General features: G+C 54.7%; 48 protein-coding genes (2 of these 48 cut by a window edge). 25 read left to right on the top strand and 23 right to left on the bottom strand.

Annotated features, from left to right (window positions below; translation table 11 throughout):
* Together NDQ72_14420 and NDQ72_14415 are read right to left on the bottom strand one after the other, a co-directional pair.
* Positions 1-449, bottom strand: the 5' end (the start) of a protein-coding gene (locus NDQ72_14420) for a putative zinc-binding peptidase (protein WKD27242.1). 520 nt of this gene lie to the left of the window's left edge; the window shows 449 of its 969 coding nt (coding positions 1-449); it begins with the start codon at positions 447-449; the stop codon falls past the left edge of the window.
* A 140-nt stretch (positions 450-589) separates the two neighbouring features.
* Positions 590-1477 carry a LysR substrate-binding domain-containing protein gene (locus NDQ72_14415; protein WKD27241.1) on the bottom strand — a complete coding sequence of 296 codons (888 nt, stop codon included), beginning with the start codon at positions 1475-1477 and terminating at the stop codon, positions 590-592.
* Between the two features lie 144 nt (positions 1478-1621).
* On the opposite strand from NDQ72_14415, the gene NDQ72_14410 reads away from it, so the two are divergent.
* The 4 genes from NDQ72_14410 to NDQ72_14395 all read left to right on the top strand — a co-directional run bounded on the left by NDQ72_14410 (position 1622) and on the right by NDQ72_14395 (position 6924).
* Positions 1622-2770: an MFS transporter gene (locus NDQ72_14410; protein WKD27240.1), complete on the top strand. Its 1149-nt coding sequence runs from the start codon at positions 1622-1624 to the stop codon at positions 2768-2770.
* Between the two features lie 240 nt (positions 2771-3010).
* Positions 3011-4453: an amino acid permease gene (locus NDQ72_14405; GenBank protein WKD27239.1), complete on the top strand. Its 1443-nt coding sequence runs from the start codon at positions 3011-3013 to the stop codon at positions 4451-4453.
* A complete protein-coding gene (mmuM, locus tag NDQ72_14400; protein WKD27238.1) occupies positions 4450-5430 on the top strand; it encodes a homocysteine S-methyltransferase in 981 nt (326 codons plus the stop codon). The genes NDQ72_14405 and mmuM overlap by 4 nt, the downstream gene beginning before the upstream one ends.
* A 222-nt stretch (positions 5431-5652) precedes the next feature.
* Positions 5653-6924, top strand: a complete 1272-nt coding sequence (locus NDQ72_14395) for an ATP-binding cassette domain-containing protein (protein ID WKD27237.1) — start codon at positions 5653-5655, stop codon at positions 6922-6924.
* 227 nt (positions 6925-7151) lie between these two features.
* Here the strand turns inward: NDQ72_14395 and NDQ72_14390 are convergent, their stop codons facing one another.
* Entirely contained in the window at positions 7152-7454 is a 303-nt protein-coding gene (locus NDQ72_14390; protein ID WKD27236.1) for a helix-turn-helix domain-containing protein, read from the bottom strand.
* 10 nt (positions 7455-7464) lie between these two features.
* Positions 7465-7809: a type II toxin-antitoxin system RelE/ParE family toxin gene (locus tag NDQ72_14385; protein ID WKD27235.1), complete on the bottom strand. Its 345-nt coding sequence runs from the start codon at positions 7807-7809 to the stop codon at positions 7465-7467.
* Between the two features lie 296 nt (positions 7810-8105).
* Here NDQ72_14385 and NDQ72_14380 point away from each other — a divergent pair, with 296 nt between their 5' ends.
* The 11 genes from NDQ72_14380 (at position 8106) to NDQ72_14330 (ending at position 18338) form a co-directional block, all read left to right on the top strand.
* Positions 8106-8441 (top strand): zinc ribbon domain-containing protein YjdM, encoded by a 336-nt coding sequence (locus tag NDQ72_14380; protein ID WKD27234.1) that lies wholly within the window; start codon positions 8106-8108, stop codon positions 8439-8441.
* Between the two features lie 423 nt (positions 8442-8864).
* The gene (locus NDQ72_14375; protein ID WKD27233.1) at positions 8865-9152 is read left to right on the top strand and encodes a type II toxin-antitoxin system MqsA family antitoxin; all 288 of its coding nucleotides are present in this window, start codon (positions 8865-8867) and stop codon (positions 9150-9152) included.
* Positions 9153-9590: 438 nt separating this feature from the next.
* The gene (locus tag NDQ72_14370) at positions 9591-11015 is read left to right on the top strand and encodes a diguanylate cyclase (GenBank protein WKD27232.1); all 1425 of its coding nucleotides are present in this window, start codon (positions 9591-9593) and stop codon (positions 11013-11015) included.
* A gap of 286 nt (positions 11016-11301) precedes the next feature.
* On the top strand, positions 11302-11928 hold the full coding sequence (locus NDQ72_14365; protein WKD27231.1) for a LysE family translocator: 627 nt from the start codon (positions 11302-11304) through the stop codon (positions 11926-11928).
* Between the two features lie 52 nt (positions 11929-11980).
* On the top strand, positions 11981-12391 hold the full coding sequence (locus NDQ72_14360; GenBank protein ID WKD27230.1) for a PaaI family thioesterase: 411 nt from the start codon (positions 11981-11983) through the stop codon (positions 12389-12391).
* Between the two features lie 402 nt (positions 12392-12793).
* Positions 12794-13843: a DUF2235 domain-containing protein gene (locus tag NDQ72_14355; GenBank protein WKD27229.1), complete on the top strand. Its 1050-nt coding sequence runs from the start codon at positions 12794-12796 to the stop codon at positions 13841-13843.
* A gap of 145 nt (positions 13844-13988) precedes the next feature.
* Positions 13989-14312, top strand: a complete 324-nt coding sequence (locus NDQ72_14350; GenBank protein WKD27228.1) for a DUF427 domain-containing protein — start codon at positions 13989-13991, stop codon at positions 14310-14312.
* 243 nt (positions 14313-14555) lie between these two features.
* Positions 14556-15743 carry an SIR2 family protein gene (locus NDQ72_14345; GenBank protein WKD27227.1) on the top strand — a complete coding sequence of 396 codons (1188 nt, stop codon included), beginning with the start codon at positions 14556-14558 and terminating at the stop codon, positions 15741-15743.
* Positions 15743-17566 carry an ATP-binding protein gene (locus tag NDQ72_14340; protein ID WKD27226.1) on the top strand — a complete coding sequence of 608 codons (1824 nt, stop codon included), beginning with the start codon at positions 15743-15745 and terminating at the stop codon, positions 17564-17566. The genes NDQ72_14345 and NDQ72_14340 overlap by 1 nt, the downstream gene beginning before the upstream one ends.
* 99 nt (positions 17567-17665) lie before the next feature.
* Entirely contained in the window at positions 17666-17881 is a 216-nt protein-coding gene (locus NDQ72_14335) for a hypothetical protein (protein ID WKD27225.1), read from the top strand.
* Positions 17865-18338 (top strand): hypothetical protein, encoded by a 474-nt coding sequence (locus NDQ72_14330; GenBank protein ID WKD27224.1) that lies wholly within the window; start codon positions 17865-17867, stop codon positions 18336-18338. The genes NDQ72_14335 and NDQ72_14330 overlap by 17 nt, the downstream gene beginning before the upstream one ends.
* Before the next feature lie 143 nt (positions 18339-18481).
* Here NDQ72_14330 and recD read toward each other — a convergent pair whose 3' ends face one another.
* Both recD and recB read right to left on the bottom strand, forming a co-directional pair.
* Complete coding sequence (gene recD, locus NDQ72_14325; protein ID WKD27223.1) at positions 18482-20731, bottom strand: exodeoxyribonuclease V subunit alpha; 2250 nt, start codon at positions 20729-20731, stop codon at positions 18482-18484.
* Entirely contained in the window at positions 20728-24435 is a 3708-nt protein-coding gene (gene recB, locus NDQ72_14320; protein ID WKD27222.1) for an exodeoxyribonuclease V subunit beta, read from the bottom strand. Before recB ends, recD begins: the two co-directional genes overlap by 4 nt.
* A gap of 145 nt (positions 24436-24580) precedes the next feature.
* Here recB and pncB point away from each other — a divergent pair, with 145 nt between their 5' ends.
* On the top strand, positions 24581-25762 hold the full coding sequence (gene pncB, locus NDQ72_14315) for a nicotinate phosphoribosyltransferase (GenBank protein WKD27221.1): 1182 nt from the start codon (positions 24581-24583) through the stop codon (positions 25760-25762).
* 17 nt (positions 25763-25779) lie between these two features.
* Here the strand turns inward: pncB and NDQ72_14310 are convergent, their stop codons facing one another.
* Positions 25780-26268 (bottom strand): DUF2938 domain-containing protein, encoded by a 489-nt coding sequence (locus NDQ72_14310; protein ID WKD27220.1) that lies wholly within the window; start codon positions 26266-26268, stop codon positions 25780-25782.
* Between the two features lie 221 nt (positions 26269-26489).
* Here NDQ72_14310 and NDQ72_14305 point away from each other — a divergent pair, with 221 nt between their 5' ends.
* Positions 26490-26954 carry a helix-turn-helix domain-containing protein gene (locus NDQ72_14305; GenBank protein ID WKD27219.1) on the top strand — a complete coding sequence of 155 codons (465 nt, stop codon included), beginning with the start codon at positions 26490-26492 and terminating at the stop codon, positions 26952-26954.
* Positions 26955-27009: 55 nt separating this feature from the next.
* Here NDQ72_14305 and recC read toward each other — a convergent pair whose 3' ends face one another.
* Positions 27010-30636, bottom strand: coding sequence for an exodeoxyribonuclease V subunit gamma (gene recC, locus NDQ72_14300; GenBank protein ID WKD27218.1), 3627 nt, complete (start codon positions 30634-30636; stop codon positions 27010-27012).
* Positions 30637-30782: 146 nt separating this feature from the next.
* Between recC and NDQ72_14295 the strand changes: the two genes are divergently transcribed.
* The 4 genes from NDQ72_14295 (at position 30783) to chrA (ending at position 34628) form a co-directional block, all read left to right on the top strand.
* Positions 30783-31103, top strand: a complete 321-nt coding sequence (locus NDQ72_14295; GenBank protein ID WKD27217.1) for a type II toxin-antitoxin system RelE/ParE family toxin — start codon at positions 30783-30785, stop codon at positions 31101-31103.
* Positions 31100-31390, top strand: a complete 291-nt coding sequence (locus NDQ72_14290) for a helix-turn-helix domain-containing protein (protein ID WKD27216.1) — start codon at positions 31100-31102, stop codon at positions 31388-31390. The genes NDQ72_14295 and NDQ72_14290 overlap by 4 nt, the downstream gene beginning before the upstream one ends.
* A gap of 127 nt (positions 31391-31517) precedes the next feature.
* Entirely contained in the window at positions 31518-33194 is a 1677-nt protein-coding gene (ilvD, locus tag NDQ72_14285) for a dihydroxy-acid dehydratase (protein ID WKD27215.1), read from the top strand.
* 240 nt (positions 33195-33434) lie between these two features.
* Entirely contained in the window at positions 33435-34628 is a 1194-nt protein-coding gene (gene chrA / locus NDQ72_14280; GenBank protein WKD27214.1) for a chromate efflux transporter, read from the top strand.
* Positions 34629-34647: 19 nt separating this feature from the next.
* Here the strand turns inward: chrA and NDQ72_14275 are convergent, their stop codons facing one another.
* The 4 genes from NDQ72_14275 to NDQ72_14260 form a co-directional block, all read right to left on the bottom strand.
* Positions 34648-37743, bottom strand: coding sequence for a molybdopterin-dependent oxidoreductase (locus NDQ72_14275; protein ID WKD27213.1), 3096 nt, complete (start codon positions 37741-37743; stop codon positions 34648-34650).
* Positions 37736-38923 (bottom strand): polysulfide reductase NrfD, encoded by a 1188-nt coding sequence (nrfD, locus tag NDQ72_14270; GenBank protein WKD27212.1) that lies wholly within the window; start codon positions 38921-38923, stop codon positions 37736-37738. The genes NDQ72_14275 and nrfD overlap by 8 nt, the downstream gene beginning before the upstream one ends.
* Positions 38907-39683 (bottom strand): 4Fe-4S dicluster domain-containing protein, encoded by a 777-nt coding sequence (locus tag NDQ72_14265; GenBank protein ID WKD27211.1) that lies wholly within the window; start codon positions 39681-39683, stop codon positions 38907-38909. The genes nrfD and NDQ72_14265 overlap by 17 nt, the downstream gene beginning before the upstream one ends.
* Positions 39684-39939: 256 nt before the next feature.
* Positions 39940-40212, bottom strand: coding sequence for a helix-turn-helix domain-containing protein (locus NDQ72_14260; GenBank protein ID WKD27210.1), 273 nt, complete (start codon positions 40210-40212; stop codon positions 39940-39942).
* A 218-nt stretch (positions 40213-40430) separates the two neighbouring features.
* Here NDQ72_14260 and purE point away from each other — a divergent pair, with 218 nt between their 5' ends.
* Together purE and NDQ72_14250 are read left to right on the top strand one after the other, a co-directional pair.
* Positions 40431-40943 carry a 5-(carboxyamino)imidazole ribonucleotide mutase gene (gene purE, locus NDQ72_14255; GenBank protein WKD27209.1) on the top strand — a complete coding sequence of 171 codons (513 nt, stop codon included), beginning with the start codon at positions 40431-40433 and terminating at the stop codon, positions 40941-40943.
* 12 nt (positions 40944-40955) lie between these two features.
* The gene (locus tag NDQ72_14250; protein ID WKD27208.1) at positions 40956-42131 is read left to right on the top strand and encodes a 5-(carboxyamino)imidazole ribonucleotide synthase; all 1176 of its coding nucleotides are present in this window, start codon (positions 40956-40958) and stop codon (positions 42129-42131) included.
* A 53-nt stretch (positions 42132-42184) separates the two neighbouring features.
* Here NDQ72_14250 and NDQ72_14245 read toward each other — a convergent pair whose 3' ends face one another.
* The 4 genes from NDQ72_14245 to NDQ72_14230 form a co-directional block, all read right to left on the bottom strand.
* The gene (locus NDQ72_14245) at positions 42185-43003 is read right to left on the bottom strand and encodes a conjugal transfer protein TraX (protein WKD27207.1); all 819 of its coding nucleotides are present in this window, start codon (positions 43001-43003) and stop codon (positions 42185-42187) included.
* Between the two features lie 117 nt (positions 43004-43120).
* Positions 43121-44749: a serine hydrolase gene (locus NDQ72_14240; GenBank protein ID WKD27206.1), complete on the bottom strand. Its 1629-nt coding sequence runs from the start codon at positions 44747-44749 to the stop codon at positions 43121-43123.
* 57 nt (positions 44750-44806) lie between these two features.
* Entirely contained in the window at positions 44807-46477 is a 1671-nt protein-coding gene (locus NDQ72_14235; protein ID WKD27205.1) for a hypothetical protein, read from the bottom strand.
* 2 nt (positions 46478-46479) lie between these two features.
* On the bottom strand, positions 46480-47772 hold the full coding sequence (locus NDQ72_14230; protein WKD27204.1) for a beta-lactamase family protein: 1293 nt from the start codon (positions 47770-47772) through the stop codon (positions 46480-46482).
* Between the two features lie 215 nt (positions 47773-47987).
* Between NDQ72_14230 and NDQ72_14225 the strand changes: the two genes are divergently transcribed.
* Positions 47988-50717, top strand: a complete 2730-nt coding sequence (locus tag NDQ72_14225; GenBank protein WKD27203.1) for an AAA family ATPase — start codon at positions 47988-47990, stop codon at positions 50715-50717.
* A 331-nt stretch (positions 50718-51048) separates the two neighbouring features.
* Here NDQ72_14225 and NDQ72_14220 read toward each other — a convergent pair whose 3' ends face one another.
* The 5 genes from NDQ72_14220 to NDQ72_14200 form a co-directional block, all read right to left on the bottom strand.
* On the bottom strand, positions 51049-51819 hold the full coding sequence (locus NDQ72_14220; GenBank protein ID WKD27202.1) for a transporter substrate-binding domain-containing protein: 771 nt from the start codon (positions 51817-51819) through the stop codon (positions 51049-51051).
* A 211-nt stretch (positions 51820-52030) separates the two neighbouring features.
* Positions 52031-52762: an ABC transporter permease gene (locus NDQ72_14215; GenBank protein ID WKD27201.1), complete on the bottom strand. Its 732-nt coding sequence runs from the start codon at positions 52760-52762 to the stop codon at positions 52031-52033.
* 1 nt (position 52763) lies between these two features.
* A complete protein-coding gene (locus NDQ72_14210) occupies positions 52764-53465 on the bottom strand; it encodes an ABC transporter permease (protein ID WKD27200.1) in 702 nt (233 codons plus the stop codon).
* Positions 53466-53480: 15 nt separating this feature from the next.
* Positions 53481-54251, bottom strand: a complete 771-nt coding sequence (locus tag NDQ72_14205; GenBank protein WKD27199.1) for an ATP-binding cassette domain-containing protein — start codon at positions 54249-54251, stop codon at positions 53481-53483.
* Positions 54252-54490: 239 nt separating this feature from the next.
* Complete coding sequence (locus NDQ72_14200; protein ID WKD27198.1) at positions 54491-55474, bottom strand: succinylglutamate desuccinylase; 984 nt, start codon at positions 55472-55474, stop codon at positions 54491-54493.
* Positions 55475-55803: 329 nt separating this feature from the next.
* Between NDQ72_14200 and wrbA the strand changes: the two genes are divergently transcribed.
* Positions 55804-56403, top strand: a complete 600-nt coding sequence (gene wrbA / locus NDQ72_14195) for an NAD(P)H:quinone oxidoreductase (protein ID WKD27197.1) — start codon at positions 55804-55806, stop codon at positions 56401-56403.
* A gap of 63 nt (positions 56404-56466) precedes the next feature.
* On the opposite strand, the gene NDQ72_14190 is transcribed toward wrbA, so the two are convergent.
* Both NDQ72_14190 and NDQ72_14185 read right to left on the bottom strand, forming a co-directional pair.
* Complete coding sequence (locus NDQ72_14190) at positions 56467-57540, bottom strand: tartrate dehydrogenase (GenBank protein WKD27196.1); 1074 nt, start codon at positions 57538-57540, stop codon at positions 56467-56469.
* A 17-nt stretch (positions 57541-57557) separates the two neighbouring features.
* Positions 57558-57671 carry the end of a lipocalin family protein gene (locus tag NDQ72_14185; protein WKD30409.1) on the bottom strand. 402 nt of this gene lie beyond the right edge of the window, so 114 of the gene's 516 nt are visible here — the last part of the coding sequence; the start codon falls outside the window, past its right edge — the gene reads right to left on this strand; it ends in the stop codon at positions 57558-57560.

Here is a 57671-nt window from a genome sequence, read left to right as displayed (position 1 = left end):
GCCTCTTTGCGAGTTGTGCGTAACACCGCATCAGCTTCTGCGACACTGATGGTAACCACACCGCCCACATGGCCCATGGGCACCGGCGTTCCCCCTTCGGCCAGCATATGAAACACTGGTGGCGCGCCAGGGTCTTCCGGGCGAAACCAGTTCCAACGGCCAAGGTTGTCGATCACCCAGCGTTTAGCAGCCTCCGTTTGCGCCCAGTTGGGCATGGCATCTGAAATGGAAGGGTCGGGTGCTAGGGCTGTCATTGCGCAGGCACGGCAGAATTCACCTTGCTTAGGCGCAATCCAGTTGCAGCCAATGACTTCGCGGTTGGCGCAGAAGGGCGGCATCGGCAGAAAAGCACGCGCTTGTGGGTCGTAAGCCACAGGCACACCGTCTGCGGTCACCAAATTATCAAACCAGAGTGAACCGGCACCGACCGGATTAGAAAACACACGCATAGGTCGGGTATCTCAAAAGAAACGAGACTTCAGTCTAGGAGCCAATGCCGCGTTAAGCCAAACACATCTACCTTAATTTCTGTGTGGTTGGGCAAAAGCAGCGTAACTGTTGGGGCTTGCTATCACGCCATTCTCCAAGCTTATGAAGGAGGCGCCTCAACGAGACTCCTAAGCTGCTCACTCAGAGGGTTGTCTTTCTTGTAGGCTAACAGTAGCGGTGGGGAAGAGCCCCCGTCGGCAAGCGGTATGGCCATCAGGCCGTGAGCCATCGACGCGGCGCTGGCGGGCAGGATGGTAATACCAATACCGGCGCCAACGAAGCACAGCATACTGCCGATATCGGGCACATCCACAACATGGCTGAGAGAAACCCCTGCTTTATCGGCCAATGTCTCCAGTTGGCGCCTCAGAAATGTTCTTTGCGTGGCGGGTTGGAGTAAAAGCCGCTCGCTGGCTATCTCGCCAAAATTGATGGAAGGCTTTGCCTGTAGCCGATGGCCTGGGGGGAGTAGCACGAGCAGCGGTTCATCTCCCAGCCTGGAAACCGATAAACCCGCTAGAGCGTTCTCGTCCAGCTCAGCTCGTAGTACCGCAGCGTCAAGCTTACCTGCTTTCAGCGATGCGATATGTGAGAGGGCATTCCCTTCGCACAGCTGCAGTTCGATCAGCGGGCGCTCGGTGAGCAGTTTAGCCAGGGCAGAGGTGAGGGATTTGGAGAAAATCGCGCTGGCCGAATAACCAAGGCGCAGCATGCCGATTTCACCCTGGGCTGCCTGCCTGGCAACGCCGATGCTTCGTTGTGCAGCACTGAGTATCTCCAAGCTTTCACCAAGAAAGGCCTCGCCTGCTTTGGTGAGATGGACACCTCGGGTATTGCGCTCAAACAGCTTCACACCCACGGTTTCTTCTAATGACTTAATGCTCTGGCTCAGTGGCGGCTGGGTAATATGCAATCGCTCGGCAGCACGCCTGAAGTTAAGCTCCTCAGCAACGGCAACAAAGTGCTTAATCTGTTTCAGTTCGACCATCTCGTCGCTCCTCCGGTGACCACAACATACGCTGATTTCTGATGCTGCACTCTGTCGAAACAGCTATCACTGCGATACCGATTCCGACCTTCATTCGAGCCTTGAGCGTACGTATGGTAATGCCTGTCTCAACAGGAATAAGCCATGCGTACGGCCTTAATAATTGGATCGCTCGGCGCTTTTTTTAATTTGTACCAGCTTCAGGCGCTGTTTCCAGCGTTAGTAGAGCGGTTCGGAACAACGGCCACTGGCGCTGGCTGGTTAACGATGGCGTCGCTGCTAGGAATGATGGTCACCGCGCCGCTAACCGGCGCTGCGACAAAGCACGCCAACCCTTCGCACTTATTAGTCGTTGGCTTTTTCGCATTGGCCGCGATTAACGCTTCAATAGCATTGACGACTAGTCAAGACGTGCTTTTTGTACTGCGGCTAGGCCAAGGCATTGTGATTCCCTTCCTATTAACCGCAACGATGAATTTGGTCTCTCAGCGACCAAGCAGTTTTGTGCCGCTGTACGTGACCGGCACCATTGTCGGCAGCACACTCAGCCGGTTTTATCCTGCTTGGTCAGTTGATGCCGTGGGGTGGGAGCTGGGATTCATAAGCTCTGCAAGCCTGATGATGCTGTCTGCGGTGGCGGTTTATCTTCTTCCGAAAATTACTTATCTGAAAACAACTGGCGCTGAACCAATGCAGCGTACGGAACGGCATCAAACGTCGGTGACATATACAAGGCGAGCGCTGACTGACAATACGCTACTTATTGCCTATCTCGCGGGTTTTGCGCTGCTCTTCACGCAAAGCGCGGTGTTTACGGCACTGGGTCTATGGCTTGCCCAAGAACCTTATCATTGGGATTCACAGCAGATCGGCACGATCTATCTGGCGTGTCTGCCCGCACTTGTCTGCGTGCTCACTGCCAGCGTATTGCGGCGCTATCTAAGTGAAGTAGCGATTGCCATATCACTAATAGCGTTGATTTGGGCAGCTCTGTGGCTGATTAGCACAACACGCATGCCTATCATGCTGAGCGTGGCGCTGTTTGCCATAGGAACCTATATGTTTCAAACCGTGACGACCCAGTTATTAAGCAGCTCGCGCCGCGTACCCGCCGGTGTTGCCGCTGGCATCTACCTCTCTTGCTACTATTTAGGCGGCGCAATGGGCGCAAGCCTTGCGGCGTATGCCTTTGCGATATGGGCCTGGAAAGGAGTAATTGCCTGTATAGCGATAGCTCAGACAATTATCTTTTGCCTAGTGATGGGGGCCCGGCATTGTGCCAAGGAGCGGTGAGGTAACCTTCTGGTACCTCGTACTAGCCAGCGAGCGTTATTTGTCTTCACATCCTGTCTTCTTATCCATCGAGTTAGCGTTGCTTATCACCAACATCAGGCTTGTATATTTAAAATAAGAATATAAATGTTTGTTTTTATGCTTTTTAGATAGGTTGTGATGAACTAAAATGAGCCCCTTTTTTTGAGCCAGGCCCCTGAGGCCATGCTGGTTCGTTAGGCCAAAGATAGGGATGTCACCATGAGTGAGCAAGCAAGTGATCAAGACAGTGCGCACTTCAAGCGCAGTATGCAGACACGCCATCTGGTAATGCTGTCTTTGGGCGGTGTGATTGGCACGGGGTTGTTTTTGAGTTCGGGTTATACCGTGCAGCAGGCCGGGCCGATTGGAGCGGTGTTGGCCTATCTAGTTGGCGGTATTGTCGCTTGGCTGGTGATGATGTGTCTGGGTGAACTGGCAGTGCATATGCCCAATTCTGGTGCTTTCAGTGCCCATGCCAGCCGTTATATCGGCCCAGGAACTGGCTATATGGTGGCTTGGATGTACTGGCTCACCTGGACGGTGGCGCTAGGTTCAGAGTTCACAGCGGCGGCGGTTTTCATGGGGCGCTGGTTTCCCGATATCCCCGGCTGGTATTGGAGTGGCTTATTTGCGGCAATTGTTTTTGGCGTGAATGCGTTTACCTCGCGCTTCTTTGCCGAGTCCGAGTTCTGGCTGTCATTGATCAAAGTGATCGCGGTGGTGGTGTTTGTGTTGGTGGGAGCGATGGCGATCATTGGCTGGGTGCCGTTACATGATGCCGCTGGCGCAGAGGTTGCTTCACCAGGGCTATCAGCCTTATGGGGAGAGGGCGCCATGTCGCCCAGCTTGCTGGCCATTGGCACCACCTTGCTGGCGGTGATGTTTGCGTTTTCCGGTACCGAGCTGATTGGCATTGCCGCCGGAGAAGCGGTGGACCCGGCCCGCAATGTGCCTAAGGCCATCCGCGCGACGCTATGGCGACTAATACTGTTTTTCGTTGGCACTATCATCGTGATTGCGGCGCTATTGCCCCAGGGGCAGGCCGGTCTCAGTGAGAGCCCCTTTGTCGCAGTGTTTCAGCGTTTAGGGGTGCCGGGCGCAGCCGACATCATGAACTTTGTGATCATTACTGCCTTGCTGTCGGCGGCCAATTCCGGGCTTTACGCCTCGGCACGTATGCTGTGGACGCTGTCGGATCAGGGTACTTTGCCCAAGTCGCTGGGTCGGCTCAACAAGCGTGGTATTCCGATGAACGCCCTTTTGCTGAGTATGGTGGGTGGGCTTGGAGCGTTGTTCTCCAGCGTTTATGCCGCTGAAACCGTCTATCTGGTGTTGGTCTCGATCTCCGGTTTGGCCGTAGTGGTGGTCTGGATGGCGATTGCGCTCAGCCAACTCAATTTCCGGCGCCAATACTTGCGTGAAGGCGGGCGGCTGAAAGATCTGGTTTATCGTACGCCGTGCTACCCCTGGGTACCGCTGATAGCATTTGCGGCCTGTTTGGCAGCGTGTATTGGCATCGCTTTTGACCCGCAACAACGCGTGGCGCTCTATTTCGGTGTGCCCTTCATTGGCCTGTGCTATCTGGTGCATTTTGTGCGCCACCGTTCGGGCTCTTATCGTCCTGCGCAATCGTCCAACGCCGCTGAGGAAACGCCAGTATGAAAGACTTAAACCCGATCAAAGCCCTGTTGGCTGACGTGCCTTTTATGGTCATCGACGGTGCTATGGCCACCGAGCTGGAAACGCTCGGCTGCGACCTCAACGACGCCCTTTGGTCAGCGCGCTTGTTAGCTCAGGCCCCAGAGAAAATTCGCCAGGTTCATCAGGCTTACTTTGAAGCCGGTGCCGATTGTGCGATTACCGCCAGCTATCAGGCCACGGTGCCTGGTTTTATGCAGGCAGGACTAACAGCGCAGGAAGCGCGGGAACTGATTCAGTTATCGGTCACGTTGGCGCAGCAGGCACGGGATGCGGTCTGGCAGCCCGGTCAAACCGGTCGCCCCAAACCGCTGGTGGCTGCATCTGTTGGCCCTTATGGCGCTTACCTGGCCGATGGCAGTGAATACCGTGGCGGCTATGATCTGGATCGCGCCGAGCTGGTGGCGTTTCACCGCGAACGTTTTGAACTCTTGCTAGCGGCAGGTGCTGATCTGCTGGCGGCTGAAACCTTGCCTTCATTAGATGAAGCGCTGGCGATCACTGATTTGTTGGCCGAGCATCCCGGCGCACAGGCTTGGATCACCTTCTCAGCAAAGGATGGCAAACATATCAGCGATGGTACGCCGATAGAGGAGTGCGCGGCAGCCCTGGCCAATTGCCCAGGCGTGGCGGCGATTGGCGTGAATTGCACCGCGTTGCCCCACATTGAGTCGCTGATTCAGGCAATTCGGCGTCAGTGCGATCTGCCGGTACTGGTCTACCCCAATTCAGGGGAAGTGTACGACGCAGTGACCAAAACCTGGCACCCGGCCCCATGCGACCACACCGCCAGTGGCCCTTCCGCGCTGGCACAAGGGGTGGAACAATGGCTAGCGGCAGGCGCGTCAGCCATTGGTGGTTGCTGCCGAACAGCGCCAGCGGATATTCAGGCGTTAGCCCAGTGGCGGCGGTCACGCCCGCTTAGTGAGTCATATAGCTAACTAAGGTTATTTGTATTATGGTTTAAGTCCTCCCACGTTTAGCAGAGGTATTTGTCCAATGAACCATTGATGCCGCCGTTGCAATAACGGCCAGTCTCCACCAGCCCCCAGTAGCAAGGATAGTCCTTGGAATAGTTCTTGGAATAGTCCTTGAGAAATAGTCCTTGAAATGGTCCTTGGGAGGGGTTCTAGAGAGAGTTCTTGGCATCGTTGGAATCACACATGACAAATACCTATCTCACCTTAAAAGGTGTTTCCTACGTTCTGTCGGATGGCAGAACACTTTTCACTGATCTTCACGAGCAGTTCGATAGCCGCCCAACCGGGTTGGTGGGGCGTAATGGTGTCGGCAAAACAGTTTTAGCCCAAATCCTTGCGGGCCTATTGCAGCCAACCACTGGCCATTGTCAGCGCCCCGGCAGCGTCCATTACCTTGCCCAGCAGGTAGCGCAGCCGAAGGGCGCTTGTGTCGCTGATCTTGCAGGTGTTCGAACAACGCTGGATGCGCTGGCACGCATTGAAGCCGGCAGCACAGCGCCTGAGAATTTTGAGGCAGTTAATGACCGCTGGGATATGCCCCAGAGATTCCGCCATGAACTCGAACGCAATGGCCTGGGCTATCTTGAGGCCAGCACACCAGCAAACACATTGAGCGGCGGCGAAGCCATGCGCGTGGCCTTAATGGGCGCCATGCTCTCGAATGCCGATTGCCTGATTCTTGATGAGCCAAGCAACCATCTCGACCGACCAAACCGGCAGGCACTCATTGAACAGCTGCAACGCTGGCCGCGTGGGCTGATTGTGGTTAGCCATGACCGGCAATTGCTGGAAGCCATGGAACGTATCGTGGAGCTGTCGCCCTTAGGGCTGCACAGCTACGGTGGCAACTACACGTTCTATGCTCAAGCAAAGGCGCACGAGCAGCAGGCTGCCCTTGATCAGCTCAGCCAACGAAAACTCGAACGTCAACGCGAAGAGCGAGCGATGCGCAAGCAGCGTGAACGTCAGGAGAAACGACAGGCTCGCGGCAATCGGCTGGGCAAGGAAGCCAACCAGGCCAAGATCCTGTTAGATCGCCAGAAAGAGCGCAGCGAAACATCGGCGGGCACGCTGCGCCAAAAGCAGGCGGCCAGTCAGGCGCAGCTGAATCAACGTGTGCGTGACGCCGCAAAGCAGGTTGAAAACGAGCGACAAATCAACCTGCATGAAATACCCGTTACCCAGGCCGCCAAGCGCTGTTTGGCGGAGTTAGAAAGGGTTGAGCTACCGTTCGTTATGGGCGCTACTCGGCACATTAATCTAATGCTGAAAGGGCAGCAGCGACTAGGCATCGTCGGCCCGAATGGCTGTGGTAAATCTACGCTGCTCCGCGTGCTGGCGGGCCAGATTGAGCCCTTGTCAGGAGCCTGCAACATAACGCCTGAAAGGCGCACTGGCCTGCATCCTCTACGCCGATTGCCCACCGCAACTACTGCTCCTGGACGAGCCAAATAACCATCTTGACCTGCCTTCAGCACAAGCACTGGAAACCATGCTGCGCAGTTACCAAGGCGCGTTAGTGGTGGTATCCCACGACGATGCCTTTCTGGAAAACCTAGTGCTAACAGACCGCCTGTTAGCAACCGAACAAGGCTGGTATCTGGAGCCAGTTTGATTCAAGTATTCAAGGTGTGATGCATTGACAAAAAACGGCGTAAGGCTAAATAGCTTGCTGGGGGCAGCTATACAGGGAAGCCATGATGACTCCCATCGGGAAGTTCTATATCGACACGGACTCGGCCGCCTAGCGCTTCGACGTAGCGTTTGAGTGAACTAAGGCGCATATCCTGGCCAACTTTCTCAAGTCCTGCGACGGTGGGTTGTTTTACTCCCATCGCAATAGCTATGTCTGCTTGGGTTTTCTCCGCTAGCTGACGAATTTCGGCAAGCCTGATCTCGAATAACATATCGTTGGCTTTCGCCTCAGCTGCCGCAACGATCTCTGGCTTTTCTCTTGCTAACAAGTCTTCCAGTTTGCGTGCCATGGTTACCACCTCACTTTAGTGTTTCCAGGTGAGCCGTATATTCTTTATCGGCGACTGGAATCATCTCATTGTAGAAGCGCTTGTCATTTCCACCTTTATCGCCTGCGCATAGCAAGATGCCTGTGCGACGTGGATCAAACGCAAAAAATACTCTGATAGGACGTCCCTGGCACTGAACACGCAATTCCTTCATGTTGGAATGCTGCGAGCCGTTTACAGTGTCAGCGTGCGGCCTTGAAAGCATCGGGCCCCGCTCACGTAGAAGAAGTACAGAAGCCAGAACGTTCTCACGTTCAATTTCTTCCAATGAGAAGAACCACGCTTCAAATGTGTCTGTTTGCTCGATAGACCACATGGAGACCTCTTTTTTTTATAGGTTTTATCCTATATAGGCTATGTCCTATTATCAAGAGATTTTCTCAAACTAGGAAGAGGGCAAAACAGCTAATCAAATTATGCCTATCTTCAGGTAGCCAACCCATCATCCCCAACTATAAAAACGCCCCGTAGGAGGTGGCTTTAGCCCGCGACGATTCAAACACTGAGCCATCAACAGGCACCGCTTCCCAGTGAACCTGCCTGGATGCATTCGCCAAGGCTGCAAAGGCTCAGTATCATAAGCAGCCAATCCAACCACAGAAGTCTTCTTCCATGTCATGCCCACCTTGCCCCAATTGCCAATCTGAATTCGTCTACCAGGATCAAAGCCTTTTCATCTGCCCGGAATGCGCCCACGAATGGAATCCTTCCGAGGTTGAAGCGGAAGACACCGTCACGGTGAAAGATGCCAATGGCAGTCTGCTTGCTGAAGGCGATAAGGTGACGCTTATCAAAGACCTCAAGGTCAAAGGCAGCTCAATCGTGCTTAAGATTGGCACCAAGGCGGTTATCAAGCGGCTTAAGGAAGGCAAAGACCACCAACTCGACTGCAAGGTCGATGGCGCTGGCGACATGATGGTCACCGCCCAGTTTGTGAAAAAAGCCTGAATAGATGGCAATTTGTGTTAGCACAAAGCGTTCTACCTGCGCTAATGGACAGGTAGGTCTATTGATAGCTTAGCTAACCCAATCTTGATATTTATACGGCATGGCCGTATATTTTATTGATGTTATTCATCGAAACCTCAACATTCACCAAGCTATTACCGAACTACCTCACGGATGAGGAATACCGTGGGCTGCAAGTGTATCTGCTACAGAAGCCGGATGCGGGAGACCTCATCAAAGGTTCGGGAGGTGTTCGTAAGGTTCGTTGGTCATCAGTAGGTTCAGGAAAGAGCGGTGGTGTCAGGGCTATCTATTATCGGAAGAAGTCCGATCACGAGATATGGATGCTCACGCTGTACAGTAAAACGGAGCGTACCAGTATTCCTGGGCACATGCTCAAGCAAATAGCGGAGGCAATCAAAAATGGTTGATAGAAACCTTGGGGCAGAGATTCTAGACGGTATCAATGAGATCAAACAGTTCAAGAAAGGCAAAGTAGCTCTGCGAACTCATGAGTTAGCAGAGCCCTCACCCCCTCAAATAATTCGGCATAAACTGAACCTATCGCAATCAGCCTTTGCAGGTCTTCTTGGGGTCAGCATACGTACACTTCAGGACTGGGAACAAGGCCGCAGAGAGCCTCAAGGCCCGGCAGTTGCTCTGTTGCGAATTGCTGAGCAACACCCTGAAGTCTTTGATCAACTTCACTAAATAAAACAATGTGTTTTGCTAAGGGCGCCCTGATGCTCGCCATCACCAAAGGTTTGAAAGCCGTGAAAGTGGCTACCTGGCATGCCACAGCTTATTAGCATCGATTAGCCTGCTAATGGGAATTGCCGTTTTGTATGCTACCGCTTGTCTGAATCACCTTCACTCGCCTAGAGAGCTATCATGGAGGTCAGACTCAACATGCAGGAGCAGATCATAAAAGGTACTGTGGGGCGGCGATTCATGGGGAGCCATTTAAAATGCGATGCGATGCGATATGAGGTGTCAGGTGTTTGCATACATCGTAGAGTACAAAAAACAACGGCGGCACAGTGCTAACGGGAAATGATCAGCCCAGAGACTTTCGAAGCCCGAATGATCGCTTAAATTAGTGTCAACTATTGCTGGATAAAGTCGCATGGCTTCATGAAAGGTGTGTCTATGAAAGACGATAAGCTAGGAGAAACGACTAAAGCTTTGGTTGATGACGGCGGCGTAAATTCGATTTCACTATCACTATTCACCGAAGTATTCGACGCTTTTGAAGAAGCCGTTGTCGTTACCGACGCAAGTCGGCGTTTGGTTTATGTGAATTCTGCGACAGAACAGCTGTTTGGATACTCAAAAAACGCGCTATATGGTGAAGAGGCAAAAATACTGTATGCCGATGAAAACGATTTTTCCGAACAAGGTCGGATACGCTTTAATACTTACAGCAAAATAGCTGCGGAGAACTACAGAGTTGCATATCGGCGCTCGGATGGAGAGCAGTTTTTTGGCCTGACGACGGGTGCAGCTATGCGGGCTAAGGATGGGAAAGTAGTAGGATTTATTGGCATTATCCGCCCAGCTCGCACAACAGATCAGTCTTTGGATACTCTACAAAAGATCCAAAACATAACTTCAGATGTCGCGCTGAGCCAGAGTAATAAAATAGAACGACTGCTTCGGGTTGGCCTGGACCACTTTGGTCTCGAAAAAGCGATTGTTTCTCGTATTGTAGGAAACCAATACACCATCGAGTACTGCGTTGATCTCAAAGGAGAGCTGGAACCATTAACAACGTTTGATTTGTCGGGAACTTATTGTATTCACACGTTAAGTGCGGGTAAGTCGGTCGGTTTTCATTTCGTGGCGAAAAGTGAAATTAAAAAGCATCCCTGCTACACAAACTTAAAGCTGGAGTCGTATATTGGCGCTCCGATAAGATTATCTGGTCAACTATATGGAACGATTAATTTTTCTAGTCCTACTCCGGTTGAGCCATTTTGCAAGGATGATCATATTCTTATTACGTTGCTCTCAGATACTGTTAGTTATCTCCTATATAAGAAGCAGTCTGAGGAGGAAATGAAGCGCCTGGCTAGTATTGATGGATTGACTGGTTTGCCAAATTGGCGCGCAACAATGGAGCGCCTGAGTGAACTAGTAAACCAAGCATCACGGTTTGGTAATAGTCTCAGTGTTCTTTCGATAGATATTGATTATTTTAAGAAGATTAATGATAAATGGGGGCATGCTGCAGGTGATCTAGCATTGACTGAGTTTGCTCGTTTAGCATCGGAGGTAGGGCGCAAAACTGATTGTTGTGGCCGTATAGGGGGGGAGGAATTTGTCTTTCTCTTACCCGGTGCAAATTTGGAAGCCAGCCAGAAATTGGGCAATAATCTGAGAAAGCGGTTAGCCGCTGCGCCGATCGATGTTGGCAGCGGAGAGTCTACTACGCTAAGCATAAGTGTTGGGGTCGCCATGTTGGAAAATGGCGAGTCTCCCGAAAGCTTACTGGCTCGTGCGGATGAGGCTATGTACAAAGCCAAGAAAGAAGGTAGAGATCGTGTGTACCTTGCATCTCATGCAACCCGTTAAGATACTCGTAAGCTTGCGCTACTCCATGCAAAAGTTTACTTCAAGGCAAAAGTAAATCTGCCTCACGGCTGACGTTTGTGCGAAGCAGCGGCGACAGATCAAGACTTATGGTTTTGTAGCGCGTGGTAAGCCTCCGGCGCACCCGCGAGGAGGGCAGCAGTAGGCTAATAGTTAATAGAGTTCTCTGCTATATAACTCAACGAACCTAACAATACCGATCCTAACCACCACCTGAGCAGGAAGTCCCGCTGGCGATGACGTTCGGTTACAGGTAGAAGGAGATGACATGTTTCCACTAGAGGTGTTGGCTACATATACACTGGCGTGTTTGCTGTTAGTGATTTCACCTGGGCCAGATAACATGCTGGCGATAGGACGAGGTTTAAGCCAAGGCAGATTGGCCGCAACCGTTTCTGGCTTATCGTCTGGAATGGGGATTCTATTTCACGTACTAGCGGCGACATTTGGGCTGACTCTTTTAATTCAAACGTCCGAGCTAGCCTTCTATGTGGTCAAGATTATTGGTGCGGGCTATCTAATTTGGTTAGGCGTTAAAGTCCTTCGCTCTCGAAACCTATTTTCCTTAGAGCCTGCAAAAAAACAGTCTTTAAAAACTATATTTTCAACGGGCTTCCTTTCAGCGGCACTCAAACCTAAGCCGGGTATGTTTGTGCTCGCGTTTGTCCCTCAATTCGTAAATCCTAATCTGGGCTCTGTGACCTGGCAAATGATTGGCTATGGGGTTTGGTTTGCGATTTTAACAGCGGTAGGTTTCAGCCTTATGGGCGTGTTTTCATCTAGGCTATCGGAATGGCTGAGAAACAAACCCAAATTGGTTTCTGGCTTAAATATTGGAGCAGGCGTTACGTTTGTCTCATCGGGTCTGGCTGTGGCGTTCATGAAGCAGAGGTAAAAGCGCTGTCTAATAGCTGTTAGATCTCCAGAGTAGGGCAAGGAGCTGAACATTGAGTGATATATTAGAGAAAGGAAGAGAGATTCTGTCACAGCAGTCTTTCAGCTTGCTGTTGGGAGCAAAGTTAGAAGCGTTTGCAGCCGGAAGTGCTGAGTTGAGCCTTGAGATTAGAGATGATCTCAAGCAAAACAATGGTTTTGCGCATGGTGGTGTCGTTAGCTATTTGGCGGATAACTGTATTACCTTTGCCGGAGCGTCAGTGTTAGGAAGCTGTGTCACGTCAGAGTACAAAGTAAACTATGTTAGACCCGCGATCGGAGATAAATTGATCGCTAGGTCAACGGTCTTATATTATGGAAAACGGCAAGCGACCTGTGAGTGTAAGGTCTACGCTCAAGCAGATGGTGAAGAAAAACTGGTAGCCGTTTCTCTTGGCACGATAAGCAGGATTGCTGCATCGTAATCTAACCAAGCGCTGTGGCGGATTGTTTTTCTGTGGATTGTTTTTCTGTGGATTGCTTTTCTGCGGGCGCTACAAAGTAGCTGCAAAGCGCGGCGTTATCCCTCCCCACTCATCCTCATTACCTCCCTTGTCACCTCCTCATTCAATACCCGCGTTTGCTTTCGATGAGCGTGAGTCAATCGCAAGCGTGTTTGATGCGACGGGCCAACACCTCTTAAGCAGCGCCCGCATCAGGGGCGCTGCTTAGAGTTGACTATCAGCAGGTGACGGGATGAATTGTCGACTAACCTTCAATAAATAATATGGAGGTCGCAGGTACGCGTTGGCCAAGAGCGCATCGTCTGCCTCTCATTTAGTGATCATGAGCACTTTTCAAAGGCGTGCATCATCATGGGGGGCACCATGGCAAAACAAAAATTGATTCTGCTATTCGATGGCACCTGGAACGACCCTGAAGATCAAACCAATGTTTATCGTATTACCCGGCTGCTCCATGATGACGATGACGGTATCAGGCAGCGGTTCTATTACGACCCCGGCGTAGGGACATCCAAATTTCAGCGCTTTTTCGGCGGAGCCTTCGGTTACGGGCTGAGCAAAAACCTACGGGAAGGCTATGACTGGCTGGCAAGGCGTTACAGTGAAGGCGATGAGATCTGGATATTTGGATTCAGCCGCGGTGCCTACACCGCCAGAAGCCTGGTGGGGATGATTCGTAAATGCGGGCTAGTGCATGTCGTCACGCCAGGGCTGCTCGATAAGGCCGAAAGTATTTATCGAAACCGCGATTGGCACCCCGATTCTGAGGTATGCACAGAGTTCAAGGAGCGCTTCAGCCGCCAGCCCAGGATTCATTTCATTGGCGTGTGGGATACCGTTGGCGCACTGGGCGTGCCCGGAACCAGCCTGTTCAAAAGCAGATACGATTGGCACGATACCGAGCTTTCCAGCATTGTCGATCATGCCTATCAAGCGGTCGCGTTGGACGAACACAGGTCGGCGTATAACGTATCGCTCTGGACAAGCAAGGATGGCAAGCAGAAAACAGGCAATCGCAACGTAGAGCAGCGCTGGTTTATCGGTGCCCACGCCAATGTAGGCGGCGGCTATGGCGCTGACGACACACTGGCCGACATACCGCTGAGCTGGATGTTAACCAAAGCGCAACAGGCAGGCCTAAAAGTGGCCCCCTTCAATGTTGCAGAGGATGCTTGGAAAATGGCACCGAAAGATTCGTTTGCTGATTTTATAAAAGGGCTCTACGCCAAGTATGCACGTCTTAGATACAAGGGCGACGGCCGATTTTACCGGCAGTATGCGCAGGGCATGCAGGGGCTGCCAGCGGTGAATATTTCAGTCGATGAGAGTGTATGGAAGCGTTGGGCCGATACCGCGAGTGAGTATCGACCACGTACCTTGACCGATGCCCACCTTTCCCCACCGGAGGAGTAGGCCGGGCGGCGGCGTGGAAGTGATGAGTGATCTAGGTCATGAAGTGACTACTATCGACTAAAAACTAAGTCTGCAAAGTAGGCTAAATATAATTTAACTGCTAGGATCGAAGCACTAGAGCGACAACGCCGCAGGGAACAACCTAATGCCAAATTCCCCACGCAATGAGCTTCACCCTATTAGCCAACGCGTGCAGGCGCATGTTGATGGCACGTTAATCGCCGACTCCACCAATACGCTTGAACTCCGCGAACGCGGCTACCCGCCACGCCACTACTTCCCCCGCGAAGACGTGCGGATGAATTTACTTACCGTGTCAGAAACCACCACCTATTGCCCGTTTAAAGGGCACACAGTGTATTTCTCGCTGGGTGATATTCAGGATATCGCTTGGAGCTACGAGCAGCCGATTGGCGGCATGGAGGCTATAGCGGGCAAGGTGGCTTTTTATAAGGAAGTGAGTAAATGACTGTTTCGACCCAAAGTGGACATTCTTGGAAATTCAGTAGGAACGCGAATTTTGACTATACGGTCTAATGGAAATTATTAGACTAAAGAATCATAGGCTTAGGGGGGCTCGTAGGCTGCATTTTGCCGGAAGAAGTGCCAACACGTTCATTCGATCATAGAATGCTCCGTCTAATACCTGTTAAAGCTACACGCGTATGTGCCTGGTTGAGTGTTCCATAGCGTAATTATTGAAGAGAAACTTATGGAAGAATTTGATAATAGATTAGAAAACTTGAAGCAGCTATTAAGCTCCCAAAGTAGACAAAGCTGGCTTTTTGGAGCTGGGATAAGTTTCGGGTCAAAAATACCTTTAATGTATCCATTGACCAGTCGCGTTGAGCAAATTGTCGAAGAATATTCAGGGGACAAAGAAAAAGAAATTTTGGGGGCTTTAAAAGCGGATCTAGCCGATGACTGCCATGTTGAACACTACTTGAGTCATTTAGGTGACCTTTTAGCTATTGCTGATAGATCAAGGAGCCAATCTGCATATATCGGTGCTAACAGTTACAACAGTGAAGAGCTAAGGAAGTTATATCTAGAAATTATCAAGGCTATAGGGGGGATTGTCAGGTACGGATACGTCGCTGCTAATGCTGATCGCGCGATAGAAGAGGAGATTGGTAGCGCTGAAAACCCGATAGTTGAAATAGAACCTCATTTTAAATTTGTAGAAGCATTATTGTTCAGCAAATCAAATCTTGAGCAACGCTCAAAAACTACATTCTTTACTACAAATTACGATACTTTACTTGAGGACGCCTTGGCTCTACACAAGAAAATAGTCTGTGATGGCTTTTCAGGTGGTGCTGTAGGTTTTTGGAATCCAGAAAGTGAATTCTCAAATGCAGTCATGGATTCAAACACATACCATCTATATAAATTACATGGTTCGATAGATTGGCACAGAGATGACGAGCTAGGTCTAGTGCGCGCAAGATATGGAACTAAATATTTGTCAAATCCTGCAAATATCATGATTTATCCTCAAGCAACAAAATATGTTGAAACACAGAAAGATCCATTTGCCAGCTTATTCCTTGGTTTAAGAAAAACATTAATGAATGGGCAGCAAAACACATTAATTACTTGTGGTTACAGTTTTGGTGATGACCATATAAATGCTGAAATAGAAAGCGCCTTAAGAAGTGAGTCTAACCAAACAACGGTTATTGCATTTATTCAAGAATCGCCAAAAGATGGAGTTGTAATTAACAAGGCTTTAGACGCTTGGCTAAGCTGCCCGAAAATTAGTTCCAGAGTGTATGTCGCCGGTGAGCTAGGGATTTACCATAATTCAACAACCCCTTTAGCTGAATCTGATGCTAGCAAGTATACATGGTGGCGTTTTGATGGCTTAACTAATTTCATCAGAACAGGAGATGTTTAATGAGTAACATTTTCCAATCACGGAAAGAGTTAAAGATAGGTAAAATTATTGAGGTGTCGGGCAATAATTTACGCATAGAAATTGACGACAGTGTTAGTGAACTCATTCGTGCCGTTGATGGACAAGTATATTCTGTAGGACAAATGGGTAGTATTATTAAAGTACATTTTGGTAGAAAGCTTCTATTTGCTTTTGTCCGGTCGCTTAAAATGAGATCCGAGTTGATTTCTGAAGACAGCAGCCAACTCATAAATGCAGCGGATGATGCTCGTATCTTAGAGGCAGACTTGTTTGGTCAAGGCATCTGGTCTAATAAGAAATCTCGACTTGAGTTTTCTCGTGGTGTTGAAACTTACCCCTTACCATTGCAAAGTGCCTATATCTGCCTAAACGATGAATTAGAGGCTATTTATAAAGCTGCTGAATCAAATGCTCAAGATGAAGCCATTACACCTATGGTTCCAGTTGGGAATTACATCGGGGGCAATAATGCAGTATGCAGAGCGAATATTGATAAACTGTTTGGACATCACTTTGCGATATTAGGGTCTACTGGTTCAGGGAAATCTGGAACGGTGGCATCAATTTTACACTCTGTTCTAGATCATCGACCTAGAGGCGCCACGTTAAAGCCAAGAATTGTTATGATTGATCCTCATGGTGAATACGCTAGTGCTTTTGGGGATAGAGCAAAAGTATACCGAGCGTATAATGATGCGTCTGTAGTGGAAGATGATGCAGAGCTATTGAAGTTGCCTTATTGGCTTATGTCCAGTGATGAATTGAGATCGTTAATCATTGGCAAGACAGAACATGAAGCTACCTCTCAAAATAATATTGTTTATGAAGCAATTACCTATTCTAGATTGCTAGAAGCTGGCTGTGTGCAGGATGTAGGTGTCGAGCCAAACGGCGGAGTAGAAGCCGCACTTTCTGATGGTGTAGATGAAGATCAGGTTTTGAATTTTGATAGAGATAAACCTGTTCCATTCAAATTAACACAGTTTGTTAAACACATAGACAAGGTGCAAGGTCGCAAAGAAGGGAAGCAGGATAAGTTAGCTGCATCATCAGGACGCGATAAAATTGATAACATACTTAAAAAACTCAAAGTCCTTCGCTCAAATCCACAGCTTGGTTTTTTGCTAAAAGAATATAGTGAAGCTGAATCTCCAACACTACAAGATATATTGGCGCAGTTTGTCGGTGAAGCAAATGGAAAAGATATTCGCATCATAGATATATCTGGACTGCCAAATGAGGTGGCTGGACCATTAACCGCATTAATATCCCGCCTTCTTTTTCAATACAAACTCTGGCAGACAAGGGATGAAAGAGAGAAAGACCCCGTCTTATTTATCTGTGAAGAGGCGCACCGTTATGTGCCAAACCATGGTGAGGCACAATATAAAGAAGCTCAAGACGCTATTCGACGCATTGCAAAAGAGGGACGAAAGTACGGATTAGGGCTAGGGCTTATTTCACAAAGGCCATCTGATGTTGAAAGCACTGTTCTTTCTCAGTGCAACTCTTGGATAGTTCTCAGATTGTCGAATTCTAGTGATCAAGAGCATGTGTCTAGGTTCTTGCCTGACAGTTTAAGCGGTTTGACCAAAATGTTATCGGCGCTTACAAGACGGGAGGCAATTTTTGTTGGTGAGGCTGCAGCACTTCCAAGCAGGATTAGAATTCGAGAATTATCAACTGGAAAGTTACCTAATTCTAACGATATTAAATTCGCAAGTGGATGGTCGAATGATGCGACCCAAGAAGCTGATTTGACGTCAATCATAAATCGATGGTGTGGGACTTCGGATGAGTAGTTCAATATTTTCGGCAAGCCGAGCTTTAACAAGGCCGTGTTGTCGGACTCGCTGCGCTTGCCGCAAATTGCGGCGTTATGCCTCAATAGGAGTTTGAGTATGGAGAATAAAACAAGAACAACGATTGCGCTATCCATAGTAGGCCTGTACGCAACGGTTGTATTGGTAATGCTGTTTTGGTCGCTATTCCATCACGAGGGCGATATATCCGCATTTTTCGAGAATCTCAATAAAGCAAATTTTCTATTGGGGCCGGTCGGTTTTGTGATGGGGTACTATTTTAAAAACGGGGGTGAAGATGAACCAAAGGGTTAGAACTCTCTGCGTTGCTGCATTTCTCGCCATTTTATCTGGTTGCTCTGGACCGGGTGCGAAGAGTTCAGATCCATTTATGTTTGAGTTTGAGCCAATCGCATACAACGATGCTGTCGATGGCTTCTATTATCTGGACTTAGGTGCGAACATCTTGATCAGCAAGGGCTATAACGTTTATCGGAACGATGTTTTTTATACGGTCATTACAGAGCCAGTTGCAATCGGCAAACATCGTTGGCGACGAAACAGTGATAAGTGGGACTTAACTTATCAAGTAGGCTTTCAAGTAATCGAGTCTAGGGGGAGGCAAATATTTTGGAGAATTACTCACAAAATAACTGGTAGTAGATCTGGAAAGGAATCGCGCTTATTTTCACCGGAAGATTTTGATGAAACAGAATCAGTTTTCAATGGTTTGCAAAGAGACCTTTCCCATGCGTTTAGACGTCAGACATAACGAGCGCATGTTGTCGGACTGGTTTTTCTCTGAGCTCCAAACCAACCAGCCGCAAATGCAGGCGTTAATCAGCACTACCTCAAAGACCTCTCCTGCCGAAGGTCGGTATTGCCACCGCTAATGTCGGTTTTGATTACAACCTTCTACATCCCACTAACCCTCATCACTTCCCTAGTAACCGCCTCATTCAACACCTCGCGTTTGGCTTCCACTAGCGTGAGCCAGTCGCGGGCGCGGGTGATGCCGGTATAGACCAGTTCGCGGGTGAGGATCGGGTTGATGGTGGGCGGTAGCAGCAGGGCGGTGTGCAGGAACTCCGAGCCTTGAGACTTGTGTACTGTCATCGCGAATACGGTTTCTACTGCATGCAGGCGGGAGGGCAGCACCCAGCGGATGAGGCTATCGGCATCGCTCGTGGCACTTGATGAAGGAAAGGCAACTCTCAACAGCTTTTGTTGCGGATTGCGGGGATCCGGCACGGCGAGGGTGATGCCGATATCGCCGTTCATTAGTTTCAAGCCGTAGTCGTTTTGAGTGACCAGTACCGGGCGGCCTTCATACCAACCTTTTTCCAGCGTGTAGTCACTGCCGTAAAGTAGCTTTTCGCTGCGTAGGGTTTTGGCGATATGCAGGTTTAAACCTTCTACTCCCCAGGGGCCTTTGCGCAGCGCGCATAGCAGTTGAAAGTGGCTGTAGGCACTTAGCACATCAAAGGCCCAGGCGTTATAGGTCGCAGGGTTGTCCTCAAACGATTCCCCACGCGGGCGCTGTGCGTTTAGCACCTTTAGGTAATGGCGATAGCCGGTGGGCGGGGAGATGGGGTCATGTTTGTGGTTGGTGCGGCCTTCGCCGCCATTCAGAAACTTATCCGCGCTGCCGTGAATGAACAGCTTATCCAGCGCGGTGTCCTCTGCAAGCGTTAGGTAGTGCAGGTCTGGGTAGCCATGGCGCAGCACGGCGTTAACGGACTGCTGTTTTTCCCGATCAGTTTGGGCATGGCTGGGCTGGTTAATCGCCTGGGCCAACTGGCCGATGCCGCTGTGTTCGTTAAAGCGGTGGCTTACCCGCAGCATGGTAATGGCTTGGTCGAGCGGCTGGCCTTCAGCATCCAGGTACTCTGGTGGCAGCGGCTGGCCGGTGGCGCTTTCCAGCCATTGGGCGGTTTCCGGCGTGTAGTGGGCGGCTTCGGCACGGCGGCATAAATCACCGAGTACCGAGCCAGCTTCTACCGAGGCTAGCTGGTCTTTGTCCCCCAGCAGCACGCACTGGGCATTGGCGGGCAGGGCACTCAGCACGGCGGCCATCATTTCGATATCCACCATCGAAGCTTCGTCGATCACCAGCACGTCCAGCGCTAGCGGGTTGGCGGCGCTGTGGCGGAAGTGGCGGGTGTCGGGTCTTGCACCCAGAAGGCGGTGCAGTGTTGTCACTTCCGTAGGAATCTCTATGAGCGGTTGGTCGCTTGCCTGGTCTTCGCTTATAAGGCCATTCGTTAAGAGTTTTTCTAACTCTGCCAATGGCAAACTGCTTACCTGCCCGGCGATGGATTCATTCAGGCGGGCGGCGGCTTTGCCGGTGGGGGCGGCTAGGCGAATGCGCAGCGGTTGGCTGGGTGAGTGGGCCAACTGCAGCGTTTGCAGCAGGGCGAGCAGGCGCACCACAGTGGTGGTTTTACCGGTGCCAGGGCCGCCGGTAATAATTCCGAAACGGTTGCGGGCGGCTAGCGCGCAGGCGGTTTTTTGCCAGTCGAGGTCGTCGCTGGGCTTGAACAAAACGTTCAGCGTCTTGGGGAGAAGATCGAAGGGGCTGTCGTCACCCGTCGCCGCTAACCGTGTGGCGATTTGCTGATGCAGGGTTTGCTCATACTGCCAGTAGCGGCGTAGGTAGAGCCGCGTGTCTGAACCTGAGTGAGTGGTCACTACCACCAGCGGTGTGTTGCCGGGGCCTTCGCTGGTAAGCAGTGGGTGATGCAGCGCAGCTTGCCATTCGCTTAGCGTGAGCGTTGCCAGCACGTCGCTGGGCAGTGGTGGCGGGTCGCTTAAATCATCCCCTTCGGGCGGTAGCGAAAGGGCGAAATCTGGTGCGTTAAGCGTGGCGGTTAAATCCAGACACACATGGCCTCGGCCTAGCTGGTGGCTGGCCAGGGCGGCGGCTAACAGCAGCAGCGCGGGGGCATCCGCTGCTTCTGCCGCTAGAAAGCGCACCAGGGCGCGGTCTAAATCGCGCAGCCATCCCCTTGCTACCCAGCGCTCGCATAGGGTTAGTAATTCACCGGTATCGCTTAACGCAGGGTGAGCGCTTACTGGCGCGGGGGCCATTGAAGGCTGGGCATCCTGTATTTCAACGGCATCGCCAAACAGGTCGAAGGTGTGGGTGTCTTTGGGCTTACTCATACCGTCGCTTCCTGTGCGGGGCTTGAAAACGATGCGCCTGAAAACAGGCTATCCAGTGCTTCGATCAGTTCAACCGGGGCGGGCTCGGAAAATACCCCGCGCCCTGGGCTGCGGCTGCCGCGCAGAAATACCGTCATTGAACCGCCCAAGTGCTGGTGCGGGTCGTAGTCGGGCAGGCGCGCTTTTAGCAGCCGGTGCATGGCGAGCAGGTAAAGCGCGGCCTGGAGGTCGTAGCGCTTGGCCAGCAGCGCATGGCGCAAGGCTTCCGGTTCGTAATCGCTGTCATTGGGCCCTAAATAGTTCGATTTCCAGTCCAACACATAAAAGCGCCCTTGGTGCTCGAAGGCTAAATCGATAAAGCCTTTGAGCATGCCGTTTAGGGTATCGGCATCCAGCGCTGGGCGCTCAACCCCTGGCAGTAAGTGCTTGCTTACCAGCGCATCAATCGCTTGGGTGTTGACCCGCTTGGCGGCTAGCCAGAACTCTAGCTCTACTTGGTAGCTGGTGAGTTCAGTGAGCGCGACGCTTTGTTGATTCGGCGCGGCCAGCGGTAACGGTGTGGTGAGCAGCGCTGAAAGCCAGCCAGCCAGCGGTTCCTGCCATGTTTGCCAGCCGCGTAGCTGCACGCGCCGCCATAGCATATCGTTGAGTGAATCTTGATCGTTAGCAGCGGCTGCAAAACCTTGTCTGCCTGCCCATTCCAACAGCCCGTGCAGGAAAGTGCCCGGCCCTGGCCCCCTGGGAAATTTATGCAGATGAAATGTTTCCTGCTGGGCCAACTGGGATAGTTCCTGCGGCTCATCCAATACTTCAAACGCGGTGGCTTCCTGGGCGGTGGTGGGCTCCAGTGGCGTGGCCGTGGGGGCGGTGAGCGTGCCGGAAAGGCGCAGCGCCGAGTAGCTGGCAATCCACCAGTGTTCCTTGGCCGGGCGCGCGGGCGTGCGGGCGTGGCCAAGCGCGGCGCTGTGTTCAGAGAGAGCAAGGCGCTGGGCAGTGGGTGCCGGTGGCTCGCTGACAGCAATCTCACTGCCGTGTGCCAGCGCTTCCAGCGCGCTGGTTAGCTCGGCCGGTGCCAGCGTTTTTCCGCCGCTAATCAGGTAGCCGAGGGCGCTATTTTCCAATCCTTGCAGCGGGGCTAGCCCCAGCCAAGTCGCGTGGCGGGCGCGGGTGAGCGCTACGTACAGTTTGCGCAGGTCTTCCCCTAAACGTTCGCGGTCGGCGGTGGCCAGGGTTTCTTCATCCGCGCTTAGGCTGAGCTGAAGGTTGCCGTGGGCGTCGTGCCAGCGCAGCGGTATGTCTTTATCGCTCACCGGGCGGTGGTTGGCGATAAACGGCAGGAATACCAGCGGATACTCAAGCCCTTTGGATTTGTGGATGGTGACCACTTTGACCAAATCCGCATCGCTTTCCAGGCGCAGCTTGTGGCTGTCGCCATGGCTTTCCGGGTCGGCAATGGCTTCATACAGAAAGCGAATCAGCGCGTGTTCGCCATCCAGTTCTGCGCTGGCTTGCTGCAGCAATTCTCCCAAGTGCAGCAGGTCGGTGAGCAAGCGCTCACCCTCTTCGAACTCCCCCAGTAGGCGGGCGGGAATGTCGAAATCCACCATCATGCGGCGTACCAGCGGCAGCACACCCTGGCGCTGCCATAGGCGATGATAGTGGCTGAATTGCTCCACCCGCGCTTCCCAAGCCAGTTCGTTTTGTTGCAGGTGATCAAGGTCGGCCAAACTGAGCCCCAGCACTGGTGTGGCCAAAGCGGCGCGCAGGTGGGCTTCGGCCTGTCGGGAGCTAGCCAGTGGCTCGGCGCAGGCGCGCAGCCAGCGCTCTACCTGCTTCGCCATGGGCGAGCTGAACACCTTGTCGTGGTCGGAAAGGTAAACACTCTTTACTCCACGGCTGGCCAGCGCTAAGCGAATGGCGCGGGCTTCCTGCAGGCCGTTGACCAGTACTGCCATATCGGAAGGTTTTAGCGGGCTTAGGTGGTCGACTTTCTGGAAGCCGCTTTGGCCTTGTTTATTGCCACTTTGAGCTTCCGCGAGCAGTTCCACCATATAAGAGGCGCAACGCTCGGCCATCTCGGTTTGGTAGGCAGTTTTGGAAAGTGGCTCTTCGCTTGTTAACGGCCAGAGCGTCATGGCGGGCAGCGGCTGGCCTTGGTGGACCAATTGTTCGTCGCGGCCTTTGGCATCTACCGATAAGAACGGCAGCGGGTTTTCGCCGTCTGCTTGGCGAAATAGAAACGCCCCAGCCGGGTGCTGATCGGCGTAGTGGAAGCAGTGATTGACGGCTTCCACCATGGCGCGGCTGGAACGGAAGTTGGTGCCCAGCGTAACGTGGCGTCCTGCGGTGTCTTGGCGGGCTTGCAGGTAGGTAAAGATATCCGCACCGCGAAAGGCGTAGATGGCCTGCTTGGGGTCGCCGATCAGTAGCATAGCGGCGTCGCGGCGGGGGTTGGCGACGTCATAGACCGCGTTAAAGATGCGGTACTGAATTGGGTCGGTGTCCTGGAACTCATCAATCAGCGCCACGGGGAACTGGCGCAGAATCTGCGCTGCCAGGGCATCTTTGTTGGGGCCTTGCAGGGCGCGGTCTAAATGGGTGAGCAGGTCGTTGGGGCCCATTTCAGCGCGGCGTTCCTGCTCGCGCTCCATACGCACTTTGCACCACTGCACGGCGTGAATCAGCAGGTCGTTGCGCGGTTCAGGTAAGGCGTTGAGGGCGGCGGGCATATCCGCCAACGCTTCCCAGGCGGCTGGGCAGGGTGGCGTGCCGTCTTTCCATATCTCAGCCATGCCGTCTGGGGTTAGGCGTTTCCAGGCGGCGGGTGTCAACGCGGGGCGCTCAAGGTCGCTTTCGCACCATTCGCGCAGTGCGCCAAGCCAGCTGGCGCGGCTTTTGGCGTTGAAGCTTTGGCCTTTGAAGGCTTTACGTTTGGCGGCCTCTTCCAGTGCGGGCACCAGTTCATCTAGCCAAGCGTGCCAGGGGGCTTTTAACGTGCCTAATGTGGCGCTGCGTTCGGCTTCGGCAGCGCTTAATGTGTCGGCTGGCGCGGGGCGTTGGCTGCCGAGGGCGTCGCTTTCGTGGAGCAGCTTGCGTACATCTTCGTGGAGTTTATCCGGTGATTTCCAGTAGCGAGTAATGCTGCCCAGGGCGTCGGCATCCAGTGGGTAGTAGAAGGTGCGCCAGTAGTCGCGCACCACTTCTTGCTCCAGTTCGCGCTGGTCGTTTTCCAGGTTGAGCGAGAACAGGCTGCCGCTATCGAAGGCGTGTTCGCGCAGCATGCGATAGCACCAGCTGTGGATGGTGGAAACGGCGGCTTCGTCCATCCATTCGGCGGCTAGCTCCAGGCGTCGGGCGCAGGCGGGCCAAGTGGCTTCGGGGTATTGCTCGCGGAGTTGGATGAGCAGAGAGTCTGAACCAGCATCATCAATGGCCCTAAACACCGCTGCAGCTTCCACCAGCCGGTGGCGGATACGTTCGCGCAGTTCCTGGGTGGCAGCATTGGTGAAGGTGACGACCAGGATTTCCGGCGGGGTGAGCGGGCGCACAAAGGCGCTGTGGTCTTCGCTGTGCTGCCCGCCCAGCACCAGGCGCACGTAGAGCAGCGCGATGGTGAAAGTTTTGCCCGTGCCCGCGCTGGCTTCAATCAGGCGGCTGCCGTGAAGCGGTAGCGTAAGTGGGTTAAGCGGGGCGGGCTGACTCATCACGGGTCTCCGAAAGTAAAGCGCCCCAGCGCGGGGCCTAGACTGTATGAGTGCCCCGCCACCTGATAATCTTGTCGCCAAGCCACTCTTAGGACGCTCAGTTTACGCTACCAGCGGCTTCGGTTCACTCACACGAAGGGATCTCATGCTGACCTCGCTTCTGGACAATGACTTCTACAAGATCACGATGCAGAACGCCGTGATCAAACGCTTTCCCTATGCACATGCACGCTACGCATTCATCAATCGTGGCCAGCACGCGTTTCCTGAAGGCTTTGGTGCTGCGCTTCGTCACGAGGTCGATAAAATGGTGACGCTTCGCCTAACCGACCAGGAAAAGCGCTACCTGGAAGTTACCTGCCCTTATCTTGACCCGACCTATCTCGATTTTCTGGCCGGCTTTCGCTACGAACCCTCTGAGGTAATCATCGAGCAGCAGGGCAGTGAGCTTTCGGTGATTATCGAGGGGCCTTGGTACCGCACGATTTTATGGGAAGTGCCGCTGATGGCGTTGATCAGCGAACTTTGGTATCGGCTACGTGGCGTCTCGGTGACCCATGATGACGATGCCCTGATCGAGCAACGCACCCAGGAGAAGATTGAGCTTTATCGCCGCTTAGGGCTGAAAATTGCCGAGTTCGGCACGCGTCGCCGTTTCTCATTTGAGGTTCATGATCGAGTGGTGGGAGCGCTGCGTCACTATGGTGGTGAAGCCTTTAGCGGCACTAGTAATGTACTGCTGGCCATGCGTCACGACGTGAAGCCGATAGGCACCCACGCCCACGAGTGGTTTATGTTCCATGGTGCCCGCTTCGGCTTCAAAATGGCTAACAGTCTTGCCCTAGAACATTGGGTGGATGTGTATCGTGGCGATTTGGGAATTGCCCTAACCGACACCTTCACATCGTCCGCTTTCTTCGACAGCTTCGATAAAAAGTTTGCCAAGCTGTTCGACGGCGTACGCCATGATAGCGGCGACCCGATTGAATTTGCCTCCCAAACCATCGCGCACTATGAACGCCTGGGTATTAACCCGCTGAGTAAAACGATCATTTTTTCGGATGCCTTAACGCCGGAAAAAGTCGAGCGCATCCAAGCGTTTTGTCAGGAACGGATTGGGATGGCGTTTGGCATCGGCACCAACTTCACTAACGATGTCGGCGCTGAGCCGATGAATATGGTGATCAAAATGGTCGAGGCGCGCCCCGAAGGGCAGGGCTGGCTGCCGGTGATCAAACTCTCCGATGTGCCGGATAAGCATACCGGCGACCCGGAGATGATTTCGTTAGCAAAGCGGATACTCTCGTTAAGCGAGACGAGTATTTAAGCCGGTTTTATGCTGGCCTAAAGAACCCGCATCACTAGGACGCCTGCCACCCATAGGCCAGCGCCAAAACTGGCGTGCGCGAAAAGACTACGCAGCCTGGCGGTGGTTGGCTGCGGCGTCTTGCGGGCGGCAATCCCTGCGCCCATACCCGGCTGCAGGATTAGAAACGGCGCAATTACCGTTATCACACCGAAGCCTAATGCAGCTATGAGTGTGGGGCGTGCCAGCCAGTTTGGCCCAACCAGCACTAAGAATATGATCGCAAAAGCGATGCCAATCAGGTAGTGCGCCAGCCATCCTAGCACCATTTCTGCCCGAATCGGGGCGCTTTCACCTATAGGTCGGTGGATGACCCTGCCTCTCGGCAAGTGCCCCAGCCAACGCCCGACCATGGCGTAATTCAGCGAGGGAATACCCAGCAGCCGCTTCTGCAGCAGCGCGACTATGTCCATAAAAGCGGTTGCTCCTAGGCCGAGCAGTAGCGCATCGGTCAGCAGCCCATTCATTGCTGCGCTCCTGGCATTTTTGCCCCGGTCGTCGCTGTGCTTGCTATCATTGCTTTTGTTAACGGTTTAGCAACGGCGTATGGGCGGCTTTGCGTATTGAAAACAGGCATGCTTGTTAGACTCCTCGCAGTGTAAATAGCAGTGTGGCTAGAAGTGTGGGTGGATACGTAAGGGAGAAGCGTTGTAGCCTATTACTTCAAGTCAACTTTAAGTCAAGTGCCATGCTCGATATTTCCGAACTGTCTCGAAAAAGCGGTATTCCTGCCTCGAAATTGCGCTATTACGAGGAAGTTGGCCTGATTAGGTCGGTAGGGCGCAATGGTCTGCGGCGGGTTTTCGAGACCAGCGTTTTAACACGCTTGTCGCTGATTGCGTTGGGGCAGGTCGCGGGTTTTTCTCTGGCCGAGATGCGCGACATGCTTGGCACGCAACGGCAGCCGGAAATCGACCGTGAAGCGGTGAGTGCTAAGGCAGATCTTCTCGACCGCCACATTAACGAACTGACAGCCCTTCGTGACGGTTTGCGTCATGTGGCGACCTGCACTGCGCCGAGTCATCTGGAGTGCCCGACGTTTCAACGTCTTATGCGCATCGCATTGGCTCGCCAGACTGGGCGAAGGCCTGAGCAGCAAAAGCGCCTTACGCAGCAAAACAGCCGTGCCAAGCAGAAAGGGAGTAAACCCTGATCACCCCATGGGCACGGTTGAGCTTGAATAGGGGCTAGACGAGGCGCTTAACGCATTACGATGCCGCTTTCTTGGCGTTATCTTTGTTCCCATTGTCTTTCTTCGCATTACCTTTCACGGCGTAAAACAGCGGGGCGTACAGCGCTTCCGTGAGTTCGGCAAAGGTGTGCTTTTCGTTGGCGGTGCGGTCGAAAAATAGCCGCTCGAAGCGGGGCCATTGGTGGCCGAGATAAGGGCTCTGGTCGGCTTCGCCGATGGTTTTAAATCCGCTCTCATAGACTTTTTCGGCTGCGGCGTAGGCGTCGCTTTCCGTGCCTTTTTCAATCGCAATGTCAGGTGTGCCCAGTTTTGTCAGCCACGCAAAAGAGGCCTGGGGGGCTAGCGGAAGCGGCACTTCCAGGCCGTGTTGCCAGGCGCTTAGCTGGGTTTCCAGATGGGCGTGGGCGATGTCGGCAGCGATAGGTTCCAGGGTGATATTGCCGGCCTTGGAAAGTAGTTGGGTGGTCATCGGGCCGCTGAGATTGCCAGCCAGGTGGGCAACCCAGTGGCGTAGCAGCAGATGCCACTGGTACTTGCTGTTCTTAATCAGGCTGCTGCTGAGTAATAGCAGGCGGCAGCGGTTGCCCGCGTCATCCTGGCGTAGCTCGCCCAGCCAATCTTCCAGCGTAATACCGTTACTGCCTTCCAGGTGAATGGCTGCTGGGTCACCTAGCGCAATCGGCCAAGCGTCCAGGGCTTCTTCGTAGTCGCTGAACAGGGCTTCCATGGGTTCTGCTAAGGCATCGCGCATGCGCTCGCCAAAGGCACCCATGGCCAATACGCCTTGGCCCTGAAAACGTTCAAGGGCTGCGTGCAGTGCTTCAATGCGTGGCTCGCCACGGTCAATGGCGTGGCGCTGGGCGGCGATCAGTTGGTCTTGCAACTGCCAGTTTTGCAGGCCATCCAGGGCGAACGGTTCTTCGTCTAGCTCGGCAATCGCTTCCTGCTCGAAATACACCCCCAGCCGGGTATTGAAGAAGGCGCGTACTGGCTCGCGCAGGAATTGGCCTAACTGGCCAAGCGTCAGGCTGGTCGGGATGTTTTCCGGTGGGGGAAGTGTGGATTGGGCAGCTTGAGGCGTGCGCGGTGCGTGTACCTCGCGCCATTCATGCGCATAGGTAAACAGTCGCGTGACTTGCGTGTTGGTATCAAAATAAGCGCGGCTAAACGGCTGCAGCGGATGCTCGGTAGTTAGCGCTTCCAGCAGCGGCGTGCCGTTCTCGATCTGCCAGCCTGCTTCCAAATGGTCACGCAGCTGGCCGACCAGCACCGAAGGCGGTAGCGGGGTGTTGTCGATTTGGCTTCTGCCGACCCAGCTTATGTAGAGCTGGTCGCGGGCGGAGAGCAGCGCTTCCAAAAACAGGTAGCGGTCATCCTCCCGGCGGGAGCGGTCACCGGGGCGGTAGTCACTGCCCATTAAATCAAAATCTAGCGGTGGCTGAGAGCGGGGGTACTCACCGTCGTTCATGCCCAACAGGCACACGCGCTTAAACGGAATGGCGCGCATGGGCATTAGCGTAGCGAAGTTAACCGCGCCGGCTAGAAAGCGCTGGGAAAGGCTGTGTTCATCAATCTGTGCCAGCCAGTGTTCGCGCACCATGGAGAGCGGCAGCGGTTCGTTTAATTGGGCTTCCTCGCTGCTTTCCAGCATTTGCTGCAAGCCGTTTTCCAGCTTGGTGAGCATCACGCTTTCTTGGGCGTCGTCGGTAAGAAAGAAGGTTTCCAGCAGCGTGCGTAGCCGCGCTACCCAGTTGGCGGTATCGGTGGGCTGGCAGAAGGTTTCCCAGGTCTCTTCGAGCTTTTCCAGCAAGGTGGCTAACGGCCCGGCAAGGCCCGCTTCCAGCCCGCCGATGTCGTCAAACGGCTCGATACCTTGCCATGCGTGGCCTTCGCCCACGGTGTAGCCCAGCAGCAAGCGGCGCAGGCCAAACGCCCAGGTGTTTTGGCTTAGCCCGCCGGGTAACTCGAGAGTCTGGCGCTGCTTGGCATTCAGCCCCCAACGAATTCCAGCGCCTTCCATCCAGCGCTCTAGTACCGGCAGGTCGCGCTCTTCCAGCCCAAAGCGCTGGCGCAGAGCGGGTACATCTAGCAGATCCAGTAAGTCGCTGACTGAAAGGCGCAGCTCTGGCAGGCGCAGCAGCTTTTCCAGGGCAATCATTAGAGGCAGGCGGTGGCGGCTGGCTTGGTCGGAAAGCGTGTAGGGAATATGCCGCGGGTCGTCGCTTGGTAGCTGGCCAAACACTGCGGCGATATGCGGCGCGTAGCGGTCGATATCTGGCACCATGACGATGATATCCCGCGGGCGCAGCTCAGGGTCGGCACTGAAGGCGGCCAGCAGCTGGTCGTGGAGGATCTCAACTTCCCGCTGAGGGCCGTGGGCAATATGAAACACCATGGAGTCATCTGCCGAGCTAAGCGCGGGCCAGTGGGTTTGGGTTTCTGCCACGGGGCGCAGCTCGCGAATATCATCTTGCAGTTGGCTGAGCAGGCAATCGCGATCAACGCCGTTAAACGGCTCAAACATATCGATCCGCAACGCCTGCTGCTCAAACAAGGTTTGATAATTGCCCGAATCGTCGTGTTCATCCAGCAGGCGCAGGTAGTCGCGGCCCTGCTTGCCCCAGGCGGCGAGTAGCGGCTGGGCGTGCAGATGCAGGGCATCGTCGGCGTCGCCAGTGCCCAGTACATCCAACGCTTCGGGCATGCCGGTTTTGCGCCGCTGGCGGTAGCGGTTGGCGCGCAGTAAATCTTTGTGCTCGATGATATCTGCCCAGTAGAACTGGCAGGGGTTGTGCACACACAGCACGATTTGGCAGCAGCGAGAGAGCGCCGCCAGCGCTTCCAGGGTTTGTTGGGGCAGCGATGAAATACCAAAAATAATCAGCCGCCGAGGCAAACCGCGCGGGCAGGGCTGGCCTTCCAGCTGTTCTGTCGCTTTCAAAAAGCGCCGATGCACCTGGGCACGGCTACTGTTAAGGCCTGCATCGCCTTGGGTGGCGGCGACATCTTCGCGCAGAATGCGCCATAGCGCAGGCTGCCAGCGCTGGTGCTCTTCCAGCGGGCGGGGTTCGCCCCGAGCAGTGATCAGTACATCGTTACCGTTGGCCCAGGCATCCAGCCAGTCGGCGCGGTAGACCTGATACTGGTCGAACAAATCCGCCAGCCGCTCGGCCAGTTGGTAGTGCTTGCGCTGGTCGCGGTCAACTTCCAAGAACTGGGCCAGCGGCGCGAACACTTCCTGCCCCGCTAGCGTGGGCAGCAGGCGCAGTAGCCGCCACACCAAGCGCGATTTATCAAACGGCGAGGTTTCAGGCACCGCGTCGCCATCTTGATCTACGTGGGTGAGCACCGTGCGGTAGGCCTGCCATAGAAACCGTGCAGGCAGCATGACATCCAGCGCGGTGGCGATGCCCGCTCCGCCGTTTTCCGGGTCTTCCGCCAGCGCCAGCTTTAACCACTGCCCAATGCCGTTGCTCTGCACCAGAATGGTCTCGTTTTCCAGTGGCCCCAATGGATGCAAGCGCATCCACTGCACCGCCAGCCCGCGCAAGTCTTCCAGGCGGTTAGCGTGCACCACCATAAAGCCAGGGGTAAGCGACGTTGGCGAGAACGGTGTTGGTGAGCAGTGTGAATTGGCAGACATGCGTTGGTGTTCCTTCGCGGCATTAGGCATTGGGAATAGCGCGTAGCACTATGGTGCCATAAGTTAAAGGAACTCGCGTGCATCAGAGTTAGGAACTTTTACAGAAGCTGAGTTATCATAAAAGATAACTTGACCGGAGCTTGGCTATGGAATGGCAGGTTAGTTTTTACCCCGGCGTGGAGAAAGAGATTCTCGGCATGCCGCCAAAAATACAAGCTAGAATGCTCCGGTTGCTGGAAATGGTAGAGGAGCATGGCGCGAACTTGGGGCCACCGCATACAGAGTCGATGGGCGATGGTCTTTTCGAAATTAGAGCAAAGGCGAAAGAGGGCATCGGGCGTTCTTTGTTTTGCTATGTGCATGGACGACAGGTCGTGATTCTTTATGCATTTGTCAAAAAGAGCCAAAAAACGCCTCGTCAGGCGCTGATGCTGGCTCGATCAAGACAGCGCGAGGTGCAGTCGTGATTAACTTAAAAGCATTGAAAGAGCAGGCGCTTCAAAACCCTGAGGTGAAAGCAGAGTATGAACGTTTGGCGCCAGAGTTTGAGCTGGCGACAACGCTTATTTCTATGCGTCAGCGTGCTGGCTTAACTCAGGAGGAGTTAGCCAAGCGCTTGCATACCCAGAAAAGTAACATCAGTAGGCTAGAGCGTGGAGATAGCAATCCCGGTTGGAAAACGCTGCAGCGCTATGCGGATGCTTGCGGATTTGAGCTGTCTGTTCAGGCTCAGCGGCATAAAACAGCTATTTAACGTACATAGTACGCCATAAGTGAGTCACTTGGGTTTTTCATCTTTGCTTGCGTGAACGCCATGGCATCGCCAAGCTATGTGGATACCGTGCGTAACGCGATGTGAGTCAAGCAAAGAGGAATTCCCCATGACCGAGCCTACTAATAATACCCGCCGCCATTCAGCCCAGGTGGTGGATGGCCCTGGCAAGGCAGCTAGCCGCGCAATGCTGCGGGCGGTGGGGTTTAACGATGATGACTTTACTAAGCCCCAGGTGGGTGTTGCCTCTACCTGGAGCATGGTGACTCCGTGTAATAGCCACATTGGTGAGTTAGCCGAGTTCGCCCGTGACGGTGCCGACGCGGCGGGTGGTAAAGGGGTGATCTTTAATACCATCACTATTTCCGATGGTATTGCTAACGGCACTGAAGGCATGAAGTATTCGCTGGTTTCCCGCGAGGTGATTGCCGATTCCATTGAAACCGTGGCGGGCTGTGAAGGCTTTGATGGGCTGGTGGCGATTGGCGGCTGTGACAAAAATATGCCGGGTTGCGTGATGGGCTTGGCGCGTCTGAATCGCCCCAGCGTGTTTGTTTATGGCGGCACCATTATGCCCGGCAAGGGCCATACCGATATCGTGTCGGTATTTGAGGCGATGGGCGCACACTCCCGTGGTGATATTGACCTGATTGAACTCAAAAATATCGAAGAAACCGCGATTCCTGGCCCGGGTTCCTGTGGCGGTATGTACACCGCCAATACGATGGCATCTGCCATTGAAGCATTGGGTATGAGCCTGCCGGGTAGCTCGGCGCAGAACGCCATTTCCCAAGACAAGCGCGATGACTGTAAAGCGGCAGGCGAGGCCGTGCTGGCACTGTTGGCCAGTGATATCAAGCCTTCTGACATCATGACCCGCGAAGCGTTTGAGAATGCGATTACCGTGGTGATTGCGCTGGGCGGCTCTACCAATGCGGTGCTGCATTTGATTGGCATGGCGCGCACCATTGGCGTGGAACTGACCCTTGCCGACTTCACCGAGATCGGCAAGCGCGTGCCGGTAGTCGCTGACCTGCGTCCCAGTGGCCACTATATGATGAGTGAGCTGGTGGCGATTGGTGGCATTCAGCCGCTGATGAAAATTCTGCTGGATGCTGGATTGCTGCACGGCGACTGCTTAACAGTGACGGGGAAAACGCTGGCCGAAAACCTGGAAGAGGTTGAGCCTTATCCTATGGATCAACAGATTATTGCGCCGCTGGGTAACCCGCTTAAAGCTGAAAGCCATCTGCGTATTCTGTTTGGTAACCTGGCGCCGGAAGGTGCAGTGGCCAAAATTACTGGCAAGGAAGGGACGCGCTTTAGCGGTTCGGCGCGGGTGTTTGGCTCTGAAGAAGAGGCCCAGGCGCGCATTAACGACGGCACCGTGGTGGCGGGTGATGTGGTGGTGATTCGTTATGAAGGCCCGAAAGGCGGCCCCGGCATGCGCGAAATGCTTACGCCAACGTCTGCGATTATGGGGCGCGGCCTGGGTAATGATGTGGCGTTGATTACCGATGGGCGTTTCTCTGGCGGCAGCCATGGCTTTGTTGTCGGGCACGTATCACCGGAAGCCTTCGATGGTGGCCCGCTGGCGCTGGTTCAGGATGGCGATGCCATCACCATTGATGCCGAAGCCGACACCATTGAAGTGGACATCAGCGATGAAGAGATGATGCGCCGCCGCGCAGCCTGGCAGCAGCCAGAACCGCGCTACCGCAAAGGCGTGTTGGCGAAGTATGCCAAGTTGGTCAGTTCTGCCAGTACCGGTGCTGTTACCGATTAACCTGCATATCAATACGTGAAGGTGCCTGTATCAGCCCGCGGGTGCCTCATTCGCTCGTGCCTCGCGAGATTCGTTACCACGCGCTACTTAAATCATTGAATAGGAAGATTTTGTAGCGCGGTGTAAGCGTCAGCGCACCTGCGTTGATGAAGCCCCTGCGGATGATCGTGCACACTGTCATCACTGTGTCAGCTTTAATAAGTAGATTAGGTCTTTTGTCCACACGGGGAAGCTTACGCTATGGCTGAAAAGCACCATCTTAACGGGCGGGTAAGCGAAGTGTTTTGGGCGTTTTTGGCCTTGGGTTTGACCTCGTTTGGCGGGCCGGTGGCGCACCTGGGCTATTTTCGTACGGCCTTTGTGGAGCGCCGCCAGTGGTTAAGCGAAAGCGCTTACGCTGATCTTGTGGCGCTGTGCCAATTTTTGCCGGGGCCAGCCAGTAGCCAAGTAGGCTTTGCTTTGGGGTTAATGCGCGCCGGGCCTTGGGGCGCGGCCATGGCATGGCTGGCGTTTACGCTACCTTCTGCCATTGTACTGGTGCTGTTTGCGTTTGGCGCGGCGGTACTGGATGGCCCGATTGCCAGCGGCATTATTCATGGCTTAAAAGTTGTCGCGGTAGCTATTGTGGCCCACGCGGTGTGGGGCATGGCGCGTAACCTTTGCCCCGATCAAACCCGGGTGGGGATTGCGCTGGCGGCGGTGTTTGTAGTGGTCATGGTCAGCGGGCCGCTGGGGCAGGTAGCTGCGATTGTGCTAGGCGGTATCGCCGGGTTGGCACTGTGCCGCATGGTTGCCGCGGCTACGCCCAGCGAGCCACTGCAGTTTCCGGTATCCCGCCGTGCAGGCACTATCGCTTTAGTGCTATTCGCGACGCTGCTGGGTTTGCTGCCGTTGTTGGCCGGTAGCGCCGCGTGGCTAGCGGTGGCCGATGCGTTTTATCGTTCTGGCGCGCTGGTATTTGGCGGTGGGCATGTGGTGCTGCCGCTGCTGGAAGCGGAAGTGGTGCAATCCGGCTGGATTACCGCAGATGAGTTTTTGGCAGGCTATGGGGCTGCCCAGGCGGTGCCAGGGCCGCTATTCACCTTTGCTGCCTACTTAGGCGCGCTACTGCCCGGTATGAATGGCGTGGTTGGTGCGCTGCTGGCGTTGTTGGCGATCTTTATTCCTGGCTTTTTGCTGTTGGTGGGGGTGTTGCCCTTTTGGAATCATTTTCGCCGCTGGCAGAGCGCTCAGGCGTTGATGCGCGGCGCTAACGCGGCAGTGGTGGGTATTTTAGGCGCGGCGTTGTATCAGCCGGTATGGACCAGCGCGATTATTGGGCCTTATGAATTTGTTTTGGCGCTGACGGGCTTTTTACTGCTGACCGTCTGGAAGCTACCGGCGTGGATTGTGGTGATCGTCATCGCCTTGGGTGGGGTAGTGATCACGCTGTAGCATCACTACCCCAGCCGGTTTACACGCGGCTCACTCTTACCGGTAGGCCTTGGCGCACGCTGGCGCCGCTAATCGGTTCAAGCCAGGTGCCGCCTATCTCGCGCGTAGGGTCTTGAAAGCCTAGGTCGTTGATATTGATACCGGCGCGCATCCAGGGCATATCTGGCTGGGATTGACCGTCAATGATGTGTGGCGTGGCACCTAAATCTTTGTGCCCGTAGCCGTGTTCAATACCCAATGCACCGGGCACAACGCTTTCGCTCACCAGCGCAAGCCCCACTATGCTTCCGCCTGGGCTTTCAATGCGGATGGTGTCGCCATGCTGGATGCCGAAGCGCTCGGCATCTTGGCGGTGCATTTGCACAGGGTTATACGGCTTGATCATTCTTAGCCGCTCGTTACCAATGGCGTAAGAGTTCATCAGGTTAGACTTGAATGAAAACGCTAGCAGCGGCCACTCCTGCTCTGAAAACACCTCACGCATAGGCTGCTTGTTGGCGAGCTGTGGCAACTTGTGACAGGGCACGCCGCTATTGGGTAACCCGTTAGTGGTATCAATGCTGGTGCCCACCGCTTCGTTATAAACACACAGCGTTTTTTTCCACTGATGTTTCAGGTGCTCGCCAACAAAGTGTTCGCTTGCCTCTTCGAAACGCCCACCCCGGGCGTAAAGGTAGGCAACGCGGCCGCGCTCGTCGGCTTTAAGTGTACGTTCGAGTTTGGGCAGCAGCGGGGCAATGCCGCCATGGGCAATGTCCTCGGCATTCGCTTCTGGCAGTGGTTCATCTTGAAAGGCAATGTTGGCGGCCGCCCGTAGGTAATAATCTTCAGCGCGATTGAGCGGGTGAAGATTGCCGTCGGTATCGGGAATGGCGTTGTCGCCGAAGCCCGGCAGCCCTAGCCGTTTAGCAACGGCGATAAAGAAGCTGTCCATAGAAACCGGCTCGCCTTCGGCGGTTTTTTGCTGGCGGGGCTCAACGACTGGCCAGCAAGCGGTGGAGAGTTTTCCCAGCGTGCCTTTCCAGGAGCCTGCAAAGCCCCAGACCTCGTACATCACCGAATCAGGCACAATGTAGTCGGCATAGCGGTTGGTTTCGTTGATAAACCCATCGATGGCCACAAATAGCCCCAACCGTTTGGGGTCTTTCAGCTTATCGACAATTACCCCTTTCAGGCCCGCTTGACCATAAATTGGATTAGCCATACAGCCAATCACCGCTTTGATCGGATAGGGGTAACCATCCAATGCGGAAGGTAAATGCTCGGTGAGCGTTGGCGGTGCCAATGAACGCCAGGGCGCTTTCGCGGGATAGGGGGTTTCGCCTGTCGCGAGCTTGCGCTGGTACTCCGATGATTTCTCATAGGGAAAACGTGAGCGGGAGAGAAACACGCCTTGGGGCCCACGTTTGCCTGGGAAGTTGGCGAGGTCGTAGCGGGGACCTTCGCCGGTGCCGCTATAGGTTCCACCGCCCACTGCGCTACCACCTTTCATATTGTAGTTGCCAGCCAGCAAGTTAAGCATTTGCACGCCAAATGCGGCGTAAAAGCCATTGCCTGACATCATGCCGCCGTGGCAGTTAACGGCGGCTTTTCTGCCATGGCTAGCATAACGTTGGGCAAGCTCGATAATCGTTGTCTTTGGAATACCGCAGTGTTCAGCGTAGGTGTCCAGATCGTACTGATTGGCGGATTCACGCAGCAGCGCTAGGCTGGTTTTGACGGTGACAGTCGTGCCATCCGCCAGGGTGACTGGGCGTTCGGCAAACAGGTCGGCGGTCATTACCTGTTCGCTTAGTGCCAGGTCGCCCTCTGACACCACGACGGGTATATCGGTATCGCTACCTGGCTCGGCAAAACCAAGGTCGCTGGCGCGCAAAAAGTAGCCTCGGCGCGGGTGCTCGAAGGTATCAATCACTAAATGGGTGGCATTGGAGTGAGTGGTTTCCCCTGCTGCATCGGCGGCGGCTTGACCGGGTAGTTCAAGAAATTCTTTGGCATAACCGTCGTTATCCAGTAGCCACTGAATAATTGCCATGGCAAAGGCGCTATCAGTGCCAGGGCGGATCGGTACCCAGCGGTTGTTGTCCGCGGCATGGGAAGTCGCAGCGTTCAACGCGGGGTCCACTACCACATATTCCAGCGTGCCGGCGGCGCGCGCCTGTGCAAGCAAGCGGCCCTGGCGTTTAAACGGGTTGCCTGCCTGGCTGGGTGCGCAGCCGATATACATGATAAAGCGTGCGTTCTGTATATCTGGCTTTACGTGAGCATTAGTGACGATGTTGTTCATCACTGCTCCAGAGCCCATGCGGAATGCTAGGCCACAGTATGCGCCATGGTGGCCATAGTTGCGGGTCGCGAAAGCGTTCAAGGTGAAGCGTTTAAGTAAATCTGAGCGTCCGTAGTCGGTGGCTTCCATGACCATCAACTGATTAGCCTTGGGGCCGTACTCAGGGTTGTCGGGGTCAATCAGCGTGTCGTGGTCGCGAATGTCACGTAGACCGTCTACTTGCCCTTCACCGAACAGGTCACCCCCTTCGCAAATTTCCTCGATAAGTTGCTCAAACGATATTTTTTGCCACTCGCGACTGCCTCGTTCACCGACCCGTTTAAGGCAGTGATCAATACGGAACGGGTTGGTGATCTGGCTCATCATTGCATTGCCACGGGCGCACGCGGTGGAGCGGTTAACTTGCCCGTGTTCTTGGTAAGCACTCACGCTGCGCAATGCATCAGCCACCGGCGTTTGCATTGGCAAATGGTCATCGGCAGAAAGTGGATGATAGGGGTTGCCAGCTACTCGTAGTACTTCGCCGCGCGTGTCATCGACCCGCACGCGCACTCCACACTCGGTGGTGCAGCCGTAGCAAATAGTAAAAGCCACCCGTTGATCGGGGGCGAGGGTTAGTTCGCCGGTCGCTAAATCGACACGATATTCAGGCGTCAGCGAATTGCCATGAATATTATGCTGCGGTTTTTCACCTGCGCTGCCGGTAATGCCTTTGGCCATTTTAGCCAACGGGTCGGCGTAGCCCACGGCAAAGGTAGCGGCACCACCAGCGGCAGCTGCGCCTTTTAGAAAGCGACGGCGTGAGGGATCTTGAGCAGACTTAGCCATGACTAGGCGCTCCTTTGTTAGCAGTGAGTGGGGCGCGAGATGCATCCTGGGCGTTGCTTGGTAGCTGGCTACCTTGTTGGGCCTGTCGCCATGGAATAAATAGCTCGATCAATAAAATGGCCGCCAGCCATAGCCCGAAAGTGCCAACAATGCCTAAGATGCCGGAAGAGCCAGCAGGGATTCCGTAGTGATGGAAACCTGCACTGTTACGAGCCACATGTTGAACATCCATCAGCACTACCCAACGGAACATCCAGCCCATGTGGATAGCCACTAGCCCTAGCAACCATGCCCAGGCAAACAGTGCTGGCTGGCGCTGAGCCGAACGCGTTAACAGAAATACTACGCTGGCAAATAGGGCTACGCCGGTAAGGCCACCCCAAAGTGCGGTGCTGCGCCAAGAGGGGCTGAAACGGACAGATTCCAGTGCCGCCGCCACTGAGCCAACGTGGGCATTCAGACCATCTAACAGCCAACTGAGCGCGATAAGTCCCGCTAGCGCACAGAAGGCTAACAGGACATAGAGCATCTGCCGGGTGGCATCGGGCGCGCAGATTCTGCTTACGCGGTTGAGAACCAGTATTAACCCAGCGGCGGCAATAAATCCGCTCGCTACCAGCATGGGCGGTAGCCAAATGGTGTTCCATAGCGGGCGGGCTTTGACGATAGCTAGCTCCGCTCCGGTGTAGAGCATAATGCCGCTTGAGAGTAACAGCGCGGCTAATCCCACCAGGGTCACCAGAGCTTTGGGTGTCGCGCCACTGCCCATACTCAACCACTTGGCAATCAACCCGCTCAGCCCCGCTGCCTGTTGCCGGGCCTGCAGCGCGGGTCGCCAAGCCAGCCAGGCGAAGCCTAAAACGCTGATCAGATACAGCGGCAGTACCACACTGCCAATCGACATCCACGAATGCGTATTGGCGTAGGCGTAGAAATGCCAAAAGCGCAGTGGCTGGTGTAAGTCCGCCAATAAGGCTACGGGTGCGACTAGCGTTGTGCTGACGCAGGCGATCATTGCCAGACGTGCTGTAGGCAACCAGGATTGCTTGCCAAACACCAGTGCAGGCGCTGCCAGCCAAAGGCTGGCGTAGGAGACCGCAATCATAAAAAAGTACTGAACTGCCCATGGATACCAGGCGATGTCATAGCGTGGGGCGAGTAGTTCAATGGTGGAATTCATAGCCCATCTCCTGGCCGTGGGGGTCGAGCACTTCAAGCGCCACGGGTTCTGCTACGGGGCGTGTAGTGAATCGTTCGTCCATACCTAAATAGAACACTTGGGGAAGGGTGTTTTTTTCTGGCTGAAGCACCATGAGCGCGTCGCGATGCTCGTTGATCAGACGGCTGATTTGGCTGTCTGGATTGCGCATATCGCCAATAATGCGGGCACCACCCACACAGCTTTCAACGCAGGCAGGCAGTAGCCCTGCTTCTAAACGGTGAGCACAGAAGGTGCATTTGTCGGCAGTTTGAGTGCGTTCGTTAATAAAACGGGCATCGTAGGGGCAGGCGTTGACGCAGTAAGCACAGCCGACGCAGCGGTCACTATCGACGACAACGATGCCATCCTGCTGTTGATAGGTCGCCTCAACGGGACAAACCGGCACACAGGGCGGATTTTCGCAGTGGTTACATAGCCGCGGCAGCATAAACGTTGCCAGTTCACCACTTTCTTGGTGTTGCACTTCGTATTGAGAGACAGTGGTTCGAAACTGGCCAAGCGGTGCAGCATTCTCGATATGGCACGATACCGTGCAGGCTTGGCAGCCGATGCATTGGCGAAGGTCGATTAGCATGCCGTAGCGTTTGCTAGGGTCACCCTCGCGGCGGGCAGGCTGCTGATTAATGCCAGCTTGAGCAAGACTGGATAGCGGCACTAGCGCAGCGCCCGCGCTTAGTCGGGCCAACTGGCCTAGCAACGACCGACGAACGGCGTCCATAACGCCTCCTTAGCTGATAAAGATGTTGCTGATAGAAACAAGCCGTTGTTTCACAGCGAATGATCTAGATACGCTAAGGTTACGCCTTTGGTATTATAAAAAATTGATACGTGTCAATGGGTTAGCGAGGGTTTCTTAATGCTCCCTTAATCCTGGAGCGCTAATTGGCTGTTTTGAAACAAAAACAGGCCTACCCAGCGGGCAAGCCTGTTAGCAAAAAAATGGGATGAATGATTACGTTAGGTAGCAACTATTGCTATGGCGTCTCCAGCTCTAACGTGCGACGCAAGACATTGAGTTCATCAATATCTAGGTGCTCTAGCCTTCCGGCGAGCAGGTCGCTGATCTTTTGTACTGGAAGCCCAGCCCGGCGGGCTATTTCGCGACTTCCCAGATCTGATACGGCGATCAGGCGGGTAATGATACGCATTAGGCGCGTACGTTTTTCTAAATCCCTGACATCGAGGTCAGGGCTGCTTCGCGGAGGATCTAGCGTTTCTGCGTGAGCAGTTGAGTATGCCGTACTCATGGGACTCCATCAGTCTGAAATGACAAACACACAATGCCGCCAAGTCGCGCGCTTTTCAATGCTACTTTGATTAAAATTTCGATCTATTTACAAACGCGCTCTAAGCGACTAGCTCTGGTAGACTATGCGCCTTCTAATTTCCTGGTGAGCCGCTTGCGGCACACGGCACATTAAACGCTTGATTGCTTTAGTAGGCCCTTTGGCCGAGGAGTTTTTGCATGTCGAACAGCGCACCCAAAGTGGGCGTGATCATGGGGTCGAAATCTGATTGGCCCGTCATGGAACACGCGGTGGCGATGTTAGAGCGGCTGGGCGTCCCTTATGAGACCCGCGTTGTCTCCGCTCATCGTACCCCTGACTTGTTGTTTGACTATGCTAAAAGCGCCGCTGAACGTGGCTTGCAAGTAATTGTGGCGGGAGCGGGCGGTGCTGCCCATTTGCCCGGCATGGTGGCTTCCCAAACGGCGTTGCCAGTGCTGGGCGTGCCAGTGGAATCCAAAGCGCTTAAAGGCTTGGATTCATTGCTTTCAATTGCGCAGATGCCCGGTGGCATCGCTGTTGGCACACTGGCGATTGGTAAAGCAGGGGCGACCAATGCAGGCTTGTTGGCAGCACAGATTGTCGGTTTGCAAGACACCAGCGTGCGTGAAGCGGTCGAGGCTTTCCGCGCTGAGCAAACTCAAATGGTGCTGGATAACCCAGACCCTCGCCCCGATGCGGAAGCGAACTAAGGAATCCTGGCCATGAATTCTGGTATCTCGAAAAGCTCTGGTAGTTCGAAAAGCGCTGGCATCGCTAAGAACATTGGTGTGCTCGGTGCAGGCCAGCTTGGTCGTATGCTGGCATTGGCTGGCTACCCGCTAGGTAATCGCTTCACCTTTTTAGACACAACCGGCAACCCGAGTGCGGGCATTGGCGACGTGGTTATCGATCCTAACAACCAGCATTTGGCGGAATTTCTCGATAAGGTCGATGTAGTAACCTATGAATTTGAGCATCTGCCCGTAGCGCTGGTTGAGCAAATCGAACAGCACAAACCCGTTTACCCAGGAAGCCGAGCGATTGCCGTTTGCCAAAACCGTGTTGAAGAGAAAGCCTTATTCGACCGCTTGGGCATTCCTACACCTGCTTACCGCGTCGTTGAGAGTGCCGAACAGCTTGAAGCGGCAGCGAATGAATTGGGCTGCCCCGTGGTCGCCAAGTCAGTGACAGAGGGGTATGACGGTAAAGGGCAGGCGGTGCTGAAAGCGCCGGAGCAGGCTGAAGAGGCATGGAAGAGCATTGGTCACCGTCAGCTGATCGTTGAGGCATTTGTCGATTTTGTACGGGAAGTCTCGATGATTGCCGTGCGCGGTCGTGATGGGGATGTGGTGTTTTATCCCATGGCGGAAAATCAACACGTAGATGGCATTTTGCGCTATTCCGTTGCGCCGTTACCGGATTTAGCTGCCAGCGTTCAAGAGACAGCCGACAGCTACATTCGCATGCTGTTGGATGAGCTGGATTACGTGGGCGTGATGGCGTTGGAGCTGTTCCAAACGCGGGATGGCAGTCTATTGGCTAACGAGATGGCTCCACGCGTGCATAATTCTGGTCACTGGACCATGGACGGTGCGGTCACTAGCCAGTTTGAAAACCATCTACGCGCTGTGCAAGGCCTACCGCTCGGCAGCACCCAAGCTATTGCGCCTACTTGCATGGTGAATGTTATTGGCCAGGAAGGTGACAATGCCGCGCTGTTGGCGATTGGCAATACTCACTTGCATCGCTATGACAAGGAAGAGCGGGCAGGGCGTAAGCTAGCACATGTCAATGTCGTCGCTGACTCGCATGCCGAGCTGCTTGAAAAAGTGCGTGCTTGTCAGGCATTGCTTCCTGATGCGCCGCCGGTGGCGTGGAGTTTTGAACGCTTACTGTAACGTTGATGGACTATCACCACGAAGCCGCCCGATTAGGGCGGCTTCGTCGTTGATTACCCTGCCAGTTGGCCGCTAAGCAACAGCCATAGCGCAATTAGAGCAAAGTGACCTGGATACCAAGCAAGCCATAGACGGCGTGGCATCGCCAGGGCTACGGGGGGCACGCGTTGGGCAGCGCCTGCTGCCAGCATGAACACTACGACGCAAGTGCCAACGGTAAACGACTTTGCCATGTCTGAAGCATTCATTTGACCGGCTATCCAAAGTGCGGGAAACGCGGCTAAACCTGCCCACAAGCGCGATTTTAGTGCGTCGCGGGTTTCGTTAAGTGCCTGCATGGCGAACATTAATAGCGGAATCAGTAGCAAACCGTTATGGCCGTACTCCACCCAGAAGCCCAACAAATACCAAACGGTGACGCCTACCGCTGCTCCAAGCATTAGCCAGGCTAACCCGAGCGTCTGCTGTTGATAGTGCTGCCAACCTTGGCGAACCAACGCACCCAACGCTAGGCCACAGGCAAGCGTGAAACAGACGTTCAGAATAAAATCGTCAGACGTGCGTGGCATCAGCATATAAGGCAACTGAGCTACTAAACCAATGATCAGTATGCGGCGCGAGTAGCGAAGTGGGTTGCGGGTGTTAAACAGCCCGTGCCAGGCTACCATTGCCGCAAACAGAGGAAATGCGATACGGCCAATGGACGAGCCTGCCCAACTTAAATCCCAGTCACCCGGCAACACATAGCGAGTAAGGTGATCCACGGTCATGGTGAATAGCGCCAGCCATTGCCCCCAGGCGGTCCAATGAGAAGAGGGGCGCGCATCGTAAGCCGCCTCGGTGGAGACGTTTGCATTGGTTTGTTCAGCCATGAGACTTCCTTGTGAGTTTCCTTACTGGATTACAGACTCGATTTGGCTGAGCAAGTTCGGTACAGGTTTAAGTACTAGTTTAAGTGCTAGTTTAAGTGTTAGGGGTGACAGAGCTTTTCAGCTAAATGGCCGCTGAAATTCTCCAAGGCCCGCCTCGTTAAGATGCTCAACGGTCATCGTTTCTGCTTTTCCATCCGCGCCCATGGTGAATTCGACCTGCGAAACCGAGCCCTCTGGTTGGTTCTCTGTCACTGGGAAGGCGACAAAGCGATCGCCGTCCCAGTGGGTCAACCGCAGGTGCTGTGGCGCGGGGCCAACTTCGAGTACCAAACCGTCAGCGGTCTCACGCACCTCAGCCGCCCCGAAATAGGCATTGCCATAGTCCCCTGCATAAGCGTCGGCAGGTCGGGCCTCGGTGGGCTCAGTCGGAGGTGTCACACCCACCAGATCTCCGGCCGGGGCAGAGAGCGGTGCTATGCGTGGCCCGTAGGCCGCCAGCCAGTCGCGCTGTTCCACACCAAACTCTGCCAGATCAAGAAAGCTGGCCGTCAGCGCCTCGGGGAGACCCGTGGGGGTGGCATTGGTCAGCACGATGATCCCAAGCCCAAGGTCCGGCAGCATCGAATAGGAGGTCGCCGCACCAAAAGCGAAGGCGCCCGAATGGCTCACCACGACACGCCCAGATGGACGCACCCCGACACCAAATCCGTAACCATAGGTACCAGCCCGATCGGCCGCGTCACCGGGGCGGCTGCTGATGGCATGCGGTGAAAGCGCGGGCACGAGCGCTTCGGGCGCAATCAGTTGCTGCTCTGCAAAGCGCCCGTTGGAGAGCACCAGCTTCATCCATTTCGCCATGTCTCGCACGCTGGAGCTTACCCCGCCCGCCGGACTTTGCGCATCGGGCTGGCGCAGGTCTGCCACTCGGAAGCCGTTGGCATCCGGCACATGGCTAGCGGCGCGATTATCGCGCGCCATGTAATCCGAGTGGCGCGAGCTGGTTGCCTCCATGCCGAGCGGACCATAGAGCGCCTCTTCCGAGAGCGTTGACCAGTCCTTGCCGGTTGCGGTGGCTACCGCCTCTGCGGCAGCCGTCAGGCCGAAATTCGTATAGGCGTAATCGGCTCTGAACTGCCCCATGGGCAGCTGCGCCAGCCGCTCCAGTACAGCGCGACGGTCATAGCCTATATCCTCGAGATCATCACCGGCGTGGTCCGGCAGGCCCGAGCGGTGCGCATAGAGATCCCCGATGGTGACATGATTGCTGACCCAGTGATCGCCCAGGTCGAACCACGGTAAGTGGTTGCGCACCGGATCACCCCAACTGACGGTCCCTTGCGAAACCTGCGTGGCCACCACCGTGGCTCCGACAGATTTGGATAACGAAGCGAGCAGAAAGACCGTATCCGCATCAACCTGTTCCTCCGCGCCCTCCGCCCGTAGCCCCCAGCCGCGCATCAGCAGTGTCTCTTCCCCATGTACCACGGCAACGGCGAGGCCCGGTACCCCGGTTCGCTCCAACATATCCTGTGCCAACTCATCCAGCGAAGCGACCGCCTCATCGATCCGTGCCTGCGGCACTGGCAATAGGTTCACCCGCGCAGGAGAGATCGCCGGGTCCGGCAAGGTGATGGCTGGCAGCGTCTCCGCATGGAGCGGAGCATTGAACGCAAGCAATGCGGCGGCAGCGCTAAGAGCGCTCAAGGCCGAGGTCAGAAGGGGGCGTGCGGCTTTCGATGTGGTCATGTCAGGATCTCCTGTGGGATGGGTGGCGCGACAGGTGAGGCGATACCTCCTAGCGGATCAGAAGGGCATTGCCAGTTGGAAAACTAGTTTGCCCCCCTTGTCGTCCACTATGTCAGAACGGGTCCAAGGAAGCGCACCGATAACCTGGAAATTCAGCCGTTCTTCTAACGTTCCACCAAGGCCCACTCCATAGGAGCCAAGATACATGTGTCCGGTGACGTCGTCGGACCAGGCTGCGCCGTAATCCACGAAGGCCGAGGTTGAAAGCGTGGGCAGGAGTGCCAGCCCGATATCGACCTCGTGGCTTACCCGGGCCGAGGCCGCTGCACCTTTGTCGCCAGAGATGGTGCCGCTATCGAAGGCTCTGCCATAAGTCTCGCCTCCAATGCCGAACTGAACAGCCCCCGGCAGGGGCCTGCCAGAGTACTGGCCGCGAGCCAACAATGTCATTGTCGTCGCCTCGCTGAGCGCCTGTGTGTAGTCCAGTTCGGCGGTAACAAAGTGGAAGTCATCTGGCACCGCGCCCAGATCAATATCCGAGTTCGTGCCGAGATTCAACGCTCCTTCGAGGTTGATCTCGGAGGTCTCAAAGCTCTGGCTATATTGCAGTGAGTTCGTCGCCCAGCGGATCCGGCTGCGGGCAGCGGCCGAGCCAAAAACGTCCACGTCATCGTTACGCACCGTCAGCTCAGCCTGCCCCCAGAGCGACCTGTCCAGCGTCCGCAGAAACGGATAGGACATAAACGCCGTGCCTATGGCTGATGTCACATCGATGTCTGGCGCACCAGCTCCTCCGTCGGGGTGTTGGCGCAGATAAACAACGCTATAGCCCGCGCTAAGCCCGTTCGAGCTGATCGGATAGCTTTGCATCATTTGAAGCAGTGTCATCCGGTCAGGGTGTTGCGGTGTGATGACGCCGGTTAGGTTAGTGGTCTCGAACCTGCGCAGGACATCGTTTAGGGTCACCATACTGGCCATTTGTAGTGGGCCAACGGCGTCGGACCCCAGATTATCGAGCCCGATCATTCCTGCGCTGCGATGCTGTGCGACCTCCAGCCGCAGCACTCCGCCGCCCGTCGCGCCTTCGGGGCGCACAAACGTGCCTTCAATCGACAGTCCGGCAAGATCACTCATTAACAATAGTTCGCGCTCGGCCGCCTTTACCCGAATCGGGTGCATGTCGAGAATACGTTGCAGGTAAGGGGACAGTCGGTTCTCGATGCCGGGGATATTGCTGTTGATCTCGATACGGTCGACATAGCCTTCGAATACCTGCAGCTGGATCTGTCCGTCAGAAAAATCCTGCACCGGCACCACTGTCTTGGAAAAATAGCCCGCAGCGAGATAGGCCGCGTCAACAGCATCTGCCATGCGGTAAAGGTCAGCTAGCGTAATTTCGGTGCTGATTTTGCCCTGCCAGATTGGCGTCAACGCCGGCAATGGTAGAGTCCGCGCGCCATCAATGTGCACCGAGTTCAAGCGAAAACGGATGCTTTTGGCGCGATCTAAGTCGATCTTGTCGCGTTCGTCCTGCACGCCAATGGCGACACTGCCCACCTGTGGCGGCGGTTCATAGCGTTGTAGAATGACAGTTTGCTCGGAGAGGATACGGTCGACGTTCGGCAAGCCCTGTGAAAAGGCCGGGCCCGCGTAACAGGCGCAAAGCAGTGCCAGTGCGCCCAAGCGAAGGGGGGAGGAGCAGCTGGGATGGAGCTGCAATGTTAACACGCTCACTCTGCCGGAACCGTCGGTGGCATAGAAAACGGATGCCCGAGGGCGACGGATAACGCCTCAAACACGCGGCTAGCGGGCGAGCTGCACGCAAGTTCGTCGGGGTTATTCGGTAGCACGTCCTCATCCCCGCAATCGCCCGAAGGGATGTCGCTGTTAGCCTGGACGACTACCGTCGTGTCTGTCGTCGTGTCGTAAAACACCGTCGTGTTGTAACCCGGCAGTTCGCCCGTGTGGCCGACCCAGCCGTCGACGCATCCCATGGCGATGCCGTAGCCTGCCGGTTCGGGGAAGGACCGCAGGCGCTGGTGCTGTGTCTCGGCGCTTAACAGGCCTTTGCCTGTGCCGAGGGATCGCCCATAAACCAGCAGGTCGTCGAGAGTTGAGATCATTCCGCCCGCTGTCCATCCCCAAGACGGATTCCAATGCGTCGCGTTCGAAGGCGCTGTCGGCGTGGCAGCATCACCTTGCAGGGTAAATCCCTGCGGATAAGGCGTCGGCATAAGGGTGGCACCGTCAGGACCGATGGTCTCTGTCAGGCCCAGTGGTTCCAGGATCATCGAAGCAAAGACAGTGTCGATATCTTGCCCGGTCACCTGCTCAATCACGAGGCCCAGCAGCACGGTATTGGTGTTTGAATAATTGAATTCCTCCCCCGGCGCAAAGATCGGTGAACCGGGGAGGGCAAAATCGAGCAGCTCCTGCGGCGTATAAGGCAAGTTAGGATCTGCGAAGAACTGATCAAGGAAAGGGTCCGCCTGAGTATAGCTCAGCAGGCCGCTGGTCATGCTGGCCAGATGGCGTAGGGTGATGATATCGCCATTGGGAATGCCGGACACATACTGGTCGATCGTATCGTCGAGCGATAGCTTGCCAGCTTCGGCCAGTTGCATCAGGGCGGTACCGGTGAAGGTCTTGGTGATCGATCCGATCCGGGTATGCATGCCGACTTCCATCGCAGCCTCGGTTTCGGGGTCCGCAACGCCCCAAGCACCGCTCCACCTGCCCTCGGGTGTGACAACGCCCGCAATAATCCCCGGCGCAGCGGCCCCGTCCAGCGCCCCAAGCGCGGCCGCATCAAGGGCGTCGGCCAGCGTCTCAGGCAGCGGCGTGTCGGGTAGCGTGATGGCTGCACGAGCCGTTACCGCTGCCGGGTCGGCCACGCAGAACTGCTGAGCCTGATCTTGAGCCTGCGCTGTAACCGGGGCCGCGAGGGCAAAAGCCACAGCACAGACCGAGAGGCTGGGCCGAAACTGGCGGGCCGTTCTGTGATGGAGTCTGATCGCTGTCATGTGCCTGTCCCTTGTTTGTTATGCACTTGCTACTTGGATTGCTTCGAAAGCGAAGATAGCCCATTTATGATTGCAAACAAACAAATGTAAAGTTCAATTAAGGTGCAATGTGGGTATAATTTGCGCTTTACTAATCCGCTTATGCCCTTTACCTAACGGCTGCCGCCATTCGTGCGCTACGGCCTGGGGTAGTCAGTTCCGAGGCCCCCTACGGCATGATTTCGAAAGATATCAAGGTAAACCTAAGCGAAGGCATTTTGCTGTGCGGCGAAGTACAGATGCGCCTGCGTCCCAAGACGCTGTCTGTTTTGGTGGCATTGGTGGAGCAACAAGGCGAAGTGGTCAGCACGGCTGATTTACGGCGCATGATATGGGGCAATAGCCATGGCAACGAGGCAGGCCCCAAACAGTGCATCCGCGAATTGCGCCGGATGCTGGACGACAGCGCCCAAGACGCCGGGCTGATCGAGACAGTGGGTCGCCGGGGCTACCGGCTGACGAGTCCGATCTCGCTGATCGGCGCTGCGTCTGAGGATCTTATAACGGCATCGACAGTACTCTGCCTCGGGCGGGATAAAGAGCTGGAAGTTCTAAGCGAAAGGGCCGACGCCGCCAAGCGTGGTCGACGGGCGCTGGCTTTTATTTCGGGCGAGGCAGGGGCCGGTAAGACACGCCTTCTGGAAGCATTTGAGGCTGGTTTACCCCAGCGCACACCGCTGTGGATCGCCTGGGGACAGGCCATTGCGCACCCTGGCGCACGCGAGCCCTACGGGCTGCTGATGGATGTGTTGACACAACTTATGTCCGGGCCTGAGGGGGGGACGCTGGCGCGACTTCTGCCACTCGTTGCGCCCTCTTGGGTCAAGCAACAGCCTGGGCGTCGCTCGAAGGCGGAAGCGTTGGACCGTACTCGCCGCGACTCAATGCTGCGGGAATTCTCCGCGCTGATGGAGCGGCTGACGCGTGGCCGCCCCGGTATTCTCGTGCTAGAGGATCTGCACTGGGCAGACCCCAGTACGCTAGCTTGGCTAGCGGCTTGGGGGCTACAACGCACACCGGCGCGATTACTGGTTCTGGGTAGCTATCGCGATGATGAACTAGACCGCGCTGGAACGCTTGCAGCAACACTAGGCCAGCTAAGTCGGCAGCCAGACTGCAGGCTGATCACCCTTGGTGGCCTCGATGAGTCGGCAGTGTCTGGATGCCTTGCAGAGCGCTTCCAGGGCAACGCCTTTCCCCCTGATTTGGCACAAACTCTCGCTCACCGAACCGAAGGCCATGCCATGCTCGTTGATGCGGCGGCAGACTTTTGGCAGGCGCAAGGTCTTGTGCGGCGCGACGAGGCTGGCTGGCAGCTTTCCTCCTCTCCCGAGGCGCTGGTCGCAGCCATCGCCCCCAGTGTCCGTACCCTGATCGAGACTGAACGCACCAGCCGCCTGCTGGCCGAGGAGCGCAGCTTGCTTGAAACCGCCAGTGTAGCGGGATCGAACTTTTCCGCTATTGACCTGGCCGACAACCGCGACGGGGTGGAGGCGGCGGAGCGGCAGCTAGAACTCCTCGCCCGAAACCGACGATTCATCACCCGTGCGGGCCTCAGCTATCGACCCGACGGATCGGTGGCCACGCGCTATGCCTTCCGGCACGCGCTACATCACGAAGCGCTCTACGATGGGTTGCCGGCAGCGAACAGGCAAGGCACGCACCGAAGGGTCGGTCTGCGGCTGGAGGCCAGCCACGGTAATGCAGCGGGTGAGATAGCCCCCGTGCTGGCCGATCACTTTGAACGCGGCGCCGACTGGCCGCGTGCCGCACGCTATCGCGTGCTGTCGGGGTGGCGTGCGCAGGCGCGTGGTGCCTCCATGGATGCAGCAGAGCAGTTCCGCAGAGCACGGGACCTGCTGACCCGAGGCAGCGGGGCCGGTACGACGAACCCTGAGGCCGACCGCGCGACCGAACTCGACGCTCTGCTTGGGCTTGGCGCGGCGCTCATTGTCTCGGATGGCTTTACTGCGGAAGAGCTTCGGGAGGTTTACCGCCGCGCGGGGCAACTAGCTGCCGAGGTCGGCGATCCCGCTACGACGATCCCGGTTCTCGCAGGGCTTTGGAACGATCACCTGACGCGGGCTGAACTAACCCGCGCCGAAGATCTCGCGTTAGGGCTGCAGGCTCTCGCAGGGCACGCACCGGCCCATATGGCGATGGTAGCCCATAACGCTGTCGGGCAGACTCGGTTTTTCACCGGCGCTTTACCGGCTTGCGCCGCAGAAATCGCCGCCGTGCTGGAAATCGCGCCGCGCCATGCCGAGCAGAACGGTAATGTCCTCTTCGGTGAGGACCCGGAGGTTGTATGTCGCCAGTACGCGGCCTGTGTCGCCGAACTGACTGGCTCCTCGGCAGAGGCTGAGCGGCACTTCACCGCTGGCAGTGCGCGCGCCGACCGACTGGGCACCGCCTTCGGGCGCGCCCAGATGCTCTGGTGTGGGGCGGTCTGCGCCCGTCTCCGTGGCGATATCGGCCTGACCCGCGAGCGGGCCGAGGCGCTTGTTGCCCTGTGCCAGAGTGAGGCGGTGCCCGTTTGGGGCGACGCAGGCGAGATGCTGGCGGGCTGGGCGCAGGCAATGTCCGGCGACACAGCCGGGGCCTCTCGGATTGCAGGGGGGCTCGCGGCTTTCAATGCGATGGGCGTGAGGGTCACGCTACCCTTCGGCCACGGGCTCGCAGCAGAGGTCGCGGGGAATATGGGTGATCCAGTCTCAGGGATGCATGCCTTGCGTCAGGCTTTCGCGATCGTCCGAGCGAGCGGTGAGCGCTGGTACCTCGCCGAGCTTCACCGACTGCGTGCTGGACTGGCTCAAAAGGCGGGTCGCCCCGATATTGCCAGCCGAGCGCTCGCCCATGCCGAAGCTGTAGCGCGGGCGCAGGGGAGGATCGAACTGGTCACGTGAGAGCGGCGGTACGAAAGTTGGCCACGACAGCTGCGGAACGAGTCGCTTTGCAGCAATTAAATCTCAGCTTTTGTCTGCAAAACTGTGCATTACACAATCACGCTAGAGGCGTTAGGTGGCACGGGCGTGCCAAGAGGGGAAGGCTATTCGTCGAACCATTCGCTCAGATAAAAGCAGGCGATATTACCGCTAGTACCTGGGCAGAGCGCGCATAGAGCTGGCAATTGCAACCAGAATGGTGCTGAAAGAAGAAAAGAAGCTAAGTGTGCATGATAGCTTCTCGCGGTATAAGCCTCCCCGATAGGGGGAGGCATACACATGCTGCTAGCGCTTACTCTTCGCCAAAGTAGCGAGCGAAAATTTCGTCGTAAGTGCCGTCTTCTTTCAACTCAGCAAGGGCTTCGTTGAATTTCTCAGCAAGGGCTTCGTCACGCTGACGGAAGGCGATACCAAAACCTTCACCGAAAACTTCCTTGGGCTCGGTAACCATCTCTCCGACCACTTTGTAGTCGCTATCTTCGTTTTCAAGCAGGGTAGATTTGCCCACTGAAAACTCCAGGAAGACAGCGTCCAGGCGCTCTGCATCCATATCCAGCACCATGTCATCGGCGGTGGAGTAGCGGTTGATAGTAGCGGTATCGCCAAAGGTATCGGTGGCGAAGTTGTCATAGGTGGTGCCGCGCTGTACGCCGATGGATAAACCCTCAAGGGTTTCCACTGTAGCCTCTTCAAGGTCGCTGTCTGCTGGAGCGAACCAGGCGCCGGGCATGGTGATATAGGGGTCGGAGAAGAGCAGTGTCTGGCGCCGCTCTTCGTTGATGGTCATCGACGACATGATGGCATCGTAGTTGCGCGATAGAAGGCCAGGAACAATGCCATCCCATTCTTGCTCGACCCACTCACAGGTCACGCCCATCTGATCACAAAGGGCGTTGCCAAGGTCGATATCAAAACCGGTCAGTTCACCATCGGCTGTGCGGTATTCCATTGGTTCGTAGGGGACGTCAACACCAATGCGCACATGATCGTAATCCCGCGCTTGGGCAGAAGAGGCGGCAGCAATGGCTAAACCAAGCACAGATACTGTTAGTAGTTTCTTCATTCTTATACTCCGTAGAAAGCAGGTTCACTAGAGGTGATCCCCTTTAACGTACCCTAGGTTAGGGCGAACGAAAAGAGGGAGCGTTGCTATGAACCAACGTTTGTTTGACGGTACAACAAACGAGGCTGTTTTTATTACTCGATGCTTTTGTTGTTAAGTGCTCTTGGTACGGTGCTCTTGATACGGTGTTGTTGATACGGTGCTCTTGGTACTAAGTGTTTTGCGGCCTTAAGTGGGCCAACAGCTTTTTCTCCAGGAAACGGAAGAAGTACAAAATGGCAAATGTGAGGCAAAGATAGATCACTGCTACAAATAAGAAAGCATCAAACGGTGCGTAGAAGCGGGCATAAACGAAGCGTGCAGCCCCTGTCAGATCCATTAGCGTGACGACGCTGGCAATGGCGCTGGCATGCAGCATAAAGATAACTTCGTTGCCATAGGCGGGCAGGGCACGTCGGAAAGCGCTGGGCAGAATAATACGCCGCATCATGAGGTTTTGTGACATGCCGTAAGCCCTGGCAGCTTCAATTTCCCCTTTGGATGTCGCTTTGATAGCCCCTCGGAAAATCTCAGTCGTATAGGCCGCCGTGTTAAGCGTGAAGGCAATCAGCGCGGGGTAGAAAGCTTCCCGCAGGATTGGCCACAAAAATGTTTCTTGGATACCGTCAACAAACACCACGCCATAGTAGATGATGTATAGCTGAATCAGCAGTGGCGTGCCACGAAAGACATAGGTGTAAAAATAGATGGGTAAACTAATCCATTTATGCTTTGAGCTGCGCATAACGGCAAGTGGCACTGCCAGTATTAAGCCCGCTACCAAAGAAAGGAATACCAGTTGGGTTGTCGTAACTAGCCCTTCCCAGTAGTAGCCTAACGTATCTGGGGTGAAAATTACGTTGCCAGCTAGCAGGTCGTTGAACCACGCAGAAATATCCAGCATCTCATTGCCCCCCAAAGCCAATGTCGTAACGTTTTTGTAGCCGCACGAAGATCCACTCGGATACGCTAGCAATCAGCAAGTAAGCCGCTGCGACGGGAAGTAAGAAAGTAAAGGGTTCATGGGTGGCTCGGGAAGCCTCCGCAGCGACGCGAACCATATCCGTCAAACCGATCACTGATACCAGTGCCGTTGTTTTAAGCAGCACCATCCAGTTGTTAGATAAGCCAGGGAGTGCGTGGCGCATCATTTGCGGAAAGCGAATACGCCGAAATACCAAAGCGCTGCTCATGCCGTACGCTTTTCCCGCTTCAATCTGGCCGTTATCCACTGCCATGAAAGCGCCGCGGAAAGTTTCACCCATGTAAGCACCAAAAATGAACCCAATAGTGAGAACACCCGCCGCGAACGCATTGAAATTAATATAGATATCAATGTCATAATGGTCATAAAGCATATCGCTAATGGCGTTAACACCGATCTGACCACCAAAGAACAGCAGCATCATCAGCACCAAGTCCGGTACGCCGCGAATAACGGTGGTGTATACCGTCGCAGTGCGGTGCAGGAACCAGTTGCGTGACATTTTGGCAGTCGCCGTTAACAAGCCAAGTAAAATGGCTAGAATAAGCGACAGAACCGCTAATTGAATGGTAACACCCGCCCCTTCGATCAGGCGGGGGCCATAACCTTGCAAATCAAGCATGGTGTGCCTCGCTGATCAATATTTGGGGGCCAGAAATTGCTTTAAGCGCGGTGATTGTGGGTTGCCCAGCACATCAGCAGGCGCGCCAGCTTCTTCTACCAAGCCTTGGTGTAGGTAAATTACTTTGCTGGATACATCGCGGGCAAAGCTCATTTCGTGAGTGACCACCACCATGGTGCGCCCTTCATCGGCTAAGCCGTGCATTACTTTCAAAACGTCGCCGACCAGTTCTGGGTCAAGCGCCGACGTTGGCTCATCAAACAGCATTACTTCGGGATCCATCGCGAGCGCTCGGGCAATTGCACCGCGCTGTTGCTGTCCACCCGACATTTGCGCCGGGTAGGCATCAGCGCGTGCGCTTAGCCCAACGCGCTCGAGCAGTGCACGTGCGTGTTCGATAGCTTCTTTTTTGGGTTTTCCCAAGACATGAATAGGTGCTTCGATAATGTTCTCAAGCAACGTCATGTGGGCCCATAGGTTGAAGCTCTGGAAAACCATCGACAGCTTGGCACGCATTTGCACGACTTGTTTCCAATCGGCAGGTTCGCGGCCATGTCTGGTCGTTTTAAAGCGAATCTGCTCGCCATGAACGAACAATTCACCCTCGTCAGGTTGTTCCAGGAGGTTCATACAGCGCAAGAAGGTACTTTTGCCAGACCCTGATGCACCAATGAGAGTGATGACATCACCCTTTTGAGCTTCGAGAGAGAGGCCTTTGAGAACTTCTGTATCGCCAAAGCGCTTTTTTATATTGCGCACTTCAAGAGGGGTAGGCGTATCAGCCATAACAGTGGCTCCAGTACAGGGTTGCCGCATCAGCAACAGGTTTAAAACACGTGCTTGATAGACGGCTGGCGCGAAAAAAGGGGCGATTCTATCAGGCCTTGTGCATATTGCGTGCTTTCCTTATGCGATTAATAAGAAAAACGTTCGTTTCAACATACATTGATAAGCCTTGAAAAGCCTCTACGTTATTGTTGTTAAGGCGTTTTTTAACAAATTTTCTTGATATGATGCGTAGGTCGTTAGCTGGCGTGAGAGGGGACAACTAGTAGTGCTGCCCGTGCACCAATCTCTACCTTTGCATTGGGAAATACCACATGCAAAGGCGTGTCCCCAACAATAAAATCACCCGCTACGCTATCTTTGGCGAGACAAGTGCCCGGCTCAAAGCGGCTGAAATTGGGGACATCTTCATCGAAACAGAGACAAAAGGTTTCTGCCTGACGCATTAGCTCATGTTGAACTTGGAAAAACCTCATCGTGTCAGCGGGCTTTTTAGGTGGCTGCTCCCCAGCGCTAAGCGCGCTAATAAGCGTTAACATCGGCGCTAATGCAGCCATATCGTTTTCTCCAAAGGGCGCAACGCGGCCTAATTCGAAAGTGAAGGCTTGGGCAGCATGGTAGTGCTTACTGTAGTGAGAAAACGTCCAACTGTGCTGGTGTTGGTGTAGCACCGCTTGCATATCCGCCGCCGCAAGCCATTCCCACTGCTCTGGATTGATCATGGTTTCTGCGAACGGCTCTACGACAAAGCGAGTATATAGGCTACCGCGAATAGCCGTGTGTAAATCGTAGTGGAGTTTAGGGAGTGCCTGATGACGATTATAAAAACCGTCTACCGCTGACATTAACTCGCGAGCCCGATCAGGTTCTTCGCCTGTTTCGGCGAGTTCGCGCTGAAATAAGCGGTTGAGGTTCGTCTTCATAAACCGCTGCTGGGCCTTTAAGGCAGGTAGGTTGCCTAAAATCACTAGTACGGGAGCACCAATGGTGACCGTGCCGGCCTCTATCGCAGATAGCCAGTTACCCAACAGTTCCACGGGGGCCGTTTCGTTACCGTGTATCGCAGCAGAAAACACGCAAGCGTGAGCCGCTGGGCGAACGGTCGCCGGGGTTATCTCTAAAATCCCCGGTGCATGTAATTGATAGGTGCCGCTGCCAAAGCGGCCGGACCGCGGAGAAGGGTGTTTGTCATCGAGAGTCCAATCAAGCCATTGGCCAAGCATGAAGTTTTCCTTGAGCAGGGAGCGTCAGCTTTTTGTAATGTTGTACCTTTAACACGCTGAAGCTTAACCACAAGGGGGGACGTCGATAGCATGAAAAACGCAGGTGCGAACATGAAAATTAAGCGCAAAAAGTATCCATGCTCATTGATGTATATTAAAGGGTGCTAATCGATAAAATCGAAGGAGAGCATCGAAAACATTCGCTTTTTTCTACGCTAGGCTGAGCTATTTTATTAACAGATTTTCATAAGCCTTTTTCATAAACCCTTTTCATAAACCTGAGAGGGGCAAGACACAGCACTACCAGAAAACACTACAAGGAGTGAGTAATGACAAAGGTATTAGTTCTTTATTATTCCATGTACGGACATATTGATACGCTAGCTGCCGCGGTGGCAGAGGGCGCTGAAAGCGTTGATGGTGTTGAAGTTACCGTTAAACGTGTACCTGAGACTATGCCAGAAGAAGCTTTCAAGAATGCTGGCGGTAAGCAGGACTTCACGACGCCAGAAGCGACGCCACAGGAGCTTGCTGACTACGACGCAATCATTTTTGGCACGCCAACGCGGTTCGGCAATATGGCTGGCCAGATGCGTACCTTCTTAGATCAAACCGGTGGGTTGTGGGCCAAGGGCTCGCTGCGCGGCAAGGTGGCTAGTGTGTTTACCTCTACCGGGACCGGCGGTGGTGATGAAATGACCATTACCTCCACCTGGACAACGTTGGCCCATCACGGCATGGTGATTGTGCCGATTGGCTATGGTATTGAAGAGCAGTTCGATATTTCCAAAGTGAGCGGTGGAACACCCTATGGCGCATCCACGCTTGCCGGCGGCGACGGCTCACGTCAGCCGGATGATCGTGAGCTAAAAATTGCCCATTTCCAAGGTAAGCATGTCGCGGAAATTGCTGCGAAGCTGGCGAGCTAACGCCCGTTTGCCAACACGCTTGAAACGCAATGCCTCACTGTTTTTACAGTGAGGCATTTTTGGTTAGCCGCTAATGCGTTCAGCAATCGCTTGACCCAGACTTAGCGTATTGCCTAGCCCGCCAATATCTCGTGTGAGTACTTGGCTGTTGCCTTCGTTCAACACGTCTTCAATGGCTTTCACCATCGTATCAGCGGCTTCTTGATAGCCCAGGTGCTCTAGCATCATGGCACCGGACCAGATTTGGCCAATCGGGTTAGCAATACCTTTGCCAGCGATGTCTGGAGCGCTGCCGTGAACTGGTTCGAACAGGCTGGGGAACATGCCTTCCGGGTTGATATTAGCAGAGGGCGCAATGCCGATAGTGCCGGTGCAGGCGGGGCCAAGGTCTGAAAGAATATCGCCAAACAGGTTACTGCCAACCACCACATCAAACCAATCTGGATGCAGCACAAAGTTAGCGGTCAGAATATCAATGTGAAACTTATCCACTGCAATGTCGGGATACTGCTTGGCCATTTCGGCAACCCGCTCATCCCAGTAGGGCATAGTGATTGAAATGCCGTTGGACTTGGTGGCTGAGGTGAGCTTTTTACGCGGGCGGGTTTGCGCAAGCTCAAACGCATACTTCAGCACTCGGTCGACGCCGACTCGGCTCATCACCGTCTCTTGAAGCACAATTTCACGCTCGGTGCCTTCAAACATTTTGCCGCCGACACTTGAATACTCGCCTTCGGTGTTTTCGCGCACTACGTAAAAGTCGATATCGCCTGGCTCGCGGCCTGCTAATGGACTTTTGATGCCCGGCATCAGCTTGCAGGGGCGTAAGTTGATGTACTGGTCAAACTGGCGACGAAACTGTAGCAACGAGCCCCAGAGTGAAATATGGTCGGGCACTTTGTCGGGCCAGCCGACGGCACCATAAAATAGCGCATCAAAATCTTTGAGCTGCTCAAACCAGTCGTCGGGCAGCATTTTACCGTGCTCTAGATAGTAGTCACAGCTGCCAAATTCAAACGTTGTGAATGCTAGGTCAATGTTAAAACGCTTTGCGGCAGCTTCCAGGGCGCGAATGCCTTCGGGCATGACTTCGGTGCCAATACCGTCGCCAGCGATGACTGCAATGCGGTGGGCCATAGTGGCTCCTTCTGTGATTAGCGTTCGGGACAGGTATGATCTTGTACGACGTCAATCAACTCATTAGTGGGGAAATTAAGCTCGGCGGCGCGCTGGCGTAGTTGCTCTTCCACCGCGCTTTCCATGACTGG

It is taken from the genome of Halomonas sp. KG2 (assembly GCA_030440445.1).
Classification (GTDB): Bacteria; Pseudomonadota; Gammaproteobacteria; order Pseudomonadales; family Halomonadaceae; genus Vreelandella.
This window is presented reverse-complemented; position numbering and strand designations above follow the sequence as displayed.

What these genes read in the sequence shown, in the direction of transcription:
- NDQ72_14415 (WKD27241.1), bottom strand. Translation starts at nt 1,477, where the DNA reads ATGGTCGAACTGAAACAGATTAAGCACTTTGTTGCCGTTGCTGAGGAG.
- NDQ72_14410 (WKD27240.1), top strand. Translation starts at nt 1,622, where the DNA reads ATGCGTACGGCCTTAATAATTGGATCGCTCGGCGCTTTTTTTAATTTG.
- NDQ72_14405 (WKD27239.1), top strand. Translation starts at nt 3,011, where the DNA reads ATGAGTGAGCAAGCAAGTGATCAAGACAGTGCGCACTTCAAGCGCAGT.
- mmuM (WKD27238.1), top strand. Translation starts at nt 4,450, where the DNA reads ATGAAAGACTTAAACCCGATCAAAGCCCTGTTGGCTGACGTGCCTTTT.
- NDQ72_14395 (WKD27237.1), top strand. Translation starts at nt 5,653, where the DNA reads ATGACAAATACCTATCTCACCTTAAAAGGTGTTTCCTACGTTCTGTCG.
- NDQ72_14390 (WKD27236.1), bottom strand. Translation starts at nt 7,454, where the DNA reads ATGGCACGCAAACTGGAAGACTTGTTAGCAAGAGAAAAGCCAGAGATC.
- NDQ72_14385 (WKD27235.1), bottom strand. Translation starts at nt 7,809, where the DNA reads ATGTGGTCTATCGAGCAAACAGACACATTTGAAGCGTGGTTCTTCTCA.
- NDQ72_14380 (WKD27234.1), top strand. Translation starts at nt 8,106, where the DNA reads ATGTCATGCCCACCTTGCCCCAATTGCCAATCTGAATTCGTCTACCAG.
- NDQ72_14375 (WKD27233.1), top strand. Translation starts at nt 8,865, where the DNA reads ATGGTTGATAGAAACCTTGGGGCAGAGATTCTAGACGGTATCAATGAG.
- NDQ72_14370 (WKD27232.1), top strand. Translation starts at nt 9,591, where the DNA reads ATGAAAGACGATAAGCTAGGAGAAACGACTAAAGCTTTGGTTGATGAC.
- NDQ72_14365 (WKD27231.1), top strand. Translation starts at nt 11,302, where the DNA reads ATGTTTCCACTAGAGGTGTTGGCTACATATACACTGGCGTGTTTGCTG.
- NDQ72_14355 (WKD27229.1), top strand. Translation starts at nt 12,794, where the DNA reads ATGGCAAAACAAAAATTGATTCTGCTATTCGATGGCACCTGGAACGAC.
- NDQ72_14350 (WKD27228.1), top strand. Translation starts at nt 13,989, where the DNA reads ATGCCAAATTCCCCACGCAATGAGCTTCACCCTATTAGCCAACGCGTG.
- NDQ72_14345 (WKD27227.1), top strand. Translation starts at nt 14,556, where the DNA reads ATGGAAGAATTTGATAATAGATTAGAAAACTTGAAGCAGCTATTAAGC.
- NDQ72_14340 (WKD27226.1), top strand. Translation starts at nt 15,743, where the DNA reads ATGAGTAACATTTTCCAATCACGGAAAGAGTTAAAGATAGGTAAAATT.
- NDQ72_14335 (WKD27225.1), top strand. Translation starts at nt 17,666, where the DNA reads ATGGAGAATAAAACAAGAACAACGATTGCGCTATCCATAGTAGGCCTG.
- NDQ72_14330 (WKD27224.1), top strand. Translation starts at nt 17,865, where the DNA reads ATGAACCAAAGGGTTAGAACTCTCTGCGTTGCTGCATTTCTCGCCATT.
- recD (WKD27223.1), bottom strand. Translation starts at nt 20,731, where the DNA reads ATGAGTAAGCCCAAAGACACCCACACCTTCGACCTGTTTGGCGATGCC.
- recB (WKD27222.1), bottom strand. Translation starts at nt 24,435, where the DNA reads ATGAGTCAGCCCGCCCCGCTTAACCCACTTACGCTACCGCTTCACGGC.
- pncB (WKD27221.1), top strand. Translation starts at nt 24,581, where the DNA reads ATGCTGACCTCGCTTCTGGACAATGACTTCTACAAGATCACGATGCAG.
- NDQ72_14310 (WKD27220.1), bottom strand. Translation starts at nt 26,268, where the DNA reads ATGAATGGGCTGCTGACCGATGCGCTACTGCTCGGCCTAGGAGCAACC.
- NDQ72_14305 (WKD27219.1), top strand. Translation starts at nt 26,490, where the DNA reads ATGCTCGATATTTCCGAACTGTCTCGAAAAAGCGGTATTCCTGCCTCG.
- recC (WKD27218.1), bottom strand. Translation starts at nt 30,636, where the DNA reads ATGTCTGCCAATTCACACTGCTCACCAACACCGTTCTCGCCAACGTCG.
- NDQ72_14295 (WKD27217.1), top strand. Translation starts at nt 30,783, where the DNA reads ATGGAATGGCAGGTTAGTTTTTACCCCGGCGTGGAGAAAGAGATTCTC.
- ilvD (WKD27215.1), top strand. Translation starts at nt 31,518, where the DNA reads ATGACCGAGCCTACTAATAATACCCGCCGCCATTCAGCCCAGGTGGTG.
- chrA (WKD27214.1), top strand. Translation starts at nt 33,435, where the DNA reads ATGGCTGAAAAGCACCATCTTAACGGGCGGGTAAGCGAAGTGTTTTGG.
- NDQ72_14275 (WKD27213.1), bottom strand. Translation starts at nt 37,743, where the DNA reads ATGGCTAAGTCTGCTCAAGATCCCTCACGCCGTCGCTTTCTAAAAGGC.
- nrfD (WKD27212.1), bottom strand. Translation starts at nt 38,923, where the DNA reads ATGAATTCCACCATTGAACTACTCGCCCCACGCTATGACATCGCCTGG.
- NDQ72_14265 (WKD27211.1), bottom strand. Translation starts at nt 39,683, where the DNA reads ATGGACGCCGTTCGTCGGTCGTTGCTAGGCCAGTTGGCCCGACTAAGC.
- NDQ72_14260 (WKD27210.1), bottom strand. Translation starts at nt 40,212, where the DNA reads ATGAGTACGGCATACTCAACTGCTCACGCAGAAACGCTAGATCCTCCG.
- purE (WKD27209.1), top strand. Translation starts at nt 40,431, where the DNA reads ATGTCGAACAGCGCACCCAAAGTGGGCGTGATCATGGGGTCGAAATCT.
- NDQ72_14250 (WKD27208.1), top strand. Translation starts at nt 40,956, where the DNA reads ATGAATTCTGGTATCTCGAAAAGCTCTGGTAGTTCGAAAAGCGCTGGC.
- NDQ72_14245 (WKD27207.1), bottom strand. Translation starts at nt 43,003, where the DNA reads ATGGCTGAACAAACCAATGCAAACGTCTCCACCGAGGCGGCTTACGAT.
- NDQ72_14240 (WKD27206.1), bottom strand. Translation starts at nt 44,749, where the DNA reads ATGACCACATCGAAAGCCGCACGCCCCCTTCTGACCTCGGCCTTGAGC.
- NDQ72_14230 (WKD27204.1), bottom strand. Translation starts at nt 47,772, where the DNA reads ATGACAGCGATCAGACTCCATCACAGAACGGCCCGCCAGTTTCGGCCC.
- NDQ72_14225 (WKD27203.1), top strand. Translation starts at nt 47,988, where the DNA reads ATGATTTCGAAAGATATCAAGGTAAACCTAAGCGAAGGCATTTTGCTG.
- NDQ72_14220 (WKD27202.1), bottom strand. Translation starts at nt 51,819, where the DNA reads ATGAAGAAACTACTAACAGTATCTGTGCTTGGTTTAGCCATTGCTGCC.
- NDQ72_14215 (WKD27201.1), bottom strand. Translation starts at nt 52,762, where the DNA reads ATGCTGGATATTTCTGCGTGGTTCAACGACCTGCTAGCTGGCAACGTA.
- NDQ72_14210 (WKD27200.1), bottom strand. Translation starts at nt 53,465, where the DNA reads ATGCTTGATTTGCAAGGTTATGGCCCCCGCCTGATCGAAGGGGCGGGT.
- NDQ72_14205 (WKD27199.1), bottom strand. Translation starts at nt 54,251, where the DNA reads ATGGCTGATACGCCTACCCCTCTTGAAGTGCGCAATATAAAAAAGCGC.
- NDQ72_14200 (WKD27198.1), bottom strand. Translation starts at nt 55,474, where the DNA reads ATGCTTGGCCAATGGCTTGATTGGACTCTCGATGACAAACACCCTTCT.
- wrbA (WKD27197.1), top strand. Translation starts at nt 55,804, where the DNA reads ATGACAAAGGTATTAGTTCTTTATTATTCCATGTACGGACATATTGAT.
- NDQ72_14190 (WKD27196.1), bottom strand. Translation starts at nt 57,540, where the DNA reads ATGGCCCACCGCATTGCAGTCATCGCTGGCGACGGTATTGGCACCGAA.